57 protein-coding genes and 1 tRNA gene (2 of these 58 running past the window's edge) are annotated in these 56,930 nt (G+C 44.7%); 20 read left to right on the top strand and 38 right to left on the bottom strand.

What is annotated here, in order from left to right; genetic code table 11:
• Positions 1–1,657 carry the 5' portion of a gamma-glutamyltransferase gene (gene ggt, locus C8E01_RS04830; protein ID WP_116542319.1) on the bottom strand. The gene continues 83 nt to the left of window position 1, outside the view, so 1,657 of the gene's 1,740 nt are visible here — the first part of the coding sequence; it begins with the start codon at positions 1,655–1,657; its stop codon lies off the left edge, out of view.
• Between the two features lie 90 nt (positions 1,658–1,747).
• A complete protein-coding gene (locus tag C8E01_RS04825) occupies positions 1,748–3,859 on the bottom strand; it encodes a carboxy terminal-processing peptidase (protein ID WP_116542216.1) in 2,112 nt (703 codons plus the stop codon).
• Between the two features lie 342 nt (positions 3,860–4,201).
• Here C8E01_RS04825 and C8E01_RS04820 point away from each other — a divergent pair, with 342 nt between their 5' ends.
• Positions 4,202–4,765 (top strand): arylesterase, encoded by a 564-nt coding sequence (locus C8E01_RS04820; protein ID WP_116542215.1) that lies wholly within the window; start codon positions 4,202–4,204, stop codon positions 4,763–4,765.
• Between the two features lie 41 nt (positions 4,766–4,806).
• Here the strand turns inward: C8E01_RS04820 and C8E01_RS04815 are convergent, their stop codons facing one another.
• The 5 genes from C8E01_RS04815 to C8E01_RS04795 form a co-directional block, all read right to left on the bottom strand.
• On the bottom strand, positions 4,807–5,391 hold the full coding sequence (locus tag C8E01_RS04815; protein WP_116542214.1) for a DUF4142 domain-containing protein: 585 nt from the start codon (positions 5,389–5,391) through the stop codon (positions 4,807–4,809).
• A 184-nt stretch (positions 5,392–5,575) separates the two neighbouring features.
• Positions 5,576–6,112, bottom strand: coding sequence for a hypothetical protein (locus C8E01_RS04810; protein ID WP_116542213.1), 537 nt, complete (start codon positions 6,110–6,112; stop codon positions 5,576–5,578).
• Positions 6,113–6,316: 204 nt separating this feature from the next.
• Complete coding sequence (locus tag C8E01_RS04805; RefSeq protein ID WP_116542212.1) at positions 6,317–6,991, bottom strand: fasciclin domain-containing protein; 675 nt, start codon at positions 6,989–6,991, stop codon at positions 6,317–6,319.
• A 179-nt stretch (positions 6,992–7,170) separates the two neighbouring features.
• Entirely contained in the window at positions 7,171–8,268 is a 1,098-nt protein-coding gene (locus C8E01_RS04800) for a S1 family peptidase (RefSeq protein WP_116542211.1), read from the bottom strand.
• Positions 8,269–8,318: 50 nt separating this feature from the next.
• Complete coding sequence (locus C8E01_RS04795) at positions 8,319–8,891, bottom strand: RNA polymerase sigma factor (protein ID WP_116542210.1); 573 nt, start codon at positions 8,889–8,891, stop codon at positions 8,319–8,321.
• Between the two features lie 99 nt (positions 8,892–8,990).
• Here C8E01_RS04795 and C8E01_RS04790 point away from each other — a divergent pair, with 99 nt between their 5' ends.
• Complete coding sequence (locus tag C8E01_RS04790; protein WP_243409431.1) at positions 8,991–9,236, top strand: hypothetical protein; 246 nt, start codon at positions 8,991–8,993, stop codon at positions 9,234–9,236.
• Positions 9,237–9,484: 248 nt separating this feature from the next.
• On the opposite strand, the gene C8E01_RS04785 is transcribed toward C8E01_RS04790, so the two are convergent.
• On the bottom strand, positions 9,485–10,672 hold the full coding sequence (locus C8E01_RS04785; protein ID WP_116542209.1) for a proline dehydrogenase family protein: 1,188 nt from the start codon (positions 10,670–10,672) through the stop codon (positions 9,485–9,487).
• A gap of 173 nt (positions 10,673–10,845) precedes the next feature.
• Here C8E01_RS04785 and C8E01_RS04780 point away from each other — a divergent pair, with 173 nt between their 5' ends.
• The 4 genes from C8E01_RS04780 to C8E01_RS04765 all read left to right on the top strand — a co-directional run bounded on the left by C8E01_RS04780 (position 10,846) and on the right by C8E01_RS04765 (position 14,847).
• A complete protein-coding gene (locus C8E01_RS04780; protein WP_116542208.1) occupies positions 10,846–11,976 on the top strand; it encodes a bifunctional 3-deoxy-7-phosphoheptulonate synthase/chorismate mutase type II in 1,131 nt (376 codons plus the stop codon).
• A gap of 66 nt (positions 11,977–12,042) precedes the next feature.
• The gene (aroB, locus tag C8E01_RS04775) at positions 12,043–13,080 is read left to right on the top strand and encodes a 3-dehydroquinate synthase (protein ID WP_116542207.1); all 1,038 of its coding nucleotides are present in this window, start codon (positions 12,043–12,045) and stop codon (positions 13,078–13,080) included.
• Positions 13,077–14,306: a 3-phosphoshikimate 1-carboxyvinyltransferase gene (locus C8E01_RS04770; protein ID WP_116542206.1), complete on the top strand. Its 1,230-nt coding sequence runs from the start codon at positions 13,077–13,079 to the stop codon at positions 14,304–14,306. The genes aroB and C8E01_RS04770 overlap by 4 nt, the downstream gene beginning before the upstream one ends.
• Positions 14,307–14,319: 13 nt before the next feature.
• On the top strand, positions 14,320–14,847 hold the full coding sequence (locus C8E01_RS04765) for a hypothetical protein (RefSeq protein WP_116542205.1): 528 nt from the start codon (positions 14,320–14,322) through the stop codon (positions 14,845–14,847).
• Positions 14,848–14,861: 14 nt separating this feature from the next.
• On the opposite strand, the gene C8E01_RS04760 is transcribed toward C8E01_RS04765, so the two are convergent.
• The 5 genes from C8E01_RS04760 to C8E01_RS04740 form a co-directional block, all read right to left on the bottom strand.
• A complete protein-coding gene (locus C8E01_RS04760; protein WP_243409440.1) occupies positions 14,862–15,674 on the bottom strand; it encodes an ABC transporter substrate-binding protein in 813 nt (270 codons plus the stop codon).
• Positions 15,675–15,766: 92 nt separating this feature from the next.
• The gene (locus tag C8E01_RS04755) at positions 15,767–16,837 is read right to left on the bottom strand and encodes a M42 family metallopeptidase (protein WP_116542316.1); all 1,071 of its coding nucleotides are present in this window, start codon (positions 16,835–16,837) and stop codon (positions 15,767–15,769) included.
• A 96-nt stretch (positions 16,838–16,933) separates the two neighbouring features.
• Positions 16,934–18,493, bottom strand: a complete 1,560-nt coding sequence (locus C8E01_RS04750) for an acyl-CoA carboxylase subunit beta (protein WP_116542204.1) — start codon at positions 18,491–18,493, stop codon at positions 16,934–16,936.
• Positions 18,494–18,634: 141 nt separating this feature from the next.
• Positions 18,635–21,238 (bottom strand): ATP-dependent Clp protease ATP-binding subunit, encoded by a 2,604-nt coding sequence (locus tag C8E01_RS04745; protein ID WP_116542203.1) that lies wholly within the window; start codon positions 21,236–21,238, stop codon positions 18,635–18,637.
• Between the two features lie 114 nt (positions 21,239–21,352).
• The gene (locus tag C8E01_RS04740) at positions 21,353–22,024 is read right to left on the bottom strand and encodes a WbqC family protein (protein WP_243409430.1); all 672 of its coding nucleotides are present in this window, start codon (positions 22,022–22,024) and stop codon (positions 21,353–21,355) included.
• 112 nt (positions 22,025–22,136) lie between these two features.
• Between C8E01_RS04740 and C8E01_RS04735 the strand changes: the two genes are divergently transcribed.
• Positions 22,137–23,039, top strand: a complete 903-nt coding sequence (locus C8E01_RS04735) for a lysophospholipid acyltransferase family protein (RefSeq protein WP_243409429.1) — start codon at positions 22,137–22,139, stop codon at positions 23,037–23,039.
• A 79-nt stretch (positions 23,040–23,118) separates the two neighbouring features.
• Here the strand turns inward: C8E01_RS04735 and C8E01_RS04730 are convergent, their stop codons facing one another.
• Positions 23,119–23,745, bottom strand: coding sequence for an L-threonylcarbamoyladenylate synthase (locus C8E01_RS04730; protein ID WP_116542201.1), 627 nt, complete (start codon positions 23,743–23,745; stop codon positions 23,119–23,121).
• A gap of 209 nt (positions 23,746–23,954) precedes the next feature.
• On the opposite strand from C8E01_RS04730, the gene mltG reads away from it, so the two are divergent.
• The 4 genes from mltG (at position 23,955) to C8E01_RS04710 (ending at position 26,763) form a co-directional block, all read left to right on the top strand.
• Complete coding sequence (mltG, locus tag C8E01_RS04725; RefSeq protein WP_243409428.1) at positions 23,955–25,025, top strand: endolytic transglycosylase MltG; 1,071 nt, start codon at positions 23,955–23,957, stop codon at positions 25,023–25,025.
• Between the two features lie 101 nt (positions 25,026–25,126).
• Positions 25,127–25,540 (top strand): acyl-CoA thioesterase, encoded by a 414-nt coding sequence (locus C8E01_RS04720; protein WP_116542200.1) that lies wholly within the window; start codon positions 25,127–25,129, stop codon positions 25,538–25,540.
• Positions 25,537–26,511 carry a YihY/virulence factor BrkB family protein gene (locus C8E01_RS04715; protein ID WP_116542199.1) on the top strand — a complete coding sequence of 325 codons (975 nt, stop codon included), beginning with the start codon at positions 25,537–25,539 and terminating at the stop codon, positions 26,509–26,511. Before C8E01_RS04720 ends, C8E01_RS04715 begins: the two co-directional genes overlap by 4 nt.
• A 167-nt stretch (positions 26,512–26,678) precedes the next feature.
• Positions 26,679–26,763 (top strand) — tRNA-Ser (locus C8E01_RS04710).
• A gap of 145 nt (positions 26,764–26,908) precedes the next feature.
• Here the strand turns inward: C8E01_RS04710 and C8E01_RS04705 are convergent.
• The 7 genes from C8E01_RS04705 to C8E01_RS04675 form a co-directional block, all read right to left on the bottom strand.
• The gene (locus C8E01_RS04705) at positions 26,909–28,183 is read right to left on the bottom strand and encodes a Y-family DNA polymerase (RefSeq protein ID WP_116542198.1); all 1,275 of its coding nucleotides are present in this window, start codon (positions 28,181–28,183) and stop codon (positions 26,909–26,911) included.
• Positions 28,180–28,644: a LexA family protein gene (locus C8E01_RS04700; protein WP_116542197.1), complete on the bottom strand. Its 465-nt coding sequence runs from the start codon at positions 28,642–28,644 to the stop codon at positions 28,180–28,182. The genes C8E01_RS04705 and C8E01_RS04700 overlap by 4 nt, the downstream gene beginning before the upstream one ends.
• A 190-nt stretch (positions 28,645–28,834) precedes the next feature.
• Positions 28,835–29,686, bottom strand: coding sequence for a hypothetical protein (locus C8E01_RS04695; RefSeq protein ID WP_116542196.1), 852 nt, complete (start codon positions 29,684–29,686; stop codon positions 28,835–28,837).
• Positions 29,687–30,406: 720 nt separating this feature from the next.
• Positions 30,407–31,171: a DNA-methyltransferase gene (locus tag C8E01_RS04690; protein WP_116542195.1), complete on the bottom strand. Its 765-nt coding sequence runs from the start codon at positions 31,169–31,171 to the stop codon at positions 30,407–30,409.
• On the bottom strand, positions 31,172–31,387 hold the full coding sequence (locus C8E01_RS04685) for a hypothetical protein (protein WP_116542194.1): 216 nt from the start codon (positions 31,385–31,387) through the stop codon (positions 31,172–31,174). It abuts the gene before it with no gap.
• Between the two features lie 195 nt (positions 31,388–31,582).
• Positions 31,583–32,431, bottom strand: coding sequence for a hypothetical protein (locus C8E01_RS04680; protein ID WP_116542193.1), 849 nt, complete (start codon positions 32,429–32,431; stop codon positions 31,583–31,585).
• A 156-nt stretch (positions 32,432–32,587) separates the two neighbouring features.
• On the bottom strand, positions 32,588–34,291 hold the full coding sequence (locus C8E01_RS04675) for a hypothetical protein (RefSeq protein WP_116542192.1): 1,704 nt from the start codon (positions 34,289–34,291) through the stop codon (positions 32,588–32,590).
• Positions 34,292–35,095: 804 nt separating this feature from the next.
• Here C8E01_RS04675 and C8E01_RS04670 point away from each other — a divergent pair.
• Positions 35,096–35,332, top strand: coding sequence for a hypothetical protein (locus tag C8E01_RS04670; RefSeq protein WP_116542191.1), 237 nt, complete (start codon positions 35,096–35,098; stop codon positions 35,330–35,332).
• A gap of 76 nt (positions 35,333–35,408) precedes the next feature.
• Here C8E01_RS04670 and C8E01_RS04665 read toward each other — a convergent pair whose 3' ends face one another.
• From C8E01_RS04665 to C8E01_RS04650, 4 genes are all read right to left on the bottom strand, one after another.
• Positions 35,409–35,966, bottom strand: a complete 558-nt coding sequence (locus tag C8E01_RS04665; RefSeq protein WP_116542190.1) for a hypothetical protein — start codon at positions 35,964–35,966, stop codon at positions 35,409–35,411.
• 39 nt (positions 35,967–36,005) lie between these two features.
• Positions 36,006–39,191: a type ISP restriction/modification enzyme gene (locus C8E01_RS04660; protein WP_116542189.1), complete on the bottom strand. Its 3,186-nt coding sequence runs from the start codon at positions 39,189–39,191 to the stop codon at positions 36,006–36,008.
• Positions 39,192–39,450: 259 nt separating this feature from the next.
• Entirely contained in the window at positions 39,451–39,837 is a 387-nt protein-coding gene (locus tag C8E01_RS04655) for a hypothetical protein (protein ID WP_116542188.1), read from the bottom strand.
• A 23-nt stretch (positions 39,838–39,860) separates the two neighbouring features.
• Positions 39,861–40,589, bottom strand: a complete 729-nt coding sequence (locus C8E01_RS04650; RefSeq protein WP_116542187.1) for a hypothetical protein — start codon at positions 40,587–40,589, stop codon at positions 39,861–39,863.
• Positions 40,590–40,713: 124 nt separating this feature from the next.
• Here C8E01_RS04650 and C8E01_RS04645 point away from each other — a divergent pair, with 124 nt between their 5' ends.
• A complete protein-coding gene (locus C8E01_RS04645) occupies positions 40,714–40,896 on the top strand; it encodes a hypothetical protein (protein WP_116542186.1) in 183 nt (60 codons plus the stop codon).
• Positions 40,880–41,248 (top strand): hypothetical protein, encoded by a 369-nt coding sequence (locus C8E01_RS04640; protein WP_165820564.1) that lies wholly within the window; start codon positions 40,880–40,882, stop codon positions 41,246–41,248. Before C8E01_RS04645 ends, C8E01_RS04640 begins: the two co-directional genes overlap by 17 nt.
• Before the next feature lie 119 nt (positions 41,249–41,367).
• Here C8E01_RS04640 and C8E01_RS04635 read toward each other — a convergent pair whose 3' ends face one another.
• A complete protein-coding gene (locus tag C8E01_RS04635; RefSeq protein ID WP_116542184.1) occupies positions 41,368–41,775 on the bottom strand; it encodes a hypothetical protein in 408 nt (135 codons plus the stop codon).
• A 56-nt stretch (positions 41,776–41,831) separates the two neighbouring features.
• The gene (locus tag C8E01_RS04630) at positions 41,832–42,584 is read right to left on the bottom strand and encodes a hypothetical protein (protein ID WP_133242719.1); all 753 of its coding nucleotides are present in this window, start codon (positions 42,582–42,584) and stop codon (positions 41,832–41,834) included.
• Positions 42,585–42,717: 133 nt separating this feature from the next.
• Here C8E01_RS04630 and C8E01_RS04625 point away from each other — a divergent pair, with 133 nt between their 5' ends.
• Complete coding sequence (locus C8E01_RS04625) at positions 42,718–43,317, top strand: helix-turn-helix domain-containing protein (protein WP_133242718.1); 600 nt, start codon at positions 42,718–42,720, stop codon at positions 43,315–43,317.
• A gap of 23 nt (positions 43,318–43,340) precedes the next feature.
• On the opposite strand, the gene C8E01_RS04620 is transcribed toward C8E01_RS04625, so the two are convergent.
• From C8E01_RS04620 to C8E01_RS04605, 4 genes are all read right to left on the bottom strand, one after another.
• Positions 43,341–43,679 (bottom strand): hypothetical protein, encoded by a 339-nt coding sequence (locus C8E01_RS04620; RefSeq protein WP_116542181.1) that lies wholly within the window; start codon positions 43,677–43,679, stop codon positions 43,341–43,343.
• Positions 43,679–43,996 carry a DUF3846 domain-containing protein gene (locus tag C8E01_RS04615; RefSeq protein ID WP_165820563.1) on the bottom strand — a complete coding sequence of 106 codons (318 nt, stop codon included), beginning with the start codon at positions 43,994–43,996 and terminating at the stop codon, positions 43,679–43,681. Before C8E01_RS04615 ends, C8E01_RS04620 begins: the two co-directional genes overlap by 1 nt.
• 347 nt (positions 43,997–44,343) lie before the next feature.
• Positions 44,344–44,526: a helix-turn-helix domain-containing protein gene (locus C8E01_RS22135; protein ID WP_394342103.1), complete on the bottom strand. Its 183-nt coding sequence runs from the start codon at positions 44,524–44,526 to the stop codon at positions 44,344–44,346.
• A gap of 20 nt (positions 44,527–44,546) precedes the next feature.
• On the bottom strand, positions 44,547–45,206 hold the full coding sequence (locus C8E01_RS04605) for a recombinase family protein (protein ID WP_116542179.1): 660 nt from the start codon (positions 45,204–45,206) through the stop codon (positions 44,547–44,549).
• Between the two features lie 229 nt (positions 45,207–45,435).
• Here C8E01_RS04605 and C8E01_RS04600 point away from each other — a divergent pair, with 229 nt between their 5' ends.
• The 3 genes from C8E01_RS04600 to C8E01_RS04590 all read left to right on the top strand — a co-directional run bounded on the left by C8E01_RS04600 (position 45,436) and on the right by C8E01_RS04590 (position 48,519).
• Positions 45,436–46,653, top strand: a complete 1,218-nt coding sequence (locus tag C8E01_RS04600) for a hypothetical protein (protein WP_116542178.1) — start codon at positions 45,436–45,438, stop codon at positions 46,651–46,653.
• 22 nt (positions 46,654–46,675) lie between these two features.
• Positions 46,676–47,503 carry an abortive infection family protein gene (locus C8E01_RS04595; protein WP_116542177.1) on the top strand — a complete coding sequence of 276 codons (828 nt, stop codon included), beginning with the start codon at positions 46,676–46,678 and terminating at the stop codon, positions 47,501–47,503.
• Between the two features lie 74 nt (positions 47,504–47,577).
• The gene (locus C8E01_RS04590) at positions 47,578–48,519 is read left to right on the top strand and encodes a hypothetical protein (protein WP_116542176.1); all 942 of its coding nucleotides are present in this window, start codon (positions 47,578–47,580) and stop codon (positions 48,517–48,519) included.
• A 276-nt stretch (positions 48,520–48,795) separates the two neighbouring features.
• Here C8E01_RS04590 and C8E01_RS04585 read toward each other — a convergent pair whose 3' ends face one another.
• Positions 48,796–49,668: a DUF2971 domain-containing protein gene (locus C8E01_RS04585; protein ID WP_133242716.1), complete on the bottom strand. Its 873-nt coding sequence runs from the start codon at positions 49,666–49,668 to the stop codon at positions 48,796–48,798.
• A gap of 869 nt (positions 49,669–50,537) precedes the next feature.
• Between C8E01_RS04585 and C8E01_RS04580 the strand changes: the two genes are divergently transcribed.
• Positions 50,538–51,626, top strand: coding sequence for a PAS domain-containing sensor histidine kinase (locus C8E01_RS04580; RefSeq protein WP_116542174.1), 1,089 nt, complete (start codon positions 50,538–50,540; stop codon positions 51,624–51,626).
• Positions 51,627–51,634: 8 nt separating this feature from the next.
• On the opposite strand, the gene C8E01_RS04575 is transcribed toward C8E01_RS04580, so the two are convergent.
• Complete coding sequence (locus C8E01_RS04575) at positions 51,635–52,048, bottom strand: hypothetical protein (protein WP_116542173.1); 414 nt, start codon at positions 52,046–52,048, stop codon at positions 51,635–51,637.
• A gap of 677 nt (positions 52,049–52,725) precedes the next feature.
• On the opposite strand from C8E01_RS04575, the gene C8E01_RS04570 reads away from it, so the two are divergent.
• A complete protein-coding gene (locus C8E01_RS04570) occupies positions 52,726–52,989 on the top strand; it encodes a hypothetical protein (RefSeq protein WP_116542172.1) in 264 nt (87 codons plus the stop codon).
• Positions 52,990–53,192: 203 nt separating this feature from the next.
• Here the strand turns inward: C8E01_RS04570 and C8E01_RS04565 are convergent, their stop codons facing one another.
• The 5 genes from C8E01_RS04565 to xrtN form a co-directional block, all read right to left on the bottom strand.
• Entirely contained in the window at positions 53,193–53,765 is a 573-nt protein-coding gene (locus tag C8E01_RS04565) for a heme NO-binding domain-containing protein (RefSeq protein WP_116542171.1), read from the bottom strand.
• 281 nt (positions 53,766–54,046) lie between these two features.
• Positions 54,047–54,532, bottom strand: coding sequence for an SRPBCC family protein (locus C8E01_RS04560; protein ID WP_116542170.1), 486 nt, complete (start codon positions 54,530–54,532; stop codon positions 54,047–54,049).
• Between the two features lie 5 nt (positions 54,533–54,537).
• The gene (locus tag C8E01_RS04555; RefSeq protein WP_116542169.1) at positions 54,538–55,089 is read right to left on the bottom strand and encodes a helix-turn-helix domain-containing protein; all 552 of its coding nucleotides are present in this window, start codon (positions 55,087–55,089) and stop codon (positions 54,538–54,540) included.
• An 11-nt stretch (positions 55,090–55,100) separates the two neighbouring features.
• Entirely contained in the window at positions 55,101–56,507 is a 1,407-nt protein-coding gene (locus C8E01_RS04550) for a phage integrase SAM-like domain-containing protein (protein WP_116542168.1), read from the bottom strand.
• A gap of 250 nt (positions 56,508–56,757) precedes the next feature.
• Positions 56,758–56,930, bottom strand: partial view of an exosortase N gene (xrtN, locus tag C8E01_RS04545; RefSeq protein ID WP_165820562.1) — the final stretch only. 1,159 nt of this gene lie beyond the right edge of the window; only the last 173 of its 1,332 coding nucleotides appear in the window; its start codon lies off the right edge, out of view; the stop codon is at positions 56,758–56,760.

Raw genomic sequence — 56,930 nt, 5'->3', positions numbered from 1 at the left:
CAGCGCCGTACTTGTTTCGTTGCTTCAGCTTGTAGCCTTTGCTTTCCAGCGCAGTTCTTACCTCTGGCGAAATAGCATCCGGTTCGTGTTGAATCTCGTCAGGCAGCCACTGGTGGTGGAAGCGGGGAGCGGCCACGGCTTCCTGCATGGTCATACCGTGCTCCACTACGTTCAGAATCGTCTGGAAAACAGAGGTGATGATGGTAGATCCGCCCGGGGTTCCTACTACCATGAAGAGCTTGCCGTCTTTCTCCAGGATAGTCGGTGTCATGGCGCTGAGCATGCGTTTACCGGGCTGTACGGAGTTTGCTTCGCCTCCAATCAGGCCGAACATATTCGGTACACCAGGTTTCGCGCTGAAATCGTCCATTTCGTTGTTGAGCAGGAAACCAGCGCCTTCCACTACTACCATGGAGCCATAGCCTCCGTTGATGGTCGTGGTGATGGAAGCGGCATTGCCGAACTGGTCCACGATACTGAAGTGGGTTGTTTGGTCTGATTCGTACACGGGTAATACTCCTGCTTTTACTTCGGATGATGGCGTGGCACGCTCCAGGCTCACGTTCTTCATACGCTCCTGCAGATAGCTACGGTCCAGCAGGCCGCTGCTTGGCACTTTGTAGAAGTCCGGGTCGCCGAGGTAGGTGGCACGGTCGGCGTATACGCGGCGCTTGGCCTCCGTCATGATCTGGATGGTTTGGGGCTGCTGCCAGCCGAAGCTTTTCAGGTCATAGGGCTCTACCATAGTCAGCAACTGCATTAAGGCTATACCTCCGCTCGAGGGCGGCGACATGGAGGTAATTTTCAGATCTTTGTACTGCCCTGTAATCGGCGTGCGCCACACGGCATTGTAATCACGCAGGTCCTGGTGCGAAACCAGGCCGCCGCCACGTTGCATTTCTTTCACAATCAGGTCAGCTGTCTCGCCGGCGTAGAAGCCATCACGTCCTTTGTCGCGGATGCGTTCCAAGGTACGAGCCAAGTCCAGGTGATAAAGCGTGTCACCGGGCTGCCAGGCCTGCTGACGGGTAAGGTATGGGGTATGCTTGTTATACCTGATCATTTCTTCCTGGGCATTGTTCAGCATACGGGCTTCGCGCGCAGTCAGCACCACACCGCGTCGGGCCAGGTCGATAGAGGGCTGCACCAGTTCGGCGAAAGGCAGAGAACCAAGTTTTTCGTGCAACTTAATCATGCCGTCAACAGAGCCAGGTACGCCTGCTGCCAGGTGGCCGAGCAGACTCAGGTCAGGTATAACGTTGCCTAGTGAGTCGAGGTACATGTCGCGGTGTGCGGCTGCCGGGGCTTTCTCTCTGAAGTCAAGCGCACCGGTTTCGCCGGTATGATGCCGGTATACCAAAAAGCCTCCACCACCGATGTTGCCGGCCACAGGATAACAAACCGCCAGGGCAAATTGTGTGGCAATGGCCGCGTCGTAGGCATTGCCGCCTTTACGCAAAATCTCTAAGCCAATGCTAGAAGCATCAGGGTGAGCAGATACCACCATGGCCTTGTCGGCTACAACGCCTTGCTTTCCGGCCTCAGGCTGGGTTTGTGGGCGGGGAGCACAGCTTGAAAAGACGAGGAGCACAGCTACCACACAAGACAAGTTATAGCGCTTCGATCGGAAGCCCTGGATCAGGTTGAAGTGTTTCATGAATAGGGTTTGGGTAAGGCTAAGCTGCAAAATAAAAAAAAGCCGGCTATCTACATAGCCGGCTTTCTGCTTATTGCCAATTGTGGGCAATTACTTGATGTCGTTTTTAATAATCGCTACTGCTTCCTCTACATACACGTCTTTCTGCAGCGACTTCATAAAGTCTTTGTTGCGGGCCATTTTAGCAGTGTCTCCCGCTATGGTCTGCAAATCAGTTTTCAGTCGCGATACATTCAGCACCGGAATGTTTTTCTGAGCGTCTTCGAGTTGCTTGTTAGCCACTTCGCTCTTTCTCTCTTCTTCCATGTACTTCTTCAGACTCAGGGAACGGGATGTGATGTCCACCTGCTTTTTCAGTCTTTCGCCGCTCTGCTGTATTACTTTGAAACTCTCATTGCCAGCAGTACGATTCTTGCTGCTAGTCTGTATCGCCGGAATGTTCAGCTTAGAACGTGTCCAGGGCTTGTAACGGGCTGGCGAGATCTCGTCGAATGGCAAGGCATATTCCTGCTCTTTTTCACCGAACTCCAGGTAGCTGTAGGCGTCCGGCAGAATCACGTCAGGAGTTACGCCACGCAACTGTGTTGTGCCGCCATTGATGCGGTAGAACTTCTGAATAGTGAGTTTAAGTGCCCCAAATGGCTTGTATGGGTCAAACTGTGATGGCAGGGCTTCGTCAATTTCAACGAACTGCTGCACCGTGCCTTTACCGAAAGTCGGGGTCCCTACAATTACAGCACGCTTATAATCCTGCATGGCTGCCGCCAAAATTTCAGAAGCAGAGGCACTGTTTGAGTTTACCATGATCACCAATGGACCGGTATACTGTACCTCCGGGTCGCGGTCATCAAGCACGACAGTCTTGCCAGAAGACGTACGGATTTGTACAATCGGGCCCTGGTCGATGAACAGGCCGGCCATCTCAACAGCATCGGCGAGTGAACCACCCCCGTTGTTGCGCAGGTCCAGTACCAGTCCTTGCATGCCGGCAGCTTTCAATTTCTCAACCTCGGCTTTCACGTCTTCGCCACTGTTGCGACCACCGTTGCGCTCAAAGTCGGCATAGAAACCAGGAAGCTTGATGTACCCAATCTTCTGCTTTTCATCAATCATCGCACTCTGTGCGTACGTTTCTTCAAACACGATTACATCGCGTACAATCGGGATAATGCGTGTGCTACCATCTGGTTTACGCACGGTCAGGCGTACTTCGGTTCCTTTTTTACCACGGATAAGCTGAATGGCATCGTCCAAGCGCATACCTTCTACCAGCACTGCATCACCACTGCCCTGGGCTACTTTCTGGATCGCATCACCTGGTTTAAGGTCGCCCTGCATGTACGATGGGCTGCCCGGCACAATTTCCATCACTTTGATCTGTCCGTCTTTTTCCTGCAATGAGGCACCTATACCTTCCAGTCGGCCTGTGAACTCAATATCGAAGTCCTTCTTGGCTTTAGGAGGGAAGTAACCGGTGTGCGGATCGTATACGTTGGCCACCGCGTTGATGTAAGTAGAACGGCGATCGTCACGGGTCACCTGGTCCAGGCGCTTGTAGAGCTCGTTGTAGGCCGTCATCACCTTTTCACGGGCTTCGGCTTCCATCTGCTCCATGGTTTTGGTCGTTTCCTTACTAGCTGCGCTGGCTGTGGCTTTTTCCTGCTGCTTCTGCATATCAGCCAGGCGCACCAGCGTCTGGTACTTCAGCTGCTTTCTCCAGGCTTCCTTCAGCTCGTTTTTGTCTTTGGCGAATTTCAATTTCTTGCCGTCCAGCTCAATGCTCTCCTCTTTAGAGAAATCGAATGGCTTCGACAGGATCTCTTTGTAAAAGGCCTCAGATTCTTTTGTGCGCTTCTCGATCAAGTCAGCCGAAATGTCGAAAAACTCAAACGAGCCCGCACGTAACTGGTCGTCCAACTGCGTTTCGTACTTGCGCAGCATGGCTACGTCTGACTCTAAGAGAAATTTCTTATTGAAGTCGAGGCGGTCCAAGTATAGCTTAAAGGCTTTTTTAGAAAAATTATCATCTACCTTCTCCGGCTTGTAGTGCATCGTGCTCAGACCCTGCATCAGGGCTTTGATGAGTATTTCGTTTTTGCCGGCGGGTGTATTGTTTTTGCTGTACAGGATAAAAGAGCCCGTTAGTAAGATTACGGCCAGTACAGAAAGAAATATTTTTAATCTGGTTGTCAAGGATAGCATCTAATTAAGTTAGTTGGACCACATTGTAACTACGCAAAAGTAGTGCCGCAGATGAGGCCACGGGCATTTCTTTTAAGGCGAGTCCTAATGTAGTGTAAATATAGCTTTATCGCAAAGCCGCGCGTCGGCTAAGCATAAACAAACAGGTCGCCTGCTTGTTTTACGCAAAGCGGCACTTCTTTATATAACTGTTCAGACTTTTTTTTCGTTTCCGAAGGATGCTTAAACCTTAAAACCTGTACCGGGCAATTGATCCGGTGTGAAGCGCTTGTAAGCCCTTCTCCACAAGTATAGCCATAGACGAAGCAGGAACTCGGCAAGGTATAGCAAGACCAAACGACTATGAAAACGATTCTTTTTTTCGGGGATAGCCTGACAGCAGGGTACGGATTGCCAATGGCGCAGGCCTACCCGTCGCTGATACAAGAAAAGTTGAAAGAGGAAGGATACGATGGCTATACCGTAATCAATGCAGGCATCAGCGGCGATACCACTTCGAGTGGCCTATACCGCCTGGACCGCTGGCTTTCTGCGCCAATCGATATTTTTGTGCTGGCACTCGGGGCTAACGACGGATTGCGGGGTATACCTGCCCGGGAAACCTCTCAGAACTTGCAGCAGATCCTAGACAAGGTGAAACACAAACACCCGGATGCAAAGATCATTCTGTCAGGTATGGAGATTCCTGACATTGTGCCAGGGCGTTACGCGGCAGAGTTCAGGAAACTGTTTCGGGAGCTGGCCGTCAAAAATAACGTAGCCTTTGTGCCTTTTCTGCTGGAGGGCGTAGCCGGTATGCGCCACCTCAACCTCCCGGATGGCGTGCATCCTAATGCGGAAGGTCAGAAATTACTGGCCCGCCATACCTGGGCCATACTGGAAGGGGTACTGAAGCAGAACATATAAGTAAAACGGGCGGCGCTAACAGCACCACCCGTTTTGTAGAGTTAGTTTTTGATATCCTGTCGGAAGCCCATGGCGTTTTCCATCTGAGCCCGGATTTCTTTGGTTGTATTGCGCGCCCAAAGATTAAAAGTAGTATTGTCTGTCTCTTCAATGTCTTTCACATTATCTTCAAACGCACTGAGCGCGTCTTTATGGGCATCCACTACCGTGTCCCAATAAGCACGGTCGAACTCATCCGCATTTTTATCGCGCAGTTCCTGCACACGTCCTGCATGGTCTTCTTCCATTTGCTGTGGTAGCGTAACGCTGTACTGGCCGGACATGTCTTGCAGCTCATCCAGCTTTTTGGAGTACAGGTCTACCATTTGCTGGCCATAGTCACGCACCTGGGCTGTTGTTCCTTTTTCTACTGCTAACTTGCCCAACTCTACCTGCTGGTTGCTGATGCTGTGCGCTTTGCCCATAAACTCGCGCTTGTCGTCGTTTAGGGTAGAGTCTATTGCGGCGGTTGTGTTCAGTTCGGTGTCTACATTCGTAGGAGTGTCGGTTTCCTGTGTGTCAGAGCTACAGGATGCAAAGGCAAGCGTGCCCAGTGTGAGGGTGGCTGCCATCCATAGGTTTTTCATAGTCTTATTTTTGCTTTTGATAGTTCTACGTGTTTTTAAGGGCATACGGAAAAACTGTCCGCATATGTTCAGTTTATTCTACACATCCCATTCGTGAGAGGAAGAGGGGAGGGTATAAAGACAAAGGCTCGACTTCGCCACAAGGGAAAAGCCAAGCCTTTGATTTTATGTAAGGCGTAAGGCCTTAGTAATAAATATGCTCTCCGCGGTTCTTCTGGAAATGATCTTCGAAGTAGCGGGCATCTTCTGACGTGCGCGGCTTAAAGCCCAGTACGATATTACCTTCTTTCACGCCTTCTTCATATACTTTAGCGCGCTCTTCAGGTATACCGGCGCCTACAAGCGCACCAATCAGGCCGCCTGTCAGACCGCCTGCACCAGCACCGGCCAGGCCAGCTGCCAGCGGACCAGCCACTACCAGACCCAGACCAGGTATAGCTACGGATGTACCAATGGCTGCCACTGCACCCACAATAGCACCAAGCGTACCACCAATGGCTGAACCGGCTCCGGCTCCCTCCAGTGATTTGTTTCCAAGTTCGGTATCGCCGTCACGGTCTACATCATTACCGAAGTGACGCTTGCGGCCCTCGTCCGACAATACCACGTTGATATCGTCTTTGTCGTATCCGCGTGCACGTAGTTCTTCATAGGCGCGTTCAGCGCTGTCACGGTCCCGGAACATGGCTGTCATCATGCTCGCATTGCTTGCTCTTTCCATAGTTGAGTTTTTAAGTTTGTATTAGTATAATTTTCAGATGCCTGCTTTTTTGCAGACTAGTTTATTGTAACGGCTGACCTACTCTATGGTTGCAAAACAAGCTCGGATAGCGCGTTTTTGGACTAGAAAGAGTGATTTTGCAGGTTGATAATAAAAAAGCCTTCCGCAGGGGAAGGCTTTTTTATTATGGTATAATGTTGTTGTTTATTGCTCGTCAGAAACACGGTCGGCAGTTACCAGCACACGGTCAACCACATGGATTACACCATTGTTGGCTTCGATGTTAGACTCTACAATGTTGGCTCCGCCAATAGTAAAGGCATTTGGGTTAGAACCTGCAGTACCTACTTCGATATAGTCATCCTGACCAACCTGAATTCGCTGATTTGTCTCTAATTGGGCTGTAGTCACTTTACCCGAAATGATATGAGCTTGCAGGACCTGAATCAGTTCATTTCTGTTTTCTGGTTTCTTCAGGTAATCTAACTGACCAGCAGGAAGTTGTTGGAAGGCTTCGTTAGTAGGAGCGAAAATGGTAAATTCACCTTCCTGCTCAAAAGCTTTTGAAATATTAGCCGCCTGGATCAACTCCATAAAGGTAGAGATTTCGCTCTTTGTTCTTGCTGCATCCAATATGGCCATAGAGCTTGTTTCTGCTGTGGCACCCACGGTGGCAGAAGCATTCACGTCAGTATCAGTCGTGGTGGTAGTGACATCAGTACTCACCTCAGTTTCTGTTGTAACATCATCGCCAGCCATTGTGGTTGTCTCGCTCATGGTAGTGGTTTCGTCCATGGCAGTGTTGTCCATTGCATCGTTACTGCTGGCACAGCTGTATAGAAAGCCTGCGGCAAATACAACTGCAAGAGGTTTTAGCATTCGCATTTTCATAGTAGTTATTTTATAGTTCATGATTAAATAAATTGTACATCTTTAGGCAGGATATACATTGTCTATTTAACTGTATCTTTTTAAAAAAGTTATAAAAAAAGAGGACTATCTGTGTTTGAGTACAGATAGTCCTTTGTGGTATTGCAATAAAACAATACTGTCGTGTCTTAATTATAAACCTTTACGACGAAAATATAGTCCTGAAGTTTCTTCAATTGCTGTGTGCGGGAGACTCCGCCCAGGTTATTTTGCTGTGGGAGGCTGATGGCCAGACCGGCTTCTCGCTCCCGCATTTGGCTCACCATCTGCAGCAGGTATGACGACTTCACCGCAAAGGCAGCACCTTCCTGACCTGCCTGCTTACCATTGATCACGCCAATAACGTTTCCTTTCTCATCGAGCAGCGGACCGCCACTGTTACCCGGGTTTAGCGGGATGGAGATTTGATAAGAAGTGGTATCGCCTTCGAAACCGGAAGCGGAGCTCAGCGAGCCCTCACCGAACACAATGTCCTCGCGCGGGAAGCCAAGGGTATACACGCGCTCACCCAGATCAGAAGAAGCCGTTTTGAAGGTATAAGGCAGCTTGCTGAAACCTGCAAAGGCTGGGTCCTCCACTTTTAAGATCGACAGGTCGTATTCGGTATTGCGGTGCACTTCTGTTACCTTATACTTTAGTCCGGCTTTATTTTCGATCAGTATAGAGTCAGCGCCCTGGATTACGTGTGAACTGGTGACAATGTACCCGTCTGGGCTGATGGCAAAACCAGTACCACTGAAGCGTGCCGAACGCGGTGCCGGTGCGGCGGCGTCCGCGCTGGCGATGCCATTTATAATGGCACGCTGTTCTTTCTTGATTTTCTCGACCTCACGACGGAGTTCAATGTAGCGGGCCGTTTGCTGCTGCACAGGTTTCTTCATTTGCTGCACACTCCAAAGCGTGCCAAATACAGACAGCAGCGAAACGCTGGCGGCAACCGCCATAGTCTGGGCATGCTTCTTAAAGAAGACTTTCCAGGCAGTCAGCTCGCTGGTTACGGTTTTGGAGCCGGTTTCCATTTCTGTGTGGATGCTGTTGAGTTTATGGCGCAATTGCTGGCGCTGACCATAGTGCTGCATAGCCTGCAGTACCTGTCGGTGCTCCTGTACCTGGTCGGCGAGCCGCGGGTCAGTGAGCAACAGCGCCTTAAAGGCAGCCTTCTCCTCGGCGGGCATAGTACCGGCCAGGTAGCGCTCTATTTGCTCGTATATGCGGTGATCAAACATGGTGTTATATAAATACCTTTTACAAGGTGCTAAAATTCAATTCGTCTATGCTATACCTCTGGTTTGTAAGAGGTGAAGAATAATTTCTTAAGGCGTTGCAGGCACTTATACTTTTGGTTTTTGGCCGTGTCGGTGTTCGTATAGCCAAACTTCTCTACAATGTCCTGCATCCCCTGCGCCCGGATGTAAAAGTCCTCCAGTAAAGTACGACAGGGCTCCCCCAGTTGATCCAGTGCCTCGGCCATCACGCCGAACTGCCTTTCGTTTTCCTCGTGCTGCGGCACATCCTCTTCCAGCGACAGATAGTTCTCAGAGTCCTCTATGCGGTTAGCGTAGCGACCTTTCTCTGCCAGTCGCTTCAGCCATAGTCTGCGGCACACGGAGTAGAGGTAGGTCTTGATCTGGCAGCTAAGCTCGAGGCTGTTGCTTTTGATCTTCTCGTAGAAGACGATCACGCCTTCCTGATAAATGTCCTTGGCCTCATCATCAGTTCCACTGTTATTGATAATGAAATGAGATATCATCGGGAAGTGCAGCTTATACAGATGTGCGAGCGCTCGTTCATCGTCATTCCGGATTCCCTCCATGATCGCCTCATCCGTCTCATACAAACTCTTCCTCATACCGTTCTATTTTTAATACGCCAGGCCGCTTTTTGTAACCCAACAAAAAAATATTTTAAAAAAATAAAAAATACCGGGTTACCTATCCGGGTTTCCGGTATGAAGTTCAAATTCGAAACCAAAACACTTAATCACAAACACAAAATGAAAAAATTGTTCAAATTCGCTTTCGTAGCGTTCGCCCTGGTAGCTTTCACAGCTTGCAACACTGAAGAAACTGCAACTGAAACTGAAGCTGTTGAAACTGAAGTAACTACTGAAGAAGAAGTTGTTACTGAAGAAGTTGAAGCAGACACTACTGTTGAAACTACTGTTGAGACTGACACTACTGTAACTGTACAGTAATCAATAGCAGAACTACGGTTTAAACCTTATAGTTCTAAACACATAAGAAGGCCCTGCAGCAATGCAGGGCCTTCTTATTTTTTGTGTGGTTCAATAGACTCAACGCAGGGTTGGGATAATTAAGTATCGCCTTATAGCATTTATAATGCTCATCGAAAGCCTTACACCCCGATACTCGCAAACTTCGAACTCCCGTTTTCACTTGAGTATAAGAGCACTATCTCCTGCAGATACCTGTGAATTGGTTGCTAGCGCCTGGCATTTTTGCGACGCTCCATCTCTTTGCTGATCAGGCCAAACTCGCGGCTGCTTTGCCCGGCAATCGCTGTGTTTTCGTTGGCCCGGCGCAGCAGGTACGGCATCACCGACTCCACCGGTCCGTAAGGCACGTACTTCGCCACATTATAACCGGCATTGGCCAGGTTGTACGACAGGTTGTCGCTCATGCCGAAAAGCTGGGCAAAGAACACGCGCTCGTCGTTTGGCGCTATACCTTTCTCCTCCATCAGTTCCATTAAAAGGTAGCAGCTGGCCTCGTTGTGTGTGCCGGCACAAAGCGATATGCGGTCGATGTGGTCGATGGAGAAGCGGAGACCGTCGTTGTACAGCTTGTCAGACGCCGCCTTGGTCGGGTTGATCGGGCTCGGATAGCCTTGCTCTTCGGCACGCTTGCGCTCTTTTTCCATGTAGGCGCCGCGCACAGGCTTAGCTCCGAGTATGTAGTTTTTGGCGACGGCGTTCTCATGATTACGAATCAGCGCATCCAGACGGTCGTGGCGATAGAGCTGGTAGGTGTTGTAAACGATGGCTTTCTCTTTGTTGTAGAGCTCCATCATGTCGTAGGCCATGTTGTCAATCGTGTCCTGGAACCAGCTTTCCTCGGCATCCACAAACACGCGCACATCAGCCTCGTAACAACGCTGGCAAATGTCCTGCACCCGCTTCAGGCCTCGCGCATAGGCGGCTTGCTCCTCAGCCGTGAGTTTTTCGCCGGCCTGCACTTTCTCCAAAAGCGGCGTGCTCATCAGGCCTGTCACTTTAAACACAGAAAACGGGATGTTCTTGTTGCCACGGGCTTTCTCTACGGTGCGCAGAATCTCGTCGCGGGTATCGTCAAAGCTTTTGTCCACTCCCTCGCCCTCTACCGAGTAATCGAGGATGGTGCCGATGTTATATTTGGCCAGCTCGCGGATGGCACGCTCCGATTCCTCAATCGTTTCGCCTCCGCAGAAGTGGTTGAAAATAGTCGGTTTGATGATAAACTTAACCGGCAGGTGCAGTTTGATCGCTGTGTTGAGCAGATTGCCGCCCAATTTCACAAAGGTGTTGCTGTTCATCGACTTGAACAGCAGGTACATTTTATAGAGTTCAGCGTCTGACTTGGATGAAAAAGCGACAGCTGTATCGTCAAAAGAAACGTTGGTAACCGGGTTCATGTAATAGCGTGTTAATCGGCGCAAAGATAGTGTAAGTGTTAAAGTTATACACCATGGGAGCCTGGTACTTAGGGTATATTTTTGTGCTGTAATTCAGGGCATTCATTCCCTTAGACCAGATATACTGCATAACTGTCGTAATTGTCGTACCTTTGTATGGACAATTGACACGGATGATTTTCAAAAATAAAGACGCTTATTTTCCTGAATTGCTCGCTGAGCGAGGCAGGCCGCTGGTGATTGCGGGACCCTGCAGCGCTGAGAGCGAACAGCAGGTGATGCAAACCGCCGGGGCGCTAAAGAAGCTGCATGTGCACCTGTTCCGGGCGGGCATTTGGAAGCCCCGCTCACGGCCCAATACCTTTGAGGGGGTAGGACTGAAGGGACTGGCATGGCTGGGCCGTGTGAAGCGTGAGCTAGGCATGCGTGTGACGACGGAGGTGGCTACTGGCCGCCATGTGGAGGAAGCCCTGAAGCAAGGTATAGACGTGCTGTGGCTTGGCGCCCGCACCACCGTAAACCCCTTTGCCGTACAGGAAATTGCCGACGCGCTAAGCGGTGTGAACGTTCCTGTAATGGTGAAGAACCCCGTGAACCCGGATCTGGCGCTTTGGATCGGAGCGATCGAGCGCATTTACCAGGCAGGTGTAACCGATCTGGCCGCCATTCACCGCGGTTTCTCCTCGTACCAGCCATCCAAGTACCGCAACGCGCCGGTGTGGCAAATCCCGATCGAGCTGAAAGCGCGTTTCCAGAACCTGCCTGTGATCGTGGACCCGAGTCATATTGGCGGTACCCGTGATTTGATCTATCCCCTGTCGCAGCGAGCGCTTGATATGGGCTGTGATGGTGTGATGATCGAGACACACCCGAACCCGGCAGAAGCCCTGAGCGACGCGGAGCAGCAGGTGACACCTGCCGCCCTGGCTGACATCCTGAGTAAGCTGCAGGTACGCAAAACAAATTACGACGATGCTGAACTGGTGAACCGGGCTGAGGAGTTGCGCCTGAAAATCGATGCCGCTGACCACGATCTGATCGGGGCTTTGGCACAGCGCATGGCCTTGGTGGAGCAGATAGGGGAGTATAAAAAGCAGAACAACGTGCAGGTGCTGCAGCTCGAGCGCTGGAAAGAGATTTTTAGAACCCGTGCCGATTGGGCCGCTGAAGCAGGTATAAACCCCGCTTTTGTGGAAGAACTCTACAAGCTGATCCACGTGGAATCTATCCGCAAGCAGACCAGCATTATGCAAGCCGGAAATCCGGAAACAAAATCTGACACCAAGCCGGAACAGGCATCGTAAGCGTATACCTGAACACCGGTCGATGGCTGGCTTTTTTTTCATTATACCTGATAAAACAAGATCCGCGTGAACGAAAGCATATACATCGGGCGAGCCGTGCTGCCACAACTGAAAGCGGTGCTGCAGAACCTTGCCTTCTCGAAGGTAGCTGTGCTGGTGGACGAAAATACCTTGCACCATTGCTATCCGCAGGTAAAAGCCTACCTGCCTGAGCATGACCTCATTCAGATACAGAGCGGCGAGGCCCATAAAACCCTGCAGACCTGCGAACATATTTGGCAGCGCATGACCGAGCTAAACCTGGACCGCTGGTCGGTGTTGGTGAACCTGGGGGGCGGTGTGATCGGCGACATGGGCGGTTTTTGTGCGGCTACGTTCAAACGCGGGATGTACTTTGTGCAGGTGCCCACTACTCTCTTGGCGCAGGTAGATGCCAGCGTGGGCGGCAAGACAGGTATAGATTTCCACGGACTCAAGAACCACATCGGGGTATACAAAGAGCCTAGGGCTGTCATCATCGATCCGACATTTCTGAATACACTCCCGCAGCGCCAACTCAAGTCAGGCTATGCCGAAATTATTAAACACTGGCTAATTGCCGATGCGGCAGCTTTTGAAGAACAACGCCATATCGGGCTTTTTACTGATGATTGGGACGCGCTGATCCGACACTCAGTAGGTATAAAGTCAGCCGTGGTGGAGGCCGATCCTTTGGAGGGGGGCTACCGGAAAGTGCTCAACTTTGGCCATACTGTGGGCCACGCCGTAGAAAGCTACCTGATGGAGAAGCCCGGTCGCGAACTCTTGCACGGCGAAGCCATTGCCGTCGGAATGCTGTGCGAGGCGTACCTATCCATGAAACACGATTTACTCAACAAGCGGGAGCTGGACCAGATCGAGACTTTTATGGTGTCGATCTATGAAAAGGTGAAGCTGACCGAAGAAGATATCCAAAGCATGGCCAAACTGGCTTTGCAGGACAAAAAAAATACCCATTCTACCATCAACTGTACCCTTTTGCAAGGTATAGGCAAGGCCGTTTGGGACCAGCCTGTTACCTTGGCAGAAATACAGGAATCTTTGCGCTATTACCAGCTACTATGACGAAAACCGTTACCATTTCCCACCCTTCAGGTGTACTGAAGGGTCGTGTACAATTGCCTGCCTCCAAAAGTGAGGCGAACCGTGCGCTGATCATCGCGGCCCTGGCAGGTGGGGAATCTGAATTGCAGAACCTCTCTGAAGCCAACGACACCCAACTCCTGCAAAGGCTCCTGAAAAGTGACTCAGACATCATCAACGCCGAAGACGCGGGTACTGTCATGCGTTTTCTGACAGCCTATTATGCCATAACGGGTCAGCAAAAAACACTTACCGGCACCGAGCGTATGTGCCAGCGACCGATCAAAGTGCTTGTAGAGGCGCTTCAGGAACTGGGCGTAGGTATAGCTTATCTGGGTGAAGAAGGTTATCCGCCTCTCCAGATCAGTGGCTTTAAAGGCAGCGGCAGAAAGCACCTGAAAGTGCGCAGCGACATCAGCAGCCAGTATATTTCAGCTTTGCTGATGGTCGCTCCTTTGCTGCCGGAAGGTTTGGAGCTTGAACTGGAAGGCAAGATCAGTTCACGCCCATACATCGAGATGACCTTGGCCCTGATGCAGGATTTTGGGGTAGAGGCCAGCTTTGAGGGAAATACCATCACAGTGCCGCATCAGAAATACCAGCCCGCCACTTTTGCTGTGGAATCGGATTGGTCGGCGGCCAGTTACTGGTATAGTATGGTGGCCTTGGCCAAAGAGGCGGATATTACCTTGCTCGGGTTACGCGAAAATTCTCACCAGGGCGACAAAGCCATCGTGGATATCATGCGTCGACTGGGCGTGCATACCGAGTTCAAGCCGGAAGGAGTACGTCTCACTAAGAAACATGCTGAGAAAAGAGTGACGTTTGATTTCAGTAACTGTCCGGATCTGGCGCAGACAATTGTGGCATTGTGCGCCGCCTCAGGTATAGCCGTTGAAATGACCGGTTTGGAGAGTCTTCGCATCAAAGAAACGGACCGTATTCAGGCGCTTCAGATCGAGGTGCTGGCTATGGGTGCCTCCCTAGACGAGAGAACACCCGGCGTTTTCCAGATGAACCCAGCCCTAATGATCGATCGGGAGCTGAATTTCAGGACTTACGAAGACCATCGCATGGCCATGGCTTTCGCTCCGATTGCCCTGCTGCAGCCCATACAGATACAGGAGCCAGCGGTGGTGCGCAAGTCCTACCCACGGTTTTGGGAGGATCTGGAGAAAATGGGTTTTGAGGTAAAAGTGAATGAATAATAATGAATGATGAATGGGAGAGCGCTATTTGTATGGTGATGCTGGCCTGATTAAGGGACTCTTGCCACAGTTTGAGCTGATAGAAGAAGCAGAAGGTGGTTGGGCGGCTGTGTATAAGGATGCGTCCACAAAGAGCTTTTGGATGAAATGCTATTCTACAGCGGGCGAGCAGCTTGGGGGTGGCTACGAATTGCTCATCAGGCTCCCGCTTCCGGGCACAGAAAAGTTGATTACGGTTGCTCTCGAAACTTCCCACGAAGATGAAGCAGTTGCAGCGATCATGCGCTTGTTAGACGAAGAAGCGGTGGAAGGCAAAGATTTCCGACATTTGCTTATAGAAAGGCTGGAGCAGCTAAATTTCGACAGCCTGGACGCAGCACAAAAACAGCGGATACGCCAATTCATGACACTGACATCGCTGACCGACCCTACTAACAAGCGCCCCGTAAAAGGCAAAACCTTAGAGCAGTTAGAAGCCGACGCAGTATACTTTGGAGCTGTTTCTGAAAAAGCGCTAAATGTACTGGACAGGCTAAAGTAAGCCCTTGCAGGAAATCAATAGAGCGCTGTTGCCTGTTCTACCTCATCTATCAAGCCTTGCAAGTATGCCAGCGCCTTTAGCAACCGACTGCCATACCAACTGAACATCTCCCCATCTACTATTTTGATTTCCGCCTCCGGGCACATTTCCTGAAACTCGGCAAGGTGCTTTTCCTGAAAAGGGTAGGGCTCCGATGACAGCAAAATCAGTTTTGGAGCGGCAGTTTGTAGTTGCTCCGGCGATACCTCCGGGTAGCGGGGCTGGTCGGCGAGGACATTGTGGAAGCCGCAGCGCTGCAGCAAGTGATCGATGAAGTTATCACTGCCCACCGCCATGTAAGGTTTACGCCAGATAAAGTAAGCGGTAGGTATAGAAGGCTGCAAGGGTTGCAGGTTGTCGAAGCCAGTCGCTATACCTTTAACCAATTTCTGAGCCTTGGCCTCTGTACCCGTCAGCTGACCAACCTGACTGATCATTTCCAAAGCATCTTTTAAGGTAAAGATGTCGCTCATCCATACCGGGTACTTCTCCTGCAGACTAGCTATACCTTCTTCGTAGTTCTCCTCCTTGTTCCCAATAATCAGGTCGGGTTGCAGTTCATCGATCAACTCCAGCTTAAAATTCTTGGTGCCCCCGATCATAGTCTTTTGCTTTACCTTCTCTTTTGGATGGATGCAGAACTTCGTGACGCCAACAATACAATCATCCAGTCCTAAGTCGAAAAGGAGTTCAGTTTGTGAAGGCACCAGCGACACGATGCGCTGCGGCGAGTTCGGCAGCGTAACGGTACGGCTCATCTGGTCGGTGAAGGTATAGGGGAAGCGCATGTTCAAAAGTAAACAATTTGGGATGGCGGTAAAACAAAAAACCACACAAGCCAGTCAGGCGCTGTGTGGTTCTCTAGGGCTAAAAGGGATTTCTATTTCAGGTATCGGAAATCCTGATTGTCCTCAATTTTTAGCAGTGTTTCGTATATCAGTTTCGTTACGTTCTCCACGTCGTCTTTGTGTACGGTCTCTACAGTCGTGTGCATGTACTTCAGCGGCAGGGAGATCAGAGCCGAGGCTACACCCGCATTAGAATAAGCAAACGCATCGGTGTCGGTTCCGGTTGCACGTGAAACGGCAGAGCGCTGGAATGGAATCTCTTTTTCCTGTGCGGTATTGATGATCAGATCGCGCAGGTTGTTTTGTACGGCCGGACCATAGGCAATTACCGGGCCTTTGCCACAGTGGATGTCACCGCTGTTCTTCTTGTCATACATCGGTGACTGCGTATCGTGCGTCACGTCTGTGATAATGGCAACGTTCGGGTTGATGCGGTGCGCGATCATCTCAGCGCCGCGCAGACCAATCTCTTCCTGCACCGAGTTGACAATGTACAGACCGAACGGCAACTTGTGCTTGCGCTCGTGAATCATGCGGGCCACTTCTGCGATCATAAAACCACCCACTCGGTTGTCCAGCGCACGGCCTACGTAGAATTTCTCGTTCATCACCGTGAACTCGTCTTCAAAGGTCGCTACACAGCCTACGTGTATACCCATTTTCTCCACCTCCTCACGGTTACTGGCACCACAATCCAAGAACACGGTTTCAATGGTAGGGGCCTTGTCGTTCTCGACCTTGCGCACGTGTATAGCCGGCCATCCGAAAACAGCCTTCACGATACCTTTGGAGGTATAGATGTTCACTCTTTTTGAAGGAGCGATCAGGGCGTCGGAACCACCATTGCGCTTCAGGTATAGGTAGCCTTCCGGCGTGATGTAGTTTACAAACCAGGAGATCTCATCGGCATGCGCTTCGATCACCACCTTATACTCGGCCTCCGGGTTGATTACACCCACCACTGTGCCGTACGTGTCTACAAAGTAATCTTCAATGTAGGGCTTAATATACTCCAGCCACAGTTTCTGGCCTTCAGACTCAAAGCCAGTAGGAGAGGAGTTATTCAGATATTTTTCTAGAAAATCGAAAGATTCTTTTCTCATCAGGTTTTTCAGTAATGTATACACAATGGTTGTTAAACATAACGAGCATGTACAGCCAGATGTTCTGTAGCTGTACATGCTCGTTATTCAATCCAATTAAAGCGGAATATTTCCGTGCTTCTTGCGTGGCAGTGTCACCGCCTTATTTTCCAACATTTTGAAGGCTTTGATCAGCTTGGCGCGAGTTTCGTTCGGCATGATCACCTCGTCGATGAAGCCACGGTGTGCGGCGCGGTACGGTGTCGCGAACTTGTCTTTGTACTCGTGTACCTTCTCCGCCAGTTTTGCAGCCGGATCTTCGGCTTCAGCGATCTCGCGTTTGAAGATAATCTCGGCAGCGCCCTGTGCACCCATCACCGCAATTTCGGCAGTTGGCCAGGCGTAGTTCATGTCGGCACCGATGTGCTTGGAGTTCATCACATCATAAGCACCACCATAAGCCTTGCGGGTTATCACCGTGATACGCGGTACAGTCGCCTCGCAGAACGCATAGAGCAACTTGGCACCGTTGGTGATGATGCCGCGCCACTCCTGGTCAGTACCCGGGAGGAAGCCCGGCACGTCTTCCAGTACCAGCAAAGGCACGTTGAAGCTGTCGCAGAAGCGCACGAAGCGGGCAGCCTTGGTACTGGCATTGATGTCGAGTACGCCGGCGAGTACGGCAGGCTGGTTGCCTACGATACCGATGCTGCGGCCACCCAGACGGGCGAAACCTACCACGATGTTCTCGCCGAAGTTTTTATGTACTTCAAAGAAAGAATCCGCATCGATGATGCCTTCGATCACCTCACGCATGTCGTAAGGCTGGTTCGGGTTTTCAGGTATAATCGTGTCGAGTACAGCGCGTGTTTCGTCCGCTTTTTCCTCGTAGGGTACCGACGGAGGAAGCTCTTCGCAGTTCTGCGGCACGTAGCTCAACAGCGTTTTGATGTAGTTGATGCACTCCACTTCGTTGGCGCAGGAAAAGTGCGTCACACCGCTCTTAGTGCTGTGTGTGCTGGCACCGCCCAGTTCTTCCGACGTCACGTTCTCGTGCGTTACCGTTTTCACCACGTTTGGTCCAGTCACGAACATGTAGGATGTGTCCTCCACCATCATGATAAAATCGGTGATGGCAGGGGAGTACACCGCACCACCCGCGCATGGTCCCATGATAGCTGAGATCTGAGGTATAACGCCTGATGCGAGTGTGTTGCGGTAGAAAATATCTGCATAGCCACCCAGCGATACCACGCCTTCCTGAATACGGGCTCCACCCGAGTCATTCAGGCCAATCACCGGTGCACCGTTTTTCATGGCCAGTTCCATGATCTTGACGATCTTCTCGGCGTGGGTTTCAGAAAGCGAGCCACCTAAAACGGTGAAGTCCTGCGAGAAAACGTATACCAGTCGGCCGTTGATGGTGCCGTAACCAGTCACCACGCCGTCGCCGAGGTAGTATTGCTTGTCCAGACCAAAGTCCTTGGAGCGGTGCATCACAAACTTGCCGATCTCCTCGAAAGAGTTTTCATCCATTAAAAGGTGAATGCGCTCGCGGGCCGTCAGCTTGCCTTTTTTGTGCTGTGCTTCTATTCTGTCCTGTCCGCCGCCAAGCAAGGCTTCGGCGTTTTTGCGCTCCAGCGTTTCTATCTGGCTCTGTCTGATTTCTCCTGCCATGAAATGGGGTATATCTATTTTATCTGAGACTGATTGATTAATTGTCAAATTTAAAAACTATCAGCCGAAAACAGCTATAAACCAGACAAAAAATAAGGGCTGCCCCACTCGGGACAGCCCTTACACCTTAGGTCTTATACCTTATTTGTCAGATTTCTCACCGTCGCCCGACGACTTGGTTGGCTCGGTCTCTTCCTCTTCTCCGTCGTTGGCCATGCCTTTGTTCTTTTTGCCATTGCCTTTTTTCGACGCGAAAGTAAGTTTCTCTTCGCCTTCCTTATAGTCCACCATCATGGTGTCGCCCTGTGCGATCTCGGCTTTCAGTATCTCCTCCGCAATTGGGTCTTCGATATACTTCTGAATAGCACGGTTCAGCGGACGGGCACCATACTTCGGATCGTAGCCTTTTTCAGCCACAAAGTCCTTAGCTTTGCTGGTGAGCTCGATCTTGTAGCCAAGCGCATCAATACGCTTAAACAGCTTGTTGAGAGACAGCTCGATGATCTTGTGCATGTCCTCACGACCAAGTGAGTTGAACACGATCACGTCATCCAGACGGTTCAGGAACTCTGGCGAGAACGTCTTCTTTAGGGCGCTCGCAATAGTGCCTTTCATGATCTCATCCACGTTATCCTGTTTGGTCTTCGACATGAAACCGATACCGGCACCGAAGTCCTGCAGGTCACGTGCACCGATGTTGGAAGTCATGATGATGATCGTGTTACGGAAGTCCACCTTGCGGCCCAGACCATCCGTCAGAATACCATCGTCCAGCACTTGCAGCAACAGGTTGTACACATCCGGGTGCGCTTTCTCAATCTCGTCAAGCAACACAACGGAGTATGGCTTGCGGCGAATCTTCTCCGTCAGCTGGCCACCTTCTTCGTAACCCACGTAGCCCGGAGGCGCTCCCACCAAGCGAGATACACTGAATTTCTCCATGTACTCACTCATGTCAATACGCACCAATGCGTCGTCTTTATCGAACAGGTAAGTAGCCAGCACTTTGGCAAGCTCCGTTTTACCTACACCAGTAGGGCCCAAGAACACGAATGAACCAATCGGCTTCTTCGGATCTTTCAGGCCAACGCGCGTACGCTGGATGGCTTTCACCAATTGCTTGATGGCTTTTTCCTGACCAATCACTTTACCGCTCAGTTCTTCGGCCATGTTCAACAGCTTCTGGCCTTCGTTCTGTGCGATACGCTTCACCGGTATACCTGTCATCATGGCAATAACCTCTGCCACATTTTCCTCTTTTACCGAATAACGCTTCTTCTTGGTCTCTTCTTCCCAGTTCTTTTTAGCTGTTTCGAGCTGGTCGATGAGTTTTTTCTCTTTGTCGCGTAGCTGGGCAGCCTCTTCGTACTTCTGGCTTTTCACCACGCGGTTTTTCTCTACCTTGATGTTCTCGATCTGCTCTTCGAGCTTCAGGATATCATCTGGCACCACGATGTTGTTGATGTGCACACGAGCACCAGCCTCATCAAGTATGTCGATAGCCTTGTCCGGAAGGAAACGGTCGCTCATATAGCGGTCCGAAAGCTTCACGCAGGCCTCAATTGCCTTGTCGGTATAGTTTACGTGGTGGTGATCCTGGTACTTGTCCTTGATGTTGTGCAGAATCTCCATAGTCTCCTCCGGCGTGGTAGGATCTACCATCACGATCTGGAAACGACGGGCCAAAGCACCATCTTTCTCGATGTACTGGCGGTACTCGTCAAGCGTCGTCGCGCCAATGCATTGGATTTCGCCACGGGCAAGGGCTGGCTTGAACATGTTGGAGGCATCCAGCGAACCGGAAGCGCCACCAGCACCCACGATCGTGTGCAGCTCGTCAATGAACAGGATCACGTCCGGAGATTTCTCGAGCTCGTTCATCACGGCTTTCATACGCTCTTCGAACTGACCACGGTACTTCGTGCCAGCCACCAGTGAGGCCAGATCAAGGGTTACCACACGCTTGTTGAAGAGCACGCGGCTTACTTTCTTCTGCACAATGCGCAGGGCAAGTCCTTCAGCTATAGCTGTTTTACCTACACCAGGTTCACCGATCAGGATCGGGTTGTTTTTCTTACGACGGCTCAGTACCTGGGCCACGCGTTCAATTTCTTTTTCACGGCCCACAATCGGGTCGAGTTTGTCGTCTTCTGCCAGTTTGGTCAGGTCGCGGCCAAAGTTGTCGAGCACCGGGGTACGCGATTTTTCGCCGGGCTTCTTGCTTGAGCTGCTGCCAGCACGGGAAGAAGAGCCAAATAACTTGTCAGAATCATCATTATCGTCTGTGTCAGACGATGCCAATGGATTATTGCTATGATAATCCAGGGAGTCTCTTATCGCTTCGTAGTTCACGTTGAATTTCGCTAGGATTTGTGAAGAAATATTGTCTTCATCCCGGAGGATGGATAATAAGAGATGTTCAGTACCTATTATATCACTCTTGAAGATCTTGGCCTCCAGATAAGTAATTTTAAGCACCTTCTCAGTTTGCTTGGTAAGCGGGATACTGCCGGTAATGTTGCTGTTCTGCGAAGCGGTGTTTCGTGTAGCCTGCTCTAAAGCGTACTTCAGTTCATCTATCGAAACACCCAGCTTCTTAAGCAAGGCGATGGCAGTCCCTTCTCCTTCCCGGATCATGCCCAACACCAGATGCTCAGTGCCAATATAGTCATGTCCGAGACGGATAGCTTCCTCACGGCTGAGTGAGATCACCTCTTTCACTCTGTTCGAGAATTTAGCTTCCATGTATACTCTATAAAAATGTAAAGGTCTAAAATGTTGTAACTCGTTGAGGCTTACAGGAAAAGCCCCTGATTGTTAACAAGCCCAAGTCCGCAAAGGTTTAGTTTTGCCGGGGCATTATTGTAAGTAGGAAAGCGACTTCGGACCCTGTGTAAACAACAAGTCAATTATACTAAGGTCTTGTACAAATTGTTTGCCAAATACTTGTGTATAGGTTTGTACGTACAAGTTGTCAGGAATGATTTTAGGATGTATCCTATTTCTAAGGTCGAGCACCCCCTCCGGTTGCGCTGTCTGATAGCTGTCTGTGAACCCGATTGGCCGATCCAGTTTCAGAAATTTAAGATAAAGCCGCAATAAATCAACGTTCAGGCCGAATAAATATTTCGGCTGCCGCTCATATACTTCCTTTATGTAGTCACTGTAAAATTCAAAATATGGTGCCCGTCCGTAGGCCGCCTGTATCGTGCGCCAATGCACGTTGTACCATTTCTGGCTGTAGTCAATTTCTATTTCGGTGATCGGTGTCTTGTCCTTGCTGTTGCCCCGCAGCACCGGCACGCTCAGCGGCACCATGCCCTGCGCTGTTAGCACATGGCAGCGGTTGCGGTAGCTCTGCTTCACGTAGTTCTCGTGTTTTTCTATCAATATGCCATCCGACTGCAGCGCCTGCGCGAAGAACTGGATGGGCGGGTGGTACATGGTTTCGGTTAGTAACAGCAATATCGTAAAGTTGAATGTTCGTATTTCGTAGCACGACTTTTCGAGACGTCCAGTATTATTGGCCAAGCAATTTCTGAAGGCATCGTGCTACGTGCGTGATCTGAGTCACGAAATAAGCACGATTTCTTTAATTTCATAATGCAGGTATACATTGTACCTTTGCAACTGACTTATACCTGTGAAGAAATTCCCGAACATACCTACGTTGTACTACCCGCTGTGGTGGCTGCTCAAAGGCCTGTCCTTGCTGCCGCTGCCTGTGCTATACCTGCTTTCCGACTTTTTGTTTGTGCTCGTGTATTATATCATTGGCTACCGCAAAAAAGTAGTACTCCAAAACCTGCGCAACTCCTTTCCGGAGAAGTCAGAACATGAGATACAAGGTATAGCCAGGGCCTTTTACCGGCAGTTTCCGGACCTGATCGTGGAGATACTCAAATTGGCCTCGATGGATGCAGCCGAAATGCGCCGCCGCATCGTTTTTTCCAACCAGGAAGTGCTTGATAGATTTGTGGCGCAGGGGAAACCGGTTATTACGATGGGGTCTCACTCCGGCAACTGGGAATGGGTGTTGCCAGCGGGGGCAGTGCAGTACGACTTTCCTGCTGAGGGTATATACCGCCCACTCAAGAATGAGTTCTTCGAGGCGTTTATGCTATACCTGCGTAGCCGGCTCGGTGCCCGCCTGATCAAAATGAAGGATACCATGCGCGACTTTGTGCGGAATAGAAAAGTGCCACGAGTAGTCGCCATGCTTTCAGACCAAACGCCACCCTACGGAGAAATTCAGTTCTGGACCACTTTCCTGCACCAGGATACGCCTTTCTTTGTCGGAGCCGAAAAGCTGGCGCATGCCTTTGGTTGTCCCGTGCTTTTCCTGGATGTGGAGCGCATCAAGCGTGGCCACTATCGCCTTAGGTTCGATGTCCTTTCCGACGGCAGCACCAAACCCGAAGAGGGAGTATTTCCGGTCACCGAGGCCTTCGCCCGCCAACTCGAAGCCTCCATCCGCCGCAACCCTGCCAACTACCTCTGGACGCATAAGCGGTGGAAACACAAGCGACCGCAGGCCGCAAGTTGAGAGTTAAAAGTTATGAGTTAAAACAAAGCGTATATCCTGCTAGCCGCAACTTTTAACTCTCAACTCATAACTTTTAACTCTATAAGTATTCCTCAATATCCCCCGCGCCTTCGCGGAGCACTTCAAAATTGTTGGCGACGTCTATTACAGTGGAGGCAATGTTTTGGCCGGGACCACCGTCTATCACGGCATCTACCAGGTTGCGGTATTTCTCATAGATTAGTTCCGGATCGGTACTGTACTCCAGCACTTCGTCCTCGTCGCGGATGGAAGTGGAAAGGATCGGGTTGCCGAGCTCCTGCACCAGCGCCAAAGCTATTTTGTTATCGGGTACGCGTATACCTACCGTTTTCTTTTTGCTGCCGGCATAGCGGGGCACGCGGCTGCTGGCATCGAGCACGAAGGTAAAAGGGCCGGGCAGCGCCTTTTTCATCACCTTATAAGTAGGCGTGTCGATCTTGGCGTAGTCGGAGATGTGGGTGAGGTCGGAGCAAATAAAAGAGAGGTTCACCTTGTCGGGCTTCACACCTTTGATCTGGCAGACGCGCTCGACCGCCCTTGTGTTATGGATGTCGCAGCCGAGGCCGTAGATGGTATCGGTCGGGTAGATGATCACACCACCGTTGCGCAGGATCTCGACCGCTTCCTGTATTTTTTTAGGCTGAGGATTGTCCGGATGTATCTGGAGGAAAACAGCGTTCGGCATAGTTTTATCTTGTAAAGTTGAGCATTAGGTAGGACATACTGATTAAAAGCCCGCTGCGTTGCAAGTATAGCCGTGCAGGTTGGTGAACAAGGTGCTTCGAACAGATGCCGGTTCAAAATTAGTCAGATAATAAAGATTAGTGTTATTTTTGTAGCCTAAACTATACGGGCCCGGAACCTGACACCCTCTTTCGGGTCTTTTATAACATTATGGCTAACGAAGTCACCCCACGCAGACGCGTCAAAAAAGAGAAAAGCATGTGGATACCCGGCATTATCGTGCTGTTGCTATTCCTGTTTGTAAGCTTTTCCTACTATGCCTACCAGATCGTGTATACGGCCAATGTAGACACCAAAGGCCAGGACACTTATGTCTACATCCCAACCGGCGCCAGCTACGAGCAGGCCCTCGACTCGGTAGAGGCCACCGGTACCATCATCGATCGCCTGTCGCTGCGCTTTATGGCCAAGCTCATGGACTACGACGAACTGGTGAAGCCGGGCAGGTATAAGATTGAAAACGGCTGGGGCAACCGCCAACTGATTGGTGTGCTACGCCTGGGTGAACAGGTACCGCTTAGAATCACGTTCAACAACATCCGGTTGCGCAGCCAACTGGCCGAAAAACTGGCCGCCGCTGTGGAGCCGTCTGCTGCCGAAATCGACAGTCTGCTTAACGATCAGGAGTACCTCCAAACGCTCGGCTTCGACACGACCACCGTGGTGAGTATGTTTATACCGAATACTTATGAGGTATACTGGACTATCACGGCCCCGGAGCTCATGCAGCGCATGAAAACCGAGTATGACCGCTTCTGGACCGACGAGCGCAAAGCCAAAGCAGAGAAAATGGGACTGTCTCCGAAAGAGGTTTCCACACTGGCTTCTATTGTGCAGGCTGAGACAATCAAGAACGATGAGAAGCCGCGTGTGGCTGGCGTATACCTGAACCGTCTGCAGAAGGGCATGAAGCTGGAGGCCGACCCGACCGTGGTGTATGCCGTGCGCGACTTCACCATCCGCCGCGTGCTCAACGTGCACCTGCAGCACGACTCCCCTTACAACACATACCGCTACGCCGGTTTGCCTCCGGGCCCAATCAACGTACCCGACATTTCTAGTATCGACGCGGTGTTAAATCCGGAAGAGCACAAGTACATTTACTTCTGCGCCAAGGAAGACTTCTCCGGTTATCACAGCTTCGCCGTGACGCACGCCGAGCACATCGCCAACGCCCGCCGCTACCAAAGAGCGCTGACGCAGCGGAATATTTTGAAGTAAATTGTTTAATTGCTGCATTGTTAACTTGTTAATCTGCAGGAGATATTAATGTTTCGGGGTTTCAACCATTTAACAATTTAGCCATCCAGCCATTTAAATAAATGTTCGAATCAGAAGTACAGATACGCGTGCGCTACGCCGAAACCGACCAGATGGGCTATGTCTATTATGGCAACTACGCAGCTTATTATGAGGTGGCCCGCACGGAAGTGTTCAGGAGACTAGGTATACACTACAAGGAGATGGAAGCGACCGGTACGATGATGCCTGTGCTCGAGCTTAAGTGCAAGTATATCCGTCCAGCCAAGTACGACGATCTGCTGACGATCAAGCTCTTTCTGAAGCACAAGCCGCACGGCTCGCGTATAAAGTTTGAGTACGAGGTGTATAGCGAGGAACAGACGCTGCTGAACGTGGGCGAGACCACCATGGTGTTTGTGGACATGAAATCAGGACGCCCGACGGCTATACCTGCGCTCATACACCAGAAGTTGGACGGATACTATAGCGAATGAGGCTGAACCAGCAATATCTGAAGCGCCGCAGAGCGTACCGCAAGTTCATCGTGTTCCTGAAGAGGTGGCGTTTCAATAACGGCCAGTCTTCAGTATACGATGTGGCCGACGTGCTGCTAGGCGAACTCAGGCTGGACTCCGTTACAAAACGCGCCTCTTACATGGCCTTCAACTTTACCTTAGCCATCTTCCCAACTATCATCTTCCTCTTCACACTCATACCTTATATGCCCAGCATTTTGTCGTTGGACCTGGGGGAGAGTATCCTCAGTTTCCTGGGTGAAATCCTTCCTGAGGAAATGTATACCGTGGCTTACGGCACCATCGATGACATCGTAAACAAACCACGCGGGGGACTGTTGTCTTTCGGTTTTCTTTTTGCCCTGATTCTGTCAACCAACGGCATCATGTCGCTGATGGATGCCTTCGATAAAAAGTACCATACCTTTTACAAACGGCCCTACTTTAAGAAACGAGTGATTGCCACGGTGTTGACGATTGCGCTCTCTTCCATCCTGTTTTTGGCAGTGGCGGCCATCTTCTTTGGGCAGTGGATTCTGGATGTGCTGGTCTTTTACGAGATCGTAACCGAGAGCTATACCTATACCCTAATTGTGATCCTGAAGTACGTGGCCATCATTCTGCTTTTCCTGTTGGCTACTTCACTCATTTACTACTATGTGCCGGCCATACAGGACAAGTGGCCTTTCTTCTCGGCTGGTGCTGTAGTGGCCACAATCCTGATCTTTTTGGTGTCACTGATCTTCTCGCTCTATATCAGCGCCTTCGATACCTACAACAAGTTCTACGGCTCCATTGGCGCCCTCATCGGTCTGATGATCTGGCTTGACTTTGTGTCGATGATCTTGATCCTGGGCTTCGAAATCAATGTGAGCATCGACACGGTGACCAAACGCCTTACCCGCAAGACGGCACAGCATGCTTCCGAAGCGGCCTCTGCGGCGGCCTGAGAGCTAGAGGTGCAGGTGGCTGTTGCAAGGTATAGAGCAATACATCGAAAAATTTTGCGCTTCAAAATCAGCTGCTTATACCTTTAGCGCACAAACCGGTAAAAAATATTTGCGTATAGCTTTGAATATTCAGCGCGGCACTATACTTTTGTGCTCGATTCAATTACAGAGAGTTGGCGGAGTGGTCGAACGCGGCGGTCTTGAAAACCGTTGACTGTAACAGGTCCGGGGGTTCGAATCCCTCACTCTCTGCAAAGTAAAAGCCCTAAATAGCTAAATATCAGCGATTTAGGGCTTTTTTGTTTTAAGTTTCGTCAAATTTTAGTCAAAACGGTAAAGTTTCTTGTCAAAACCATCTTTTATTGGCAGTTAACTTTAACTGCAATATCTAAGTTGACTATCTCACATAGACCTTCTGTATTTCGTCAATTCGAGTCGTGTAGCATGGTGACTTAAAGTCACTTCTCAGCATCCAAGTATTATCTATACCTTGGGTAGCTACCCTAACCTTGCTTCTGCCGAACCTGTCTGTTAATCCATCTATCACACCCATAAGCCGTGCATGCTTATCCCTATCCAGTGTATCCAGTAGGTCAAGTTGTATCATGTTGTCTGGCACAATCTCAGACACAATTACACCTGACTTCTTATACCAGTACCCATCACGATAGATTTCTTTCAAAGCGATACTTGCATAGTGGATTAACTCGATATCAGAGTTAGTAGCAACTGGCATGCAGATGGTCTTGCTGTTATAGTACTGTTTGTCGTTCTCAGAGAAGCGGTTGGTGTGGATGAATACGGTGATAAGGCAGGCGCAACTCTTCTGCTGCCGAAGCTTTCTGGCGCACTTGGCAGCGTATGATGCCGTAGATTCTTGTAGTTCATCGAAGGTGTTGACTTTCTTTCCGAAGCTTCTGGATGTACAGATGTTCTTTTTGGGTGGAGCCACTTCATCGAGTTCCAGACACGACTCCCCACGCAGTTCTTTCAGCAACCGAACACCTACGATGGTCATATTCTGCTTTACCCAATTCTCCGATAGTTTCGAAAAGTCGAGAGCGGTATTGATGCTGCGCTTCTTCAGGAATTTGGCGTACTGACCACCGATACCCCACACATCCTCGATTTTGGTAGCTTCCAATGCCTTCTGGATGTGGTACGGGTCTGTCAGTACCAGAACTCCATTTGCTTTAGTAGACTTCTTGGCGAGCCTGTTAGCCACCTTAGAAAGAGCCTTGGTTGGTGCCACCCCTAAACTGACTGGTATGCCAGTCCACTGCTGTACCGTTCTCTTTATCTCCCAAGCGTAGGAGAACAGGTCGATGTCGTAGAAATCACCCAAGTCCAGGAAGCATTCATCTATGGAGTATACTTCCACATTTGGGGTGAAAAGAGATAGCGTTTGCATTACCCTATCCGACATATCGCCATAGAGTACATAGTTAGAAGAGTATGCAGATATGCGTCCATTCTCCACCAGATTCCTGATTTTGAAGTACGGCTCTCCCATTGGTATCCCCAACGCTTTCGCTTCGTTGCTACGGGCTATCACGCAGCCATCGTTGTTGCTCAGCACCACAACAGGCTTCCCGTTTAGCGATGGGTCGAAGACACGCTCACACGATGCGTAGAAGTTGTTGCAGTCACATAAAGCGAACAGCGTAGTCATTGCCTTACTGGTTTATGGAGTATCCACACCACCACACCCCATACCCGCATATCCATCTCTTCTGTGACCTCTATGGGCTTGTAGGCTGGATTGGCTGGCATCAGGTAAGCTTTGTTGCCAATTTTCTTAAAGGTCTTTACCGTAAACTCCCCATCTAAAAAGCACACTACTGGCATGCCATCAGAAGCTTTCAGAGATTTGTCAATGACCAGTATATCGCCATCATGGATGTTGGCATCGACCATGGAAGAGCCTTTCACTCGCATCATGAAAGTAGATGTGGGGTTCTGGATGAGATACTTACCCAAGTCGATTTTATCTTCCAAGTAATCGTCACTTGGGCTTGGGAATCCCGCTGATACAAAAGAAGCATACAGAGGAATTTCCATGCTTCCGAAATAATCGAAATCAAGTGTCTCCAGCAGATGTGAGTCAATAGGGATAATTTTTGCGCTGCACATATCGTCTAACTTTTAGCCTTAAATACTAAAACAGTTAGCAAATACGTAAACAAGAATTATAAAAGCTAAATATATTAGTTTTATTTATTCAAAGCACTGTAGGGTCAAGTCAGATTCGCCAGTAATTCCTGCTTCCATTTGGCGAAACCACTTTCATCAGGAAAGTTTATGTTTACCCTTAATAATCTTCTTATGTCAGGATATCACCTATCCTTTGCGCCCTATTCAGAACGTTAAGCATTTTTAGCAGCTCTTCGTTTTCTGCACCTGTATTGTTTCTGATTGCACGGTGGATAGTTCCAGCTAACCCTCCTTCAAACTCCAAGGATATCGTGTATTCAGGTACACGAAGGCTCCCGTTTACTGCGTATAGCATAAGCTCAATGAAATTGGGGTACGGGATGCAGAAATCCTTGTAAAGCACTGCTTGTCGAGGTGATTTACCATCTTGTAGCCATTGGAATTCAGGAGAAGAGTTTACAAGATGGTTAATATGGGTTAGCCCTGTTTGAAATGCATCTAAGGTCTTCGTCACTACTCTAATGCGCCTATTTTCCTGTGAGAGCCATATGGTCGAGGTTTCCTCTGAATCACCATAGTCTCGCAGTCTCCCTGCTTTTCTCACCCCAAAGCTCCTTTTGTTTAAATTTGCTACGGTCTGTCTATCAGGGGAGATTGCAATCCCGAGAACGTATTCTAAAACAGGCACCAGGGAAAGGTCATAGATATACATCGACTGCGCCATGACTTCCTCTATACCTTGTATCTTGAAGCAGACTGCATTATCTGAGGCAAGATAATATGTTAAGACCTTCTCGGACTTGTGCGAAGCATTCCTGATGTTGCAAAGGATTTCGGATAACTCACAGTTAGTCAAATTAAAATAGTGAAAGTTTCCGTTATCATGGTCAATTACGTTATATCCTGATTGCAGAAGTCTTTGAAACGTGTCGCTGTTATTCAGCATCCTGAACGTTTCCTCCACATTATATGCATGTTCGGCTATAGCTGCGCCTATCGTACTTTCTGGTGTCAAATTCATTATTTTTAATTGCTTTGTACATCTTATACACCAGAAAAAGGAATAGTTTAAAAATCTTAGATATTAATTTCGGGTATCTCAAAGAGCAATTTTTTGCCTATTTCATCAGCATATCTAACCACTCTATTTAGGGTGTATAAGCCACTACAGCAGCACCAGCTAAACAAGAAGGTCATTGTCCAGCGATAGAATAGATTTCTTCTTATAGGCAATGTAATGAACCTAATGCGAGGCAACCGTAGAGGACATAGGATGTGCCTAATTAGTCATTTTATACAAGTTAATGATATACTATACTTACTAATATTACCTTTTACCTACAGCCAAAGAAAATCAAGGATACTGAGTACCTAAACTCGTTATCTTGTCTGAAATCACCCATGATGAACGAAAATGAACAGCAGATTAGATTATAGTCATTTTTCAGAGTTTTGGTATAGTAACTTCGAAGGATACTGGATACATTTTCAAGGTGTAGCCTCCTTTTTTATAAAAGCTGACTCAACAAAAAAGGATAGCCGACCAAGCAGCTATCCTTCTCCATGGGAATGGTGTTTAAGACTACACTTATTATACACCAGAAAGTGAATTTGTTTTAAATAAGTGGTTATAAATGGTGCAAATATTCAATTATAGAAGATAATCTGCACCACTTTTGACCACGCATTAGCTAAAAACTGTCTGCTATCGGTTCTGTGGCATTTGGCTTCGTGATTGGGCTTATTCTTTTTCCTGTATACCAGCGATGCGCTCAACTGACACATTGTAGTGATACTCGTCTTTCTCCATGCAGATGAACCTGCGGTTAGAGTTAATGCATGCAGCAGCCAGGCTACCGCTGCCAGCGCATGTGTCCAGCACCACATCCCCCTCGTTGCTGTACGTCCTTATGAAGTATTCCAGCAGCTTCTCGGGCTTCTGCGTCTCATGAAGGCTAAGCTTCTGCCTGTCGGACGCAAATTTCACAACAGACCGTGGATACCGCTCTGTCGATGCGTAGTCCACATGTCTGTCATGTTTGTTGTAGATAGTGGACTCTATGGACTTTCTGCTCGTGACCTTAACGCTCTTCAGCTTGTGACCGCTTGTCTTCTGAGGGTTGTAGGTAGGTAAGTTTTTGTAGAAGACCAATACCTGCTCATGCGCCTTCATGGGCATCTTCTTCGAATTCAGATGACCAGTGGCATGGGTCTTTTCCCACACCCACTCATATCTGAACATTTTAAGGTTGCTTGCCGCCAGCACCTTGTCGAAAGGTGCCTGTGCAAACAAAAGAATAGCCCCGTTATCCTTTATAACACGCTCATACTGGCTCCACAGCTTATCCAGGTCGAGTGGCTTATCCCATTTTGCTTGAGTTGTACCAAAAGGCAGGTCAGTGAAAATCATGTCCACAGACTTCTCTTTCATTAGTGGCAAAAAGTTGAAACAGTCGCCATGATAGATTCTGTTAAGTTCCAGTTCACCGTTGTTAAGGTCTCGCATTCATGCTGGCTTCCTGCCACGCTTTCCTTTGCGCTGCTTATCTGGTATGGGCTTTACCTCCTTATCTGCGAAGTACTGTTCCAACGCCTCGTTAAGTATGTCCTTTTGTGTAGTCCTATCCCAATATGCCAGGTTTTCTAACTTCACGAACAAGTCCTCTGCGATGGCAAAGGTTCTTTTAACCTCTTTTACTTCTTCTGTTAATGTCTCTTCCACTGTAAGTGTATGCGTAAACGTAAATAAACAATCGAGTCGCAATATAGGGATTGATAGATTTTCAGTGCAATTATCAGCCTGTGAAATTGTTGATATTGTAGATATTGCTGGTATTTATAGTTTTGTTATAAAGTCGGTATCTATAAAAGCAAAGAGGATAGCCGACTAACCAGCTATCCTTTTCTAAATGTGGCACTACAATCCAGCAAGGATGTTACCTATGTTATCTTTTCTGCATAAAGCATTTAACTTCATCAGAAGCATTTCATTGTCAAAGTCATAATAGGCACTGCTGTTCATCAAACTTTCATCATATGAAAAGTAAAAGTCATGGAATAGCGAACCCTCGTTATTGTGTATCTGGCACAAGTTGTACATAATGAGGTTATCATCTTCATACCACAGCCATTTATATAATCCATCTTTCTGAGGGTGCTGTGCAGTATCCACCCATTCTGCGTGGCTGAACATCTGGTCAACGTACTTCATATGGGTGATTCCTGCTTTCAAAGCTTTGTCTGTAGTAGCAGTTAGTTCGAAAGCAGTACAACTATCATAGAAAATCAAATGGTCATGGAAGCGTTTGAAACCATCAAACTCGGTTTTCGACTGCTTCATTCTTTCTTCAAACACTTTATCCTTCGTGGGTTTGAGAATCAATATTTCTGTGGTGAACCTAATGTTAAAGAGGTATTCAATCGCCTCACGCACCGATTCCCCATGGAAATGCATGGTGCTGGATGTATTGTCTGCCGCATTGTAAATCCTGAATATCGCAGTTTCAGAGTGGTCGATGTAGTATAGAACTACCGAATTTGTGCTTTGGGTGCATTTATTAACCATATCAAACAGACCTCGCTGATAACCAGCTTCCAAGTTGTAGAAGTGATATATCCCTTCTGTCTCATCATAGCTGTTGAAGCTTCCATGCTCAAGCATCTTCAAAATCGGGCTGTTATAGGTTAGCTTGCGGAGTTTAGATTTTGAAATCTTCTTCTGCTGCTGTACAGGTTGGTTAATTATATTCTTTAATATCGTATTCATTTCTGTTCATTTAAGTTATTCAATGCACTTAATAGAACAGAAAATGAAGAAGTTTAAAATATTTTGAAATTAATTTCAGACCTTTTAGAAAACAGTTCATTAACTCGTCAACATAGCATATTGAAGTGGCTTTGATATATCAAACGGTTTATAACACTACCACTCGATTCCACAAGTAATTGCCTTCTTCCGCTTTTTTACATTGTAGCTAACCTCAGGCTCTTTACGAGCGATTGATTTCCTGTAAGCTTCTGATTCGAATTGTGCCTCGAAACGCTGCTGTAGTTCAGCTAATGGCTTTAAATCAGGTAGTTCGGCAGTTACAGTAACCTTCTGCTCAGTCACTATCTCATGTTCCACCTGGCTTCCATTATTCTTTATAGACACCATGGGTTGCGGTAATCCAGCGGTGTCGAAAGCATCTTTAATCAGAGCCTCGAAAATCGGCAGGTCAGATGCCCCACACAGTACCGAATCATGCACGGTTGTATAAATCCCATCAACGTTGTCTGCTGCTGTCACAGCTACCGTATCAACCATCATATGCGATTCTATTCGTTGGAGTAGCTTTGGCAGCGGATACTTACCACCGTTAATGATTTCGCATACCCTAATCAGGTTGGGAAACTCCCACACGAGTAAAGACTTCAGGTTCTCACACTGCTCTTTTTTACTAAACAAGGCACCGAAACATAAATCCTTCGCTTTATTTCTTCTTACCTTATAGTTTTTTCCTGTTAAGTTGAGTCTGTCTACCAGTGAATCATATACAGTTCCTTCTAAGGATGCATCAATGAAGTCCTTGAAATCTGGATACGTATAGTAGAAGAATCTCAAAGTGTGGATAATAGTCCTCAACTCCCTTGTGTTTACACTGCTTTTTAGAATGTCCGTGCAGGCTTCTGGATACAGGGTAAGACAAGCCAGAAAGAAGAACTGGCTGTTTTTAATATCAAGTTCGGATGCTGGTGCGCCATCAATCATGATGAACTTTCGAATCACCTTCTTGAGATTGGTGAAAGGAGAGTGGAATCGGAAACCGTAACCATCCTTTGGGTTGATGTATACGCTACCGTTCTTAATCTCCGACACCGTTACAATCATATCGTTCATGATGTCTGCTGACTTGAACTCCGATGGGTTATCCAGACACCACTTTTCAAAAGCCTCAAAATCAAGTGCGTCAATCATCTTGTAAACGTTGTCCACCATGGTGCTTCTGACTTGAAGGTTCTTAATCAGGTTCTGTTTCGAGACCTTTTGCTGATGAAGCTTTACCAGCAGACGATGTGTGGTATATTCTGTTCTGTGGTACTTCCTTTTATCGCCTTGCTTTACCAGCAGCAGTGGATTGAACTTATACTGTTTGGAGTACCCTTGCTGTACCTGATTGGAAGCCATATAGCCCTTTCTTCCTTTTATGTAAGGCATGATATAGCCAGCCATTTCGAAGAACCTGAGGTACACCTCATAACGGCTGTACACCCATTTCCTCATATCATCCGCATAAACGTTGATGTAGCCGTTCTTGTAGCCAAACTTATGTTTTTCGCTGTCCTTGGTTCGGGATATGATGAGCAGCGATGACAAACTCAATGCCCTGTCCAGGCAGAAGTCGGATTTATCATCCCATAGCTTTTCGGCATCGGACAGAATCTGCTCAACGGTTAGGTTGATGGGAAGCCATGCATAGGACTTCCATTTTGATGCTGAACCCTGAATCTGGTTCAGTTGATGAAGATAAGACTTCCCTTTGTGTGAACCTTTTGAGGATTCACGTGGTGGTTTCTTCAGCCACTTCTTTGTATTATCATTCCAGTACAATTTGCATACTGGACATCTTTGACCATTTTTAATCATTTCTATATGTTGGATTTTAATACATATATAAAAATGAAAGGTCTTTGTTTTAAGAATGGACTTACTATTTCACGTCTTTCTCTAACATTTTTTATTTATTACAAACATGTTGCATATATCTGTCTTTTAAGTTTTTAACCTATGATTTATGATTCCTGTTCACCTTGTTCACTCACTGTTGTTGTTTGCGTCTGACGACACAACAACAGTTCCAGGTGATGGTGTGGGTTGTTTAAATTTACTTACTGTGATTGTTATAAATCTATAAGATATATTATATCATTAACTTGTATAAATTCATTTTCTTTCTTTTCCCATTTTTCCCATTCAATCCACTCCACATATCAACCATTATACTATCAATAATGATGTAGATTTTTTTGGGCATACCTCTTTAAGTTTAAATAAACCAAAAACTTTGCAGTGAATGGTTCAGCCATGAACGTAGCGAAGCGGAGTGAAACAGTTGGTGGTGAGCGGATGCGAAACACCAGCTTTCGGATATACTTACGGTGTTCATAGGTTGCTGTCCGTTGTTGTGTGATAATTATGACCAGTGGGAATTATAGATAATCGTTGTTCTATAATCACGAAAACTCAGACCACGAGCCTAAAAAGATTTCACTATACATTCTTGATGTATCAGCAATCACTAATTCATTAACCTATCTTATAATTAGTGATAGTATAGTATATCATTAACTTGTATAAAACTGAAGTTTTGGGTGTGCTGTAGAAGTCGGAAGTGACATGAATATGTAATGTTATGTTCTGGATATATAATCTAAAACAATATTACATAAGATGTACAGCAAGAATAAATACGTTTATAGCCAGAACCCACTATTCGCACCGAAGCAACCTTACAGGATATCAGATTTCGAAATGGATGAATTATTACTTCCTCTGTTTCTGGACAATGTAGATGAAGTGGATGATTGGCTTGAGAATGACTTGATGATGTTCGAAAAAGAAAAATCTAACTATAAAAGAGACGATAAGTGGAAGGAATTCGATGAATTCTTCAAAGACATTGAATAGTCATTCCGATAGCGTGGTTAGATGCTGTTAAGATGATGTTTTACGTTTAACGTGCTGTTATACTATCTCACATTCTTTATGGGTTGTTCAGCAATGGTGTTCCATCAGTAAATGCATCTGACATTAAAGAAAAAGCTTTATCAGATAAAGAGCCAAGACCAATATCTATCATTTTACCTTTTAATACCTGAAACCAGTGCTTCTTGCCGAGTACATTTGACAATTGTTTCATCTCCTGCATTTCGGCACGTATATCATCATAGGTGATTTCTTGACCTAACTGAAGCTGTTTAAGTTGCTCAGTTAGGTCATTTAGTTTTTCAATGATAATCTTCTTCTCAGAAGCGGAAAACGTATCAGTAGGTTCGTAATTGTTTGATTGGGTTGAACTACCAGGAAAGTCCTCAACGTACTCCGCTCCATCCGCTGTTAACTCCACATAAATTGCTTCACGTGTTGCCGACATCTTTATCAAACCAGCATCTTCTAATGATTTGGTAAGCACACGAAGTTCACCAGCCTTGAATATGCTGTGAGAAGACATTAGTTCTTTCACATCATATGATTGACCATTCAAACCTTGCTCATAAAGAGCGGTTAGTATCAGGTTCTTTTTCTCAGAAGTTTTCATCATTGAAGTAGATACTTGTTTAGATAAGGTAGTGATAGGTATTTAATTGGTGGTAGCTTCAGAGGTCTCTTTAACCAACACTTCATCAATCTCCTTCATCAACTTATCGGTCTCGGTCAAGGCAACAATGATTTTCTGGTAGTGCAGGATATCTTCAAACGATAACTCTCGACCTTTCCTGTCTTTAAGCCACTTTTGAGCAGGTTGGTAGCCACCGATGTAGAACTCCCATGCAGTCTGTGGCACGTCAGCAAAGTACTGGTTGTCGTTGATGTAAACTTTCCCGTTCTCATAGCGTGGCTTATCAACCACGTTATTACCATCTTCTGGATAGTTGGTGATGTAGTCTTCCACCGCAGGACTTTCCAACAGGTGTATATGGCGCAGTTTACCACCTAACTTTACCAGTGACCAGAACTCATCAGCATCAGTTGGGTACGGCACACGTGGGAAATCTATCTTCAAAAACTCCTTATACTTCTCTCGGTAGGATGGACTGTGCAGCACAGCGTAGATATAGTCTAAGATATCAATAGGAGCAAACGTGCCTGATGTGCTTTCTTTCTCTGTTGTGAATTTTAAGCCTATTGCATTAGCTATTTGCTGCCAAATCTTCTTGTCAAGATTTGGTGTGCGAGTTGGTTGATTATCTATACTTTTTTGAGCAGTCTTTTCTGGATATAGATAAAGAGGAAAGGTATTAGAATTGTCTAATGATGAAGAGTAGCATTTGTCAGTAACCCCATTAACTACTATCGGTGTTAAAAATTCGTTACTTCTTGACCTTCTAACTAAAGACAATCCTACATTTTCTCCTACAATAAAATGCTCCATCACCTTTTGGACAGTTCGCCACACCAGCTTATTTTCATAAAAGATGTAATGTGTATCAAAAGGTCGGTAGGAGAACGGCACTACAAATTTTGATAATTCCTTTTCTCTTTGAAGATTATTCCAACCAGCTAAGATATCCCACCCTTTCTTTTCTTTGACATTAAAAGTGCGATGTAAAAGCTTAGCATCATTTGGACAATTTTTAAACTCTATGAATCTCTCTAATAATACCTTTTCATTTTCATCAACTACAAATTCGTCATGTGCTGTAGTGACTCCTGCCCCATTAATTGTGAATAAGTCAGTTAGCATGAAGCCTTCATCATACAGATGTTTATTACCAAAATCTTTTTGAAAAAAATAGTAGTTAGGTGCCGAGGTTTGTAGTTCAGTAAACGGAATTGTTTTTAATGAACTTTCAATTAAAAAATCGTATTTAACCTCACGCTTTCCAAACAGGTCGTAGTGATAAACTTTTCCAAGTTCACCTGCATTCTTTTCCCCTGTTTTAATAAATAGGTTAATGCTAACACCTTGCTGAATATCAAATACATTTATGTCAGGTGAACCATCAGGAGATACTTCTTTCTTCTTACTGTTTCCGTGTAAATCAATTGTATAAATTTTGTCATATGTCCTAAGCAGATTCCAACGCATACCCCTAAATGTTGGATTTTCTAAGAAACCGTGCGGGTTGATGAATGCTAATATTCCTTCACCATTACGCTCTATAAAATGCTGCCCATATCGAATAAATTTTACGTAATCATCGTTTATCCACTTGGAGTTTCTTTCCTGAAGTTTAACCTTACCACCTGGTTCTTTTTTGTAATCCTCCATCAAGTTCATAATCCATTCTCCCGTATTAGCACTTTCTCCGCTATATGGTGGATTACCTATCACACACATGACAGGCGTATCACGCTTAATATGATTTGCCTCATTGGCTTCGTTCGCCAGAGCAGTGGCAAATAATGAACCTGTATCTGGATGATGTTCTTCTAAACTATTGGTAAGATAAACTCTGAATCTTTGGTCTTTGGTAGGCTTATATCCTGTTTCTGTCAGCAGCAAATCAAGCTTCAAATGTGCCATAGCATACGATGCCATCAGCAACTCGAAACCGTTCAGGCGTGGTATCAGGTGATTCTCCACATAACTGCTCCATACACCTTGCATGCTCTTATACTTGCCGTGAATGTGCTTCACCACTTCCGCCAGGAAAGTACCTGTACCAGTAGCAGGGTCAAGAATCTGAACCTTATGCACCTCATGCTCAATCTCACGCTGACCTGCCTTATACCGCTTATCATGTGTAGGTATGTTAAGCTTTACTTTTGTTTTAGAGGTATCTGCCAAGCCCTGTGGTAGATTAAACTCTGCTTTAAGGATATCGTCAACAGCACGAACGATAAAATTTACGACTGGCTCTGGCGTGTACCACACACCACGTGCCTTACGCAGTTTCGGGTCGTACTCAGCAAGAAATGTTTCATAAAAGTGTATGATGGGGTCGTGTGTCTGTGTAGCCTTACCGAAGTTCTTGAGCAGCGCAGCGATATCAGTAGCACGGAATAAATCTGCCAGCCCATCTACTATCCATACTACACGGCTATCCAAGTCAAAGCCGATATAGTTGAACATTGTCCTTAAAAATGGATTTGATTTGGGTATTAACTGTGCAGCTTCCTGACGAGAAAATGTTGGAAGCGTAGGGTCGTGCAAACGAGCAGCGAACATACCATAGGCGATAGTCTGTGCGTAGATATCAGCAAACTCCCTGGTCTTAATGTCGTGAATCAGAATCTGCTGGAAAGCATTCATCTGCTCTTGCAGGGTACTGTTCTCATGATTTTCTTCATCACTATTAAGAGCCTTCTCAATTACGTCTGCAAGCATTCTTGCTTTTGCTGCCATCATCTCAGCCAGCTTCTTCGAACTCTTAATGGTTTGACCGAGGTGAGAGCAGAAGTCTTTCATCATGTTTTCAAACATCATGAAATTCTCAGGCAAGGGATGAATCTGACCATTGTGTATCTCCGCTATCTTGACCGAGGTTTTAAACTCACCATCAATATATAAGTGAAAATCCAAGTAGTCAGTGATGATAAGGTTGTCCAGTGAAGCACGGTAGCGGTCAAACTGCTCCTTTAATGATTTACTACTCAACGCTACTCCAATATCCTTCGCCTCGATGTAGCCAACTGGAATGTCCTGCTTGGTGATTATGTAATCAGGCGCACCGCATGCTACCCGAGCAGGCTCATTGGTAACCAATACATCGAGTGCTAAGGTTGATATCAGTACTTGCAAATCACTGCGATAGCTATGCTCTCTGGAAATGCCTGTTTTATACCTTGTGTTGAGGATGTCAATGTATTGCTGGATGGTCATTTGTTTTCCTATAATGGCTATATGAAACTGAATAAAATAAAAGTTCAATATAGCAATTAAAGGAGATTATATGAGCAAATTTGTTGGTTCAGCAATAAACAAAACTGTCTGATGCAGTTAATCCACACCAGACAGTCCTGATACCACGGCTATAAATCACCTATCGCATAGAGTAAGATTAGATTATGCAGCGCATTTATATTGCTTAGCAATACCGTATTGCTGATATGTTTTAATCCTGTTGTTAGCTACCTTTTAGTTAGCCTTTCCAAATCTGGTCCAGCAATTTCATAGCGTAAGGATTAGAAATCTGCTTTAATCCGTTGCAGTAAATACAAGATGTACCAGAAAGATTGTAGCAATTGCAACGACTATTTTTAATTATCAGATTGCTATAGAACGTTTCCTGCTCTGGTGCTAAATCACTTGTTATTCCATTGTAATCGACCACCACATAATCTTCATCCTTTGTTACAGCAACGGTGTAAGTTGCGCCATTTTTAAATTTAAAGATATGGCAAAAGGTGGGTTTTACTATTCTCCCTCGCAAAGTCGAATGCATCCCGTACAATCTCTTATCTGCATCTACTGTCCTTAGTATCAGTTCTTCACCATCAGCATACAGTATTTCATTTATAAGTATCATTTATGTTTAAATTGTTTTTTCTTTTAGTATGGGAAATCATCAAAGCCCAAGACAGTCCTGTTGTTAGGACCTGCTATACTGTTGATGTCTAAAGCTTTGACAACTGTGAATGAGACATCAAAAAATGTAAGTCGAACAGTAGGGCTGTCTTCTAAGCTTTCCGTAACGCACACCCTCAGATAGCTTTCCAATTCAAATATCTGTTCTTCGTAGGTGTCTATAATGCCTTTCAATCGGTCTTCTAATTCCTCTTTTTTCCATACGTAGTCAAAGTTCATGTTATGAATTTCATCGCTTATAGCGAGGCTAATCGTGTAGTAGCCTTGCTCTGTGTCATAAGTATAAGCTACATGAGTCTCATAATCGAGTATCTTCTTAAAATTATAGCTGTTTGGTATCTTGCCCATCACGCACATCTCGCACTCAGCCATTTCCTCAAAGCTATTGCAATTACATAGTGAATCGCTCACCCTCAAATCCTGCCAAATAAGCAAACTTAACTCATCCATCTTGGTCTCATTTAGGTCAGGGTCAACCCACACCCACATCCACTCAATCCCTCCGACTAATCTTAACGCAGCAGCTTTTTGATGCTCGTATGGATGGATAAGAGTGTATTGGTACTCCGACCTCCTATAGCCATCGGTTGATGTCCAGTATAACCCATAGCTATCCTCTTCCTTGTTATATGTCTTATAGATTTCTACATCACCTTCCTTATAAAGCAGTTCGTTCTTTAATATATGTTCCATTTTATCTCTTTTAGTTTTAATCTATATATCAAAAATAAAAGTGGGAGTAGTCAATAAGCCGACTCTTAAATTAGATTTTTTCAGTTATCAGATTTTATATATAATAGAAATATAGAGATATAACATGATGAGCCATAGCATAAAATTGTCAAGTGAGGCAGACCTGAAAATCTTAGAAATCCAGCTTTTGTTAGCAAAGAAGTTAAAAAAGAAAGTAAGTAAGAAGCATGTAGTTACCACAGCCCTGAAGGCTCTGGAAGAGAAAATGGGTCTTATCGTGGAGGGTAAAAATGATGGAGATGAATAGCTGCCAAAATCCCATGCAATATGACACTGGAACGGGAGCATATGTTTTGGAGGTGCCAAGCGAATTTATTGTTAACACTGCCAATGGTAGTTATAAAATCTTACCAGTTGAAAAGCTGAGCGGAATGGATAATCTTTATGACTTTGTAACGAGCGTTGAGGACTACGATTATGTAATAAAAAACTACGTTAAAACATCAGATGTTCAACCCAAGCCTATTTTAACGTTACTACTTCTATATTATGATGAGATATTGAAGCTGCACGCTGCACTACCGCTCAACATAAGTGTGACTACGCTTGATGATGCACAAGCAAACAACAATGTAAGCAGTAGAGCAAACATGTTTTGATATGGGGTTTTTAGGTCAAGCCAAAGGTGTTACTTGGAAGCGTAGCACCTTTAGCTGTATAGCAGCGTAAAGCCAAACAATAGCTTCTCATATGGTACAGTTATATGCTCTATACAGACTTATAGAGTTGCTATGTCAACTGTGAATCCCAAATCAACTAATTCTTTCTCTGCATAACCTTCTTCATCATGACCTACTGTAGTTTGCCAATCGGATAGTTCGTGCGCAGTGGTATGCAGGATGATAGTGTGTCCGTTGTAGGCAGAATAGGTAGCCATGATTAGAAAAGCATTTTCAATTATGAAGTAGATGCAGTATTCATCAGCACCCACAAACGTTAAATCTTCTATTTTAAAATTCAACACTGATTTACTGTCATAATCGTCACATCCATCTTTAGCTACGATAAAAGTATTTCTTACCTTCTCTCCCTTGGCGTGCTTCACTAATTTCTGATTTTTCATCAGGTTGGTAACTGACATTTCACCATGTGTTTTCAAAATATGCTTTAGTATATCTTTATTCATTACTCAATATGTTGTTTATCTTTTTATTTCTGATTTCCTGTCTGGTTAATTAAATATTATACTGCCGAAATCACGTGACTTCTTTTCACGTGCTTGTGTTCCCTATATATTTTCTGGATAAATGCCTGGTCTTCGATAGGATGAATAACAGCCCAATAATTACCATTCTTATCAGGTGATGTTAGTTGAGAACCTTGCAAGTGTCTGTTAAGATAAACGTATTGTTTACTATAGTAGAAATGGTACAGCCTATCACCTACAGGTTTAACGGATTCTAACTTATGCAGCACGTCTAACTCCCTGTCATTAACAACTACAATCATCACACCATCAGCAAATATGTAGTGATATGCTGTGTTTTCGATTGTAGAACCATCATCTTTGATAATATCTCCTTCTCCCAAGTCATATCTTCTGTTAGTAGATGTGATAGACACCTGATTGAATGGTTCGTTGTTCATCGAATATTCAACTCCAACCAACTCACACAAAGCTTTGAGTGTTCTATCTTCACTTCTTTTCTCCCTCAACATCTCATATAGGTCATCACTCAAATGAATAGTATATGAATAGACTACCGTTGTTGTGTTTTCGTCATTGAATCGAAATGGTATCTCTCTTTCTAATGTAAGTCTATGAGAAAATAAGATGTATTTGTTAGCACCAGCTTCAATAGCTTTTCTGATGAATCTGCTTAGACTCTTCATTACAGTAGCTGTACTATCTTGCTCTCTATATTTGTTCATATTCAGTGGTTTATAACTTGGTATATTTAATAGTATTGTAGGTATGTTTTTTGACTTAATCATAGTTGTAACTGTCGCTACTACCAGTCACTTCGAGGTAGCTAAGTGCAGATGAGTTGGATGAAGTAGTTCCACTCGTTGCTTTTTGTAGTAACTTTGATAAAATCTAAAATCATATTTGATAGAATTTTTGATAATGGTTGATACACAAACAGAAGAAGAATTAAATTTTGCAAATCTTCACGAACTAACTACTATGTTAGATAAAATCAGGAAAACGGGGTTGAGCAGAAATTTGCTGGTTGAATATGTAGATTTATACCTAACACTAAGAGTCAAAAAGTTTAATGAAGGTGATTTGCAGTCGCAATTAGTAAAAAGCGTGAATGAGTTAGATAGATATCGAAACACGTTAAAAGACCTATACAACAGCCTCAGCGATGTTATTATAAAGCGTAAGCATGAAATCTATTCAGGGCAGAAGGCTAAAGACTTTAACCAGCCTAAGTACAAGTTAAATGATTGCGCTAAAATACTCGGGGTGTCAAGACAGACACTGTACAATTGGGCAGATGGTAAAGGGGGTTATATCACAGCGTATGATGCTGGCAAAAATAAATTTGTGTTGGAATCTGATTTGAAGGCTAAGTATAGAGAAATACATAAAAAAGAATTAAATCCAGATGATAGTTTCAGGTCTATTTATGAGTACAAAATCAAGCCTGAAAAATTAGCTGATTTTGATTGGGATGCCTTTGAGCAAAATGGTTTTGGTGACGAACAAAGGGCAGAATAGCCTGCCCTTTGTTGCATGCACAGTTACTCATAATAGTCTTTAATCTCACTTTGCACTTCACTTATCAGGTCATAGTGCATAGACAAATCTACACCTTCATCGTTTTCGACAGCTTCCAGGTTAGCAACAGCGTAAGAAAGCAGCATGCTTACATAAGCCATAAGCTTTTTGCTTTCATTAGATAATGTGCTGTCATTGTTTAAAACGATAAAACCTTCGTTAATAAGCTTTTGCGTTTCCTCGAAGATTGTTAGCTGCTTTGGGGCTTCTTTCATTCTTTTGTAGCCTTCTAAAATTTCTCTGTCTAACTGCTCTAATAGAGTCTCTCTTCTCTTCATATTTTTCTTTTTTTTGTCAAACATTAGCAATACTTTTTCTCAACAATAGCCACGTTGCCTACCAAGCCCAAGTCTCTGTAATAGCCACTTTTTAGAAAGAAATGAAAGTTTGCATCAGGGTTAAACTCTAAGCCAAGAAGCAAACCGCTGTCATTCCATACATAGCAGAACTCTCCTGTTGCATTAGGAACCATTTCTATATAGCCCCCTACCATCTTTTGCAATTCTTTTAAGGTAAACTTTTTGCCATTCGCTGGCTTTACCTTAGTCATACCTACGCCTGGTGCTATCAGCACATTCATCATTTTCTCTGGCTGTTTTTTGTTTTTTGTTTTTGTCATGTTACAAAGGTAAGGCAGGTTTTTAAATATTAAAATAGTCACATTAAACATTGATATATTGGGCAGCCTTTTGCAATTGTAAAGAAAGTGTAAAGCATGACTAAAAAGCTTATTTCTGTGCTTTGTAATAAGATTATTTTGTAAAGCAAAATCTACTTACTGTAAAGTATGGCACCATTAAGGAATATGAAAATACTTTATATTATTCAATTTTAAATTTTGGTTATTGGCTTAATAGGCACAAAAAAAAGCAGCTATTAAGCTGCTTTCTTGTTGAAAGATTATCAGATTTTAGAACATGTATTGTTCGATTCTCAATCGAAGGGAAAACGGATTCACTTTAGAGGTTAATATTGCGATTCAGATTTTACATAACTATATAGAGTAGGCTTAGTGATGTTCATCATCTGACAGATGGTATCCACCGAATGCTGCTTCTCTTTATACAGACGTACAGCAAGTTTACGCTTCTCATCATTCATTTTTTTGGGGCGACCACCTTTGAGACCTCTGGCTCTGGCGGCAGACAGACCAACTTGGTTAAGATTTTTTAAGCTATCGCCTCTGCTTTCAAACTTTGAAGTGCTTTCTTCACTCGTTTAACGGTGGAAAGTCCTTTCTTAACGATTTCAGATATTTTAGTGTCAGACAGAGCAGAGTGCCTCACCAGGTTCACGATATCGGAATGTTTAGCGATTAGCTGCTCATTGGAGTAAGCAGAACCTTTTACTCTGCCTTTGTAGACATTCTTCTTTTTGGCTTCAGCTATGCCTTCCAACCTTCGGCTCTGCTGGTAGGTCAACTCCATCTCGGCTCCAAGTCCGAGCATCATTAGCATACTCTTTTGAAGAATGTCGATTCGACCATACTGGTCTGGTGAAAAGGTAAGTGCGCTTGGGTGCTGGATGTGAACGGTGACACCATATTCCTCAACAAGCGATTCAATCGTGGCGATTGTATGGCTCACTCTACGAGAGATTCTGGAAATTTCTGATACGAATATGGTAGAGATGTTTTTCTCTTGGCAAAACTTAACCATCTTTTGGAATCCATCCCGTTCAAGCGTGTGAGTCTTACCCGTTATGGAGTCACTGAAGAACTTTTCAATCTTACAACCCTTGCTCTTTGCAAATTCCTCTAAGTTGATTTTTTGTCGGTCAACTGTCTGCTGACTTGTCGAGACCCTACCGTATGCAACCGCTAAAATCATAGTCATTTTAGGTTTAGGAGTATGAACACCTTGTTTTCTCCTGTATGATGCATCTAAGATAAGAAAATATATTCAAATATGGGTATAACCTAATATGAATTGTTACAAAGCCTATAGATAGGGCAATTGGCGTTTAATAAAATAGACCTTATTAATTTTTTATTATGTATATTGTTTATACTATATTTTTTTGACAGAATTTAAAAAAGATTTTAACAGCTGATACACAATGAGGGCGTTTAATGAGATATCATTTCTTGACTTTAAGAATAACTGGCTAAACCAGATTAAAAAAGAAGTAGAAAGCCAAGGCAAAGATTATATCTTGAAAGTCGATGAAGATGATTATGCGGAGTATTTAGAGGCAGAGTACAGGCTGATACCTTTAGAGGTTGACTTAGATTCTGAGCATATCGCACATCCTACAAAAGTTAAAGACTGGACTGAAGGCAGAAGGTCAGGTGAGCGGTATGAAGTCGAAGCATATAAGTGTACCGTTAGTTACAACTTCACAGGTTCTGCCTTGTTATTTAAGGTTCAATCCAATCCTTGGACAATGACCTCATATGAGATTAGTGTAGATGAACGAAATTGTCAGGTGTCTTTCAGTTTTAATATTAGAAACCAAGACCCACAGGAGTTTAGGAAATTAAAAGATGAATGCTTCAAACGTGCTTTCACCAACTTACCGAAGCTGAATCAGAATGTTTCTGAAATTAATAATGTGTTAGAGAACACTATCAGAAACTGTATTAAGGTTGAAAAGCAGAAATACCTGAAAGAAAATGATTTCTTTGCCGCAATCAATGTAAAGGTAAATAGTGATACCCAATCCGTCTTCACCGCTCCTACTCTAAAAAGGAAGATAGTTCCACAACCCCAAATCCCCAAAGGCAAAGAATTTGCTTCAGAGCCAGCCATGAGTAGGGAAATGTATTATGATGTCCTCAAGGTTGTATATGATTCTGGTAAAAGTATGGAGAAAAAGCCTGCTCTGTACATTGGAAAAGATGAAGAAGGGCTTAGAGACCAGTTTCTCTTTGTTCTTGAAACAAGATACGTGGGGGTTACAGCAACAGGAGAAACATTCAACCGCTCAGGCAAGACAGATATACTACTTAAATATGCCGCAGATGGAAGCAATATTTTTGTGGCGGAATGTAAGTTTTGGCATGGTGCATCTGAATATCATAAAGCTATCTCACAACTGTTCGACAGGTACCTAACCTGGAGAGATTCAAAAGTGGCTATAATGATGTTCGTTCCAAACTCTGACTTCACTAAGGTTCTCAACACTTTGAACGTGGAAACACAAAGACATCCATACTTTAAAAGGAAAATTGGGGAGAGAGGTGAATCTTCTTTTTCATACGAGTTTCATCTTCCGAAAGATGAGGGCAAAACTGTTTACGTTGAAGTGATGGCTTTCCACTACGATAAAAAATAACATCAGTTAAGCCAATTAATTTATGTCAGATTTAAGCACCATAGAAAAACATAAGCTTGAGAAGCTGTTCGGTATGGGTAACGGCTATGTTCTTGATTTTTCAGACAAGGATTTTCAAAGCTTTGTCTTAGAAGCAATTGGTCTTGATATACTTGATGATAGGTATAAATACAGGAGTGGTTCAAAAGCTAACAGATTAAGAGGCTTTTGGGAAGAGGAATCGAATTTCACAGTAGGCAAGCTTAGTTTCGATTTAATCGAGTACTGGAAGGGGAAGAAGCTTATTAGGTTTGAGGAAATTACTGCCTCAGAACATGAACTATATGAGGAATGTATTCGAATATCCGATAGGCTCAAGCAGCAGTCGCCCATCGAGCATATTGATGCGATACAGGCTAACAATGAAGACAAAGACTTTTTACTCTTGGCAAAACTGATTAGAGCGAGCATAGAGAAAAACGAACCAGAAGCTGCGCTTGACCGACTTCACACTTTTGTGGTTAAGTATATTAGAGAATTGTGTAGAAGGCATAACATCGAATACTCGAACAGCGAATCCCTTAATAGCATTTTTGGGAAGTATGTAAAGCAAGTCTTCAATAAGGGGGTAATTCAATCAGCTATGGCTGAGAAGATACTGAAGTACTCTATACAGATTATTGATGCTTTCAATGATGTGAGGAATAATAGAAGCTTCGCTCACGACAATACTATTTTAAACTATCATGAGAGCATTTTGATATTTAATAATATATCGAGTTCTATCCATTTCATTAGTGAATTGGAAAAGCAGTTGGCTGAGCAACAGGAGGAAACAAACTTCGAAAGGGAAAGCTTTAAATTTAATTAACATCGCTTCATGTCTTAGGCTTTTTAAAGGAATCATCTTATTAAATTAGAAATCGAACTTAAAGCTTCACTGTCGTGAATGAACCAGACCTGCTGAAAAATATAGCTGATGTGTTCCTAAATGGAATTGATGAAAGAGTTAGCCGTGGACTTAACTTCATCAATACAAATTACAAGAACACTGAGATGCTGAACCTATGTGTCAGTTTCATGGAGTACCATCATTCCGATGCCATAGTAGCAGATGTTGAGAATTTGTTTTATAGAATAGGATACTTCCCTGCCACTGAAGCAGAAATGGAGTTAGACTACTCTTTAAAACATGCTTTGATAGGGTCTTACAAAGCTGCTTTTGCGGATTTACGGAGAGCCATAGAGTTAACTGCTATTAATGTCTACCTGACATCAGAACATTCTAAAAGAGAAGCTTCTTTCGAGTGGATAATGTCTCAGCGTGACTCTCCGTTCTTCTCAACAATGATTGAGGCACTTACGAAAGCTGGAAGATTCAAGCGCATTAGTGATGAAGCTAATTGGAAGCTGAATATAAAGCAGTTGTATTGGCGGATTTCAGACTATACGCACAACAAAGGTCAGGCGAAAGGTTATAGAGAACTAAACAAGGTCAACTCTCATATGTTAGGCACTTTTGTTCCTAACATCAATTTACAAACACTTTCATCATTTTTAGATTGCTATATTGAAACCGTAAGGGAAATCACCGCATTTTTAGCACTCTATAATCCAGTCATACTTGTAGGTTTACCATTAGAGGAAAAGTTCGGTTTAAATGGACCCATGTCTGGCTTTTATACCGAGCAACAGGCAGATATAATAAACTTATTAATTCCAGAGCCTTACAGACACTATTTTAAAAGCTTAAAAGAGATGGATGAAGAAGTAATTGGTGCTGTTGAATCTGTACTATCAATGCCTAATTTAACTAAAGAAGAATTCGATAAACAGGTACAAGCTATACAAAACCTTATGGGAGGTAAGGGTGAAGCTGATAATTAGGGTATTACTCCATTGACGTATTCGAACTTGTTTGTATGACGAGAGGTATTATAACAATCTATTTACTAAATAAACTACTTCCAAAAAGATTCGGGCTTCTTTCTTTTCATACCCCTACCAAATAATACTCCCCCCAAACAATTTGGCTTCGCCCAAACCACGTTTTTCTGCTCCTGCCGCTACCCAACCTCCCCTGCAAAAAACAGCCAAACATTCGAACGTTTATTTGTTGTAGCGTTTTTCAAATCAGACTGCTCCAAATGCTTTATTTTAAAACTATAAGTTTTGGGATAGGGAGCCTAATTTTTGTGGTGTTAAAAACTCACCTGTATCAAAATCCTTTACCATTTGGTATAGCTTCAACGAATTAGGGTAATTCTTTTGATTCAGTATTTTAATCAGGTTAGTCTTATGGTAAGTAGGCATATCAACACCTAAATATATTTCTTCAATGGCACTATTCTTAAGAGAAATACACCTGTAGTAAGGTGATTTTTCATCCATGCTAAGACAATGCTTTTTGACATTTAAACAAAAAGCCCTGATTTCATTCTCGTCAGTATAGCCTGTTTTCTTAATTAAAGCCCAATGAACAAGAGCCTCTATACTTTCGTCAAAGAAATTTTCAACTAATTCATCATCTGTATATTTTACCCTTGACTTCATACAATATTTAATTGCTGAAGACCTGAAACCTAAACACACACCTCTTTCATTGTTTGCATACTCTTTCCAAAGATGATGATTAATGTGATTTTGATTAAAACATGTAACCCCTAAGTTAGCCTTCAACTTTTCAAGAGCTATCTTAGCTTCTTCTTGATAAAAATAGGGGTTTTGGGTATTTGCTCTTTCAATTTTTCGTAACTGTGAGTAACTGAGGTTAGGGTGAGTTTGTAAAAAGAATTTTATATAATTGGCTGTGCTGGTTTCAAAGCTTAATAGCCCTAAATCCATATCTTTTTTATCATCGAACTTTGCGGGGTTTCCGAATCTGAGGGTGCTGTTTCTTAGTATGCTTCGAGCAGCGTTGTAGTTGGTATAGTGGTAAATTATAGGGTCACCATTTAAACAACTATTATCAATCTCCAACTTAATTATTGTATTCTCAATTCGCTTGAGTATAGTTTCCTTTTCTTCCTTGAGCATATTACTATCTAATGATATTAATATAAAGATAAGTTTTTTTTTGCTCTCTGGTGAATAGAATAGCTGAACAAAGCAATACTTTATTGAAGCAAACAAGTTTGACAATAATGTTGCTATACACTCACAAAAATAACGGTTTAACTAAGTAGTGTTCATAATATAGTTAGACATCTGACGATGATTTATAGCCTATGAAAACAATTCCCTATATATGTGATTTAAATTCTGATATAACCTAATATTAATAGTTTTGAAGTATATGGAAAGTAAACTATCTCGTCTATAAGTAAAGATTATTGACGTTGATTTGTTGCCTGGCTTTCTTTACTACTGATAGCTGGTGGAAACAGAAAAATCACCCTGAACTGGTACGGTCAAGAAAGCTTTCGTTTTACTTAACCAAAACCTCAACGGTTAATCCTCTGTTTTCTCTGTTCATTCAGCCTCTCATTCGGCTTGTTCATGACAGGTGAAGAACGAATCTCTGGCTTTTGCTTTGACAACTGGTGCAGGTAGAACAGACACTGGCTTACCTCACCTGCACTCAATGTACGGACATCCAACTGGCTGATATAGTCGTACAGGTAATCCATGCTCAATTTTACGGTAGTATCGGATTTTGCGAAACTAAATAAACACTGATTCTACTACAGCTTACTACTTAAATAGTGGTTTGAATACTGATTACCTTTCGCCACCTGTACTTAATATAGGTTGTAGTGAGGTTATGTGTGTATATCTACTATAAAGCCTGTTTTCAGGAGCAGGACCCTGAGACAACGAAGACCTATCCCGAGACCTGAATCATCTGCCACAACTTCACACCATCAATCAGAGTAAGTATGAAGCATGCATGAATTCAATTAACAGTGAACGAGAAAAGCAAAAACGACATACTACGGGAACACATCAGAAGAACGAAGAAGATAGCTTTCTCCTATGATGTGGAGTCTGCTTCCTTCACCTATCTCAACAACGCTTTCAACCAGGTGTGCAAGCAGACACGTGAGAGCGTACTGGCAGACCCACTCATCATCTTGGAGGCTGTTCATCCAGATGACCGAGACTATCTGGTGGGAGAGTACAGGGAGTTGCTCAGGGGTGTGCTGAAAGAGGACGTGGAATTCCGCATCAGGCAACCCGATGGCTCCACCAGATGGCTGCTCCTGGACCCGCAGTTCATCACAGACAAGCAGGGCAGGAAATACGTGACTGGCATCGTGGAGGACATCACCTTGGTCAAAGACAACATCGAGACCCTTCAGAAGTACGCTGCCAAGAAGAACGCAGTGCTGGAAATCCTCTCCCATGACCTGGCTGGACCCCTTGCCAACATCAAGGCACTTGCGGATGTGTTGTCAGAACTCACCAAGCACCTGGAAATGGAGGAAGTCGACAAGGTAATCCGCATTATCAGGGCGAGCAGTGAGCAGAACATCCTCCTGATTCGGGATTTTGTGAAGCAGGAGTTCCTCGAGTCCTCCAAAGTCGACCTGTTTAAGAGAAGGCTCGACCTTGTGGTGAAAGTAAAAGAGGTCATGGAGCAGTATAAGGATGGTGAACATCTCATACAGAAGGAAATTAGGTTCACCTCTTCAAGCGATAAAATCTTCGTCTGGTTCGATGACATAAAATTGATGCAGGTGATAAACAACCTCTTCTCCAACGCCATCAAGTTCACCCCTGACAACGGCACCATCTCGCTTGACCTGAGCGAGCAGGAAAAGTCCGTGCTGATAACCATCAGAGACAACGGCATCGGTATTCCAAGGAAGTACCACGCTCAGCTATTCAAGAAGTTCTCACCTGCCAGACGAGAGGGGCTTCGGGGAGAGCCATCCACAGGACTCGGCATGTCCATTATCAAGACCATCGTGGAGTGGCATGGTGGCAGCATCTGGTTCGAGAGCGAGGAAGGGGCTGGCACTACATTCTACATCGAACTGCCAAAGGAGTAAATCTTATACTACTCAGCCTGCCGTAACCATTCAATAGCTGCTTCTTTGTTAGTGAAATTGAGAAGTTGAAATGGGAGAGCATGTGTTTCCGATATGTGCTTAATGTTGGCTTCCGATGTTTTCTCTATCTTTTCGCTCGGGGATTGGATACGAGCCACTTTCTGTATGCGGGTTTTCATCACCCCTGCTGCCATGTAAGATGCTATTTCCCTACTTTCCTCTTCGGTCACGTCTATAAGTGTTCGTCTCGAATCGAGCAGCAGTTTTTTGATGTCGTAGGATTTGATGATGTCCACCATGATGTCAATGGTGTGCTTGATTTCAGGAAGCAGGTACTGGTGCAGGTCGGGGTACTCGACTGCGATGATGTCCGTAGCAGGATTGTAGTCTAATTTAATAATACTGTTTTCGAATAGAATCATTTACGTGTTAAATACTGTACAATATAGTAACTTTGATTCTTAAGGGAAAGGCATAAAAGATTTTCCCGTGTATCCGTTGTTAAGATTTATCCAATTAATACTAAAGTGGTAAAAGCACTGTTATTACTCTTCCTTGCTGCTGGTATAGGTTACTATCTGTTCTACCCGTTTCTAAAGAATATTGTCAATAGAAAGCTGCTCGTAAAGTGGTTCTTTATTGTGTATGCCATTGCCCTACTTATCTCAACGATAAACACTTATTTCTTATAGGGGAGTAACAGGAATATTGATAATGTTGTCGGAATTGCTGGTGTTGATTCAGCACACTCATTCAACACACTCATCAGATAATCAGGCTCAGCACCTATATTGATAAGGCTCCTGCCAACTATCTAATTTGATAGCACCTTCCATATTGGGATAGAACCAACGTTACTCGTCCAGTTCCCCCCACAACCTGACAATTGGCTTTATATACCTGCAAACTCACTCTATATAGGCGAGTCACTATCTGTGAAAGCTGTCATGAAAACTTTCGTTTGTATTGCCATTTTTTGCCGATTGGATTTTTAGTATTGTAGGCAGCTTCGAATATTTATGATATAATTTTATAAAGTGTTATTATTTTAGCCTTTACTTTCGTAAAGTTCGTACCACAATACGATTGACTTGGAGGCATGAGTGAATTAACAGCATTTATAAGCAAACTTGATACGTGTGATTGCGATTTGATAGTCCTTACCTTCATAGGCGAGGAACGCCTCTACTGTCGTTTCTTCAAGGGCGGGCTGTACAAAGACCGTATGTTCATCAATGATGAAGCTGTCATGGCTAAGCTGTGTGCAGTTTGCGGTGAAGGGGAAGAGATAGATGCCGCTGGAATAAAAAAGCTACGGGAAATGTTTTCGCCATCTCAGGCTAATGACCCTGCATCGATTTAGGTACTAATTTTTATCTGTAGAATAAACATTAGAGAGCAAAACACCCAAGTTGCTCAATGGCAGTTCTGTTGAAGAAATAAGACATCGTCTTACCAAAGTAAAAATCACGTGTCAGCTATAATGTTGCTGCATGTGCTGTTCATGATGATGTAGTGCCTGTTTTTTTACAAAAGTTGTAATAATCTAAAGGAGTGGTGAGTTCTTCAGCTAAGGAAATCAACTTTGATTTGCACTCTTTCTGCATCCGCAGGAGAGAGCAGCATCACCTCTACCTTGTCGCTCTCATTGAAGTACCTGGAAATGCCTTTGATGATGCCCACAGCAACGCCAGCCATCCTGCGTTTGGACTTGTATTCTATCACAAGCTGGTTTGCGCCTTTTTTTGTTATAATTAGCTTCGGTGGACTGGTTCTGCTGTCCTCCCTTCTCACAGCAGCGTGCATCTTATCCTCTGTATGTATGAGCATCTCATATGTACGCCACTCGGGTCGAACGTACCTGCTGTACATCCGCATCAGGTCTGGCACCATGAACTTCCCAAACTGCTCCATCAAATTAAATATAGACTGTCCTGTGGATTCGCCTAAACGACCGACAATGGCAAAAATCTCATGTGTAGGGTACATCTCCTGCATCTGAAAGGAGGTATGCTCAACGCCCGCACCTTCGAGCAGCTTTACCCATGTGCCGTGGTCATATGCGCTTTCAACGTAGTGTTGAAGCATTACAAACATGGAGCCGTGCATCAGGTGAAACGCATCCGCTTCGTTTTTCATACAAAGGTTTAGTGCGGTGTTGATATGATTAAATATATTATTTAAAAATTAATAAATCAATGTACTCTCTTAGCCACTCATTAGTTGTGCAAATGCTTGAGATGTGGATGATATAATTAGCTGAAACTTCTTCGATATGCGCCTAAGGAGAAAAGTTGCTACTATCAACTATAATCAGTATTACTGTTTTGACCTTTTAAACGCCCGCTCGAACCCAATAAATATTGTCACTGTTGTCAGTATTGCTGGTGTTGATTATTCAATACTTGCCCTAACTCTAACTATTTGTCAACTTTTAATAAGCTTTCCCATTTACCAGATTCAGCGTAGTGTTTTATCACACTGTTTCGCTCCACCAGCAGTTGTGTCATATACTTCTTTAGAAGAAGCCTATCAGCGAGCATACCTAACATGTTGAAAGGGGAGGTGTAGTCAAACACATCTCGCATTATGGTTATGCCGTTACCAGATTCTTGGAAGTGGTGTTCATGTTTGAAACGCTTGAAAGCACCTTCTGCCATTTCATCGGCAAAATAGAAGGGGCGTTCATATTCGGTGATTTTGCTTGAAAGATGCTGCCAAACCCCGAAATGCTTTGCCCTCCACGTTACGGATTCGCCAAGACCAATAAGCCCCGATGTTACCCCTGCAACAGCACGCTCACCCGTATGCTCGGTCGAGATAACATGTAAGTCGATGCTTCTGGATAAGTCGAAGCATACTTCTACTGGTGCATTGATAGGTGTTTCGAGGCTTATAGTGGGCATTAGTCTTACAGTTCAGAATAAATATCAGCGACCTTTCTCTTTAACCTCGTCTCATGTTCGTGAACCTGGTGTATGCCTTCCTTCGAAATTATGCTGACTAACAGTTGGTTTTCATCATCCAGAACATCAACCACTGCAAATTCAGAGACAGGCTCTTCTATGTTAGCTAAAAAGTTGCAGAGGTCATGCTTATAAGCTTCCAGGCTCCAACTCGGGATTTTCCAGTTCCTTTGGTTAATTCTTTTGCAGCTAAGCTTATCACTTTCTATTAGTTGCCTGATTTTATCTGGTGAAACATTTAATATCTCAGCCGCCTGTTTAGTGGTATAAAATTGCTGGTTGTTGATTGCAAATACAGGGTTAGACTCATGAAGTCTCAATTCCAGCTTCAGGTCACCACATAAAATTGCCAGCTTATCAATATTAGCAGTGAGAGTATTGAGCATCTTGCCTTTATCTACTGCTACACCAATACGATGATTTATGTAAGTGATAGCTTCTGACTTTTGAAGACTATAGTTCTCCAATAATTCTGCGTACAATTCTTTCTTGTTCACTACTATTTATTTTAAACGCTCATCAAATCAGCAAAGTCTTTCATGTCTTTCTCTGGTTCAAGTTGTATGTATTTGTCAAACTCTTTCTCACTGGTGTGACCAGTGAATTGCATGATAGAACGCTTCGACTTTCCTGCATGATAAGCAATGGTGGCAAATGACCTTCTTCCACTATGGCTTTCTGCAAGAGAAAAGTAGGGTACTTGCTCTACTTGCTCATAATTGCCTCTGCGTTCAAAAATGTAAACCAGCTTATCTTCTTGTTTTAGAAAATTTCTGTAGAACTGTTTTAAAAATACTTTAATGCATTTATTGTACTTCGTTTCGCTCATTTTCATGTCGAAGTTGTGTTTTCGCAGTAGCTTATGGACAGACTCATTAGAGTTTAACCAAAACTGCCCTTGTGTTTTCTTTGCAGTCTGTTTGCCTAAAGCAACATGATGTGCTTTTATGGCACGTAAGTCTGAAATTCGATTACCCGTCAAAATGCTAATAATAAAGTAATCTTTTGCCCGTATCAGCACATTGCTGCTTACACCTTTCATTTTTTCAACGCCATTGATATATTCGGGGTAGTAATCATCTGTGATACTGTTTTCAAAATCCTGTGACGCCAGAAGCCTTACTTCATCCACGGTGCGAAACGCAAACTCAATGTTGCTGTACTTTGTGATGCGTTTTGTACTGATGTTATCTTTTATTGCGTCCTTTATTTTAGCATAATCAACTTCGATTTTATGTACTCTCATTGCCCATTTTACGAAAGTACAGAAAGCATCCAGTCTTTTAAGTAAAGTGTTGTTGTTCATCCCAAACTGGCTGTCAAAAGTTGTGGGGCTGTTAAGGTGATGAACTGGCTTTGGTAGGGAAGACGAGGCTTTAACTCTCTTAGGCTTGTAAAAAAGCAGAAAATCAATAAATTCACTTATAAACTTTTCATCTATTTCATTGAAAAAGTACTTTCTGTTTTTAAAATCCCAAAACTGAGATAATGCTGATTCTACTGCTTTAGGCAAGCTTTTGCTGTTGCGTTCTTTCCCATCGATGATATTGATGTACTCTTGAAGGTAGTCACTGATATAAGTAAAGCTTTTCTGACTGTTCTCCTTGTAATTGGAAATCAAGGCATCCAATTGAGTTGCAGTAGGCTTCACTAAGTGTTCCCGCTCAAACTCTTCGATGATGGTTTCAATCTTAAGTTGAAGTTCATCGAGTTTCTTTTTGTCATCCTGAAAAGATGATGGGTTAAGGGCATTGTTCTTTTTGAACCCTTTGTCTTTAATGAACTGCGCCTTGTCTTTCACATAGACATTGGTCTTATACCTTTTTATGCCACCACGTGAATAGTATATTTTAATGTGAAGTTTGTTACCTTCCTTAACAACAATAAGCGAGGTATGCTCGTCCAGACGTGCCATTTTCTTTCGTCAAATTTTCGTCAAGTTAGTCAAGATTTAGTCAAAAAAACAAGTGTTAAGTTGTATATAGTTGTAGATTCATACATTATTTTTTACTTTGTAAAGTACTGTAAAACAGTATATTAAAAATAATTTTAGTTGTGAGGTTGTATGCAGTTGTTTGATAAATGCAGTACCTCACTCTCTGCTGGTAGCGATACCAAAACCAGCAAAAAGCCCGTAAATCAGCGATTTACGGGCTTTTTGTTTTCTATTGCTTGGCATAAGCCTTGACTTCAGCCAGCTCCATCACAGCCAGCGCCGCTTGCGTTAAGTCCTCCTGCCGGGCCACTGTTACATTAACCAAGCTGAACTTTTCTTCGCCTTTCAGCATGCGCCAGCGCCAGTCCCATTGTTCAATAGTCTGGTGCTGACCATTGTCCA

The organism is Pontibacter virosus, assembly GCF_003096355.1.
Lineage (GTDB): Bacteria > Bacteroidota > Bacteroidia > Cytophagales > Hymenobacteraceae > Pontibacter > Pontibacter virosus.
Note: the sequence above shows the minus strand (reverse complement) of the source record. Positions and strands in the feature narration are given on the sequence as shown.

What these genes read in the sequence shown, in the direction of transcription:
- C8E01_RS04825 (WP_116542216.1), bottom strand. Translation starts at nt 3,859, where the DNA reads ATGCTATCCTTGACAACCAGATTAAAAATATTTCTTTCTGTACTGGCC.
- C8E01_RS04820 (WP_116542215.1), top strand. Translation starts at nt 4,202, where the DNA reads ATGAAAACGATTCTTTTTTTCGGGGATAGCCTGACAGCAGGGTACGGA.
- C8E01_RS04815 (WP_116542214.1), bottom strand. Translation starts at nt 5,391, where the DNA reads ATGAAAAACCTATGGATGGCAGCCACCCTCACACTGGGCACGCTTGCC.
- C8E01_RS04810 (WP_116542213.1), bottom strand. Translation starts at nt 6,112, where the DNA reads ATGGAAAGAGCAAGCAATGCGAGCATGATGACAGCCATGTTCCGGGAC.
- C8E01_RS04805 (WP_116542212.1), bottom strand. Translation starts at nt 6,991, where the DNA reads ATGCTAAAACCTCTTGCAGTTGTATTTGCCGCAGGCTTTCTATACAGC.
- C8E01_RS04800 (WP_116542211.1), bottom strand. Translation starts at nt 8,268, where the DNA reads ATGTTTGATCACCGCATATACGAGCAAATAGAGCGCTACCTGGCCGGT.
- C8E01_RS04795 (WP_116542210.1), bottom strand. Translation starts at nt 8,891, where the DNA reads ATGAGGAAGAGTTTGTATGAGACGGATGAGGCGATCATGGAGGGAATC.
- C8E01_RS04790 (WP_243409431.1), top strand. Translation starts at nt 8,991, where the DNA reads ATGAAGTTCAAATTCGAAACCAAAACACTTAATCACAAACACAAAATG.
- C8E01_RS04785 (WP_116542209.1), bottom strand. Translation starts at nt 10,672, where the DNA reads ATGAACCCGGTTACCAACGTTTCTTTTGACGATACAGCTGTCGCTTTT.
- C8E01_RS04780 (WP_116542208.1), top strand. Translation starts at nt 10,846, where the DNA reads ATGATTTTCAAAAATAAAGACGCTTATTTTCCTGAATTGCTCGCTGAG.
- C8E01_RS04770 (WP_116542206.1), top strand. Translation starts at nt 13,077, where the DNA reads ATGACGAAAACCGTTACCATTTCCCACCCTTCAGGTGTACTGAAGGGT.
- C8E01_RS04765 (WP_116542205.1), top strand. Translation starts at nt 14,320, where the DNA reads ATGGGAGAGCGCTATTTGTATGGTGATGCTGGCCTGATTAAGGGACTC.
- C8E01_RS04760 (WP_243409440.1), bottom strand. Translation starts at nt 15,674, where the DNA reads ATGCGCTTCCCCTATACCTTCACCGACCAGATGAGCCGTACCGTTACG.
- C8E01_RS04755 (WP_116542316.1), bottom strand. Translation starts at nt 16,837, where the DNA reads ATGAGAAAAGAATCTTTCGATTTTCTAGAAAAATATCTGAATAACTCC.
- C8E01_RS04750 (WP_116542204.1), bottom strand. Translation starts at nt 18,493, where the DNA reads ATGGCAGGAGAAATCAGACAGAGCCAGATAGAAACGCTGGAGCGCAAA.
- C8E01_RS04745 (WP_116542203.1), bottom strand. Translation starts at nt 21,238, where the DNA reads ATGGAAGCTAAATTCTCGAACAGAGTGAAAGAGGTGATCTCACTCAGC.
- C8E01_RS04730 (WP_116542201.1), bottom strand. Translation starts at nt 23,745, where the DNA reads ATGCCGAACGCTGTTTTCCTCCAGATACATCCGGACAATCCTCAGCCT.
- mltG (WP_243409428.1), top strand. Translation starts at nt 23,955, where the DNA reads ATGGCTAACGAAGTCACCCCACGCAGACGCGTCAAAAAAGAGAAAAGC.
- C8E01_RS04720 (WP_116542200.1), top strand. Translation starts at nt 25,127, where the DNA reads ATGTTCGAATCAGAAGTACAGATACGCGTGCGCTACGCCGAAACCGAC.
- C8E01_RS04715 (WP_116542199.1), top strand. Translation starts at nt 25,537, where the DNA reads ATGAGGCTGAACCAGCAATATCTGAAGCGCCGCAGAGCGTACCGCAAG.
- C8E01_RS04705 (WP_116542198.1), bottom strand. Translation starts at nt 28,183, where the DNA reads ATGACTACGCTGTTCGCTTTATGTGACTGCAACAACTTCTACGCATCG.
- C8E01_RS04700 (WP_116542197.1), bottom strand. Translation starts at nt 28,644, where the DNA reads ATGTGCAGCGCAAAAATTATCCCTATTGACTCACATCTGCTGGAGACA.
- C8E01_RS04695 (WP_116542196.1), bottom strand. Translation starts at nt 29,686, where the DNA reads ATGAATTTGACACCAGAAAGTACGATAGGCGCAGCTATAGCCGAACAT.
- C8E01_RS04690 (WP_116542195.1), bottom strand. Translation starts at nt 31,171, where the DNA reads ATGCGAGACCTTAACAACGGTGAACTGGAACTTAACAGAATCTATCAT.
- C8E01_RS04680 (WP_116542193.1), bottom strand. Translation starts at nt 32,431, where the DNA reads ATGAATACGATATTAAAGAATATAATTAACCAACCTGTACAGCAGCAG.
- C8E01_RS04675 (WP_116542192.1), bottom strand. Translation starts at nt 34,291, where the DNA reads ATGATTAAAAATGGTCAAAGATGTCCAGTATGCAAATTGTACTGGAAT.
- C8E01_RS04670 (WP_116542191.1), top strand. Translation starts at nt 35,096, where the DNA reads ATGTACAGCAAGAATAAATACGTTTATAGCCAGAACCCACTATTCGCA.
- C8E01_RS04665 (WP_116542190.1), bottom strand. Translation starts at nt 35,966, where the DNA reads ATGATGAAAACTTCTGAGAAAAAGAACCTGATACTAACCGCTCTTTAT.
- C8E01_RS04660 (WP_116542189.1), bottom strand. Translation starts at nt 39,191, where the DNA reads ATGACCATCCAGCAATACATTGACATCCTCAACACAAGGTATAAAACA.
- C8E01_RS04655 (WP_116542188.1), bottom strand. Translation starts at nt 39,837, where the DNA reads ATGATACTTATAAATGAAATACTGTATGCTGATGGTGAAGAACTGATA.
- C8E01_RS04650 (WP_116542187.1), bottom strand. Translation starts at nt 40,589, where the DNA reads ATGGAACATATATTAAAGAACGAACTGCTTTATAAGGAAGGTGATGTA.
- C8E01_RS04645 (WP_116542186.1), top strand. Translation starts at nt 40,714, where the DNA reads ATGATGAGCCATAGCATAAAATTGTCAAGTGAGGCAGACCTGAAAATC.
- C8E01_RS04640 (WP_165820564.1), top strand. Translation starts at nt 40,880, where the DNA reads ATGATGGAGATGAATAGCTGCCAAAATCCCATGCAATATGACACTGGA.
- C8E01_RS04635 (WP_116542184.1), bottom strand. Translation starts at nt 41,775, where the DNA reads ATGAATAAAGATATACTAAAGCATATTTTGAAAACACATGGTGAAATG.
- C8E01_RS04630 (WP_133242719.1), bottom strand. Translation starts at nt 42,584, where the DNA reads ATGATTAAGTCAAAAAACATACCTACAATACTATTAAATATACCAAGT.
- C8E01_RS04625 (WP_133242718.1), top strand. Translation starts at nt 42,718, where the DNA reads ATGGTTGATACACAAACAGAAGAAGAATTAAATTTTGCAAATCTTCAC.
- C8E01_RS04620 (WP_116542181.1), bottom strand. Translation starts at nt 43,679, where the DNA reads ATGTTTGACAAAAAAAAGAAAAATATGAAGAGAAGAGAGACTCTATTA.
- C8E01_RS04615 (WP_165820563.1), bottom strand. Translation starts at nt 43,996, where the DNA reads ATGACAAAAACAAAAAACAAAAAACAGCCAGAGAAAATGATGAATGTG.
- C8E01_RS04605 (WP_116542179.1), bottom strand. Translation starts at nt 45,206, where the DNA reads ATGATTTTAGCGGTTGCATACGGTAGGGTCTCGACAAGTCAGCAGACA.
- C8E01_RS04600 (WP_116542178.1), top strand. Translation starts at nt 45,436, where the DNA reads ATGAGGGCGTTTAATGAGATATCATTTCTTGACTTTAAGAATAACTGG.
- C8E01_RS04595 (WP_116542177.1), top strand. Translation starts at nt 46,676, where the DNA reads ATGTCAGATTTAAGCACCATAGAAAAACATAAGCTTGAGAAGCTGTTC.
- C8E01_RS04585 (WP_133242716.1), bottom strand. Translation starts at nt 49,668, where the DNA reads ATGCTCAAGGAAGAAAAGGAAACTATACTCAAGCGAATTGAGAATACA.
- C8E01_RS04575 (WP_116542173.1), bottom strand. Translation starts at nt 52,048, where the DNA reads ATGATTCTATTCGAAAACAGTATTATTAAATTAGACTACAATCCTGCT.
- C8E01_RS04570 (WP_116542172.1), top strand. Translation starts at nt 52,726, where the DNA reads ATGAGTGAATTAACAGCATTTATAAGCAAACTTGATACGTGTGATTGC.
- C8E01_RS04565 (WP_116542171.1), bottom strand. Translation starts at nt 53,765, where the DNA reads ATGAAAAACGAAGCGGATGCGTTTCACCTGATGCACGGCTCCATGTTT.
- C8E01_RS04560 (WP_116542170.1), bottom strand. Translation starts at nt 54,532, where the DNA reads ATGCCCACTATAAGCCTCGAAACACCTATCAATGCACCAGTAGAAGTA.
- C8E01_RS04550 (WP_116542168.1), bottom strand. Translation starts at nt 56,507, where the DNA reads ATGGCACGTCTGGACGAGCATACCTCGCTTATTGTTGTTAAGGAAGGT.